The following is a 50,281-nucleotide window of genomic DNA, read 5'->3' as shown; positions in this document are numbered from 1 at the left end:
GTGGCACCGTTGGCGCGCCGCCGCTGCTCCTGCTGCATGGTTTTCCCCAAACCCATGTGATGTGGCATCGGGTGGCGCAGCAGCTGCAGCACGACTACCGCCTCGTGATGCCTGACCTGCGTGGCTATGGCGACTCATCGCACGCGCCCGGCCTGCCCGACCACAGCAACTACAGCAAGCGCGCGATGGCGCAGGACATGGCCGAGGTAATGACCGCGCTGGGCCACGACCGGTTCTACCTGTGCGGTCACGACCGCGGCGGCCGCGTGGCCCACCGCCTGGCGCTGGACCATTCAGCGCGCGTGCAGAGGCTGTGCGTGATCGACATCGCCCCCACGCTGGACATGTACGCCCGCACCGACATGGACTTTGCGCGCGCCTACTACCACTGGTTCCACCTCATCCAGCCCGCACCCCTGCCCGAGACCATGATCGGCGGCAACGCGCACGCCTACCTGCACGCCAAGCTCGGCGGCTGGGGCAGCGCAGGGCTGGCCCACATCGAGCCCGCAGCGCTGGCCGAATACGAGCGCTGCTTTTGCCAGCCCGAGGCCATCCACACCGCCTGCGAGGACTACCGCGCCAGCGCCAGCATCGACCTGGACCACGACCGCGAAAGCCGCGCGCGGGGCGACAAGATCGCCTGCGACACCCTGGTGCTGTGGGGCGCGCATGGCGTGGTGCACCGGCTGTTCGACCCATTGGCGCTGTGGCAGGCGCAATGCGCAGGCGTGGTGACGGGCCAGGCCGTGCCTGCGGGGCACTTCATCCCCGAGCAACTGCCGGGCGACACCGCCGACGCGCTGCGCCACTTCATGCGCTGAGCGGCCTGCGCTGACCGCCAAATTGGGGGGCGCAACGGCAGCATGCAATACACGAGCCCCGGTGTAGCATGGGCGCCCCTGAGGAGGAGACCCCATGCACCCCAACGCCCAGACCCTGCAGCGCCTGTACACCGCGTTCGCGCAGCTCGATCACGCCACCATGGCCGCCTGCTACGCGCCAGACGCCACGTTTGACGACGAAGCCTTTTCGCTGAGGGGCCGCGACGAGATCGGCGGCATGTGGCGCATGCTGTGCGCAGCCACCAAGAAGCCCGGCGCCGCCGAGCACTGGAAGCTCGCGTTCAGCGGCATCGACGCCGATGCGACCAGAGGCAAGGCCCACTGGGAAGCCCACTACCTCTTCAGCGCCACGGGCCGCACGGTGCACAACATCGTGGATGGCACGTTCACCTTCACCCCTGACGGGCTGATCGCCACCCACCGGGACCGCTTCAACTTCTGGCGCTGGGCCCGGCAGGCGCTGGGTGCGCCAGGGCTGCTGCTGGGCTGGTCGCCTTCGCTCAAGCGCAAGGTGCGGAGTACGGCGACGGGGAATTTGAAAAAGTTTTTGGCGCAGGGGTGATGCGGCGCGTGGTCATGGGCGGGCACGCGATGGTGTGGTCGCTGCACAGCTCGCTCAACGCGGTTTGAACTCCAGCTCTCGGCCATGAGCAGCCTGTCGCGGCCAGCGAAAGCGGACTTTCGATGCGTAGAGTTGAGTCGGCCGCGCACGGGTTGTTTATTTCTACTCAAACGCCAATTGAGCCATCACTCCTTATACTTTCTGCATTGCTCAAAACGTTCATCGTTATTTGAGCTATAGCCTCTTCCCTCGATGCCAAAGATCTCTTGATCAGGAGCTTTAATTATTTTGGCCAATTTTTGGCAGGTTTCTGATTTACGGACGTTGCTGCACTCATAGCAAATCCTCCAAATTGTTGACTGCTTCAACGCCTTGTTTGCAATTCTTGGAAGTAACGTTTGCAAAATTGAAAAATTAGCATCACGTTCCCAGTAGTAGTCTTCGAGAATCCTATTTACTCGATAGTCCAATACTGGCTCGGACATTGAGACACTTTTTGCTCCAGGGGTGCTCTTCGGCTCAATAGGTCGGTTCGGGTTTGCTCCATTTTCCAATAAAAAAGCGACTATCTCAGGGTCTTGGCATCGGTGAAGTGGGGATAAACGATCCTTGCTTAATTGATTCACATCCCCGCCTTTCGCAATGATTTGCGAGTAGACAGCAATTTTTTCTTGGATCTCTTCTTTTGATCGTGGAGGCGGGGCGCCGGTAGTCAGACCTCTCCGATCCCTAGTCAAATTTGCACACCGCATGAATATGGTTTCTCGGCGGTAATCTCCTTCAGAGACGATGTTTGGATCTGCCCCTGCATCTAGGAGATATTTAGCGCCACTTTGATTGCCGCTTGCTATAACCAAGTCTAGCAGACGAATATTGGAACAGCCCGTCCACCAATTGATGAAGGTGGTGCGCCTATTTTCCAATGATGCTGAAGTGACTGCTGGATTCGTCCATATTGGGTGTTTTTTCCATGTCTCATATTTTTTTGTCCATTCTGCGATGTGATAAATGCGCGCATCGATTTCCGCTACTAACTCCTCCTCCGTGCCAAACATTGCCAATTTTTCAAGATCAGAACTCCCGCATTCAGCGCCTGCGCCACTGTATGCAAAGGCGCGTAGTGGCAGCGTGATAGAAGCCACAACCAAGAAGAAAATAACTGAAGCGTCAATTTTTAGCATCTTGAAAAAACTTTAGTAGCGAACTTTATACTGAAAAATCCGCGAAAGATGGACCTTGCGGAATATGTTTTTGACCACTTATTGTATTGCTCTTGATAGTGGCTTACAATTGGTTTGCATAAAATGCACTTTTGAAGCGTCAGAAAATAAGAATTTCGCAAACCCGCTAAATTTTGAACTAGCTAAACTATAACCCGCCAGCAAGCGGGGCGCGGGTTTTCTCGCTCTATTTCTGGATTGCGAGCAGGTCGATTGTGAGATCGACGACCCCTTTGGAAAACGGTTTCCACCGACTGCTTCGGGCCCTCATTAGACGATCACGCCGTTGGCTTAACATGATCGCCCTCAGCAGTCGACAAGATTGATCGCGTGTAAGGTTGAGCACCGAGCCCCGTTCTCTCCTGGACGTGGGCCAATGACACCCACTCAATGTGCTTGCCGCAGAGATGCACCGGAAACTCAATGAAGAGGCATGGGCGCATCAGCTGCTTCATGTGCGCGCTGGTCGTTAGTCGATACGGCAATGAGCTGCATGATTTAGCGTCAGGCAGGACCGCACGGACGCGCGGGAAAACCGCTGACACGCTAAGCAGAGGGGTATGGCCAGAGTAGGGTGACCCAATTTGGAGATCACCATGCGCCTTGCCACCATTGCATTGCTTGCAGCGGCTGCCACCAGCGTAGCCGCTCAGACGAACTCGACGGGGCAGGTCGTGCCCGGCGTCCCCGCCCCTTCGACCTCGTTCCCGGAAACGTCCACTTCACCCTCTCAGACGCCATCGGCGCCACCTTCACAAACGCCAGCAGAAACCCACGCTGCTCCTCCGGTAGCGCCGCCAGCGGCGACGCAGGCACCTGCAGCCGTGGGCGAGCCGCGAACCACGCCAGCGGCGGGGGCCGGGACATCATCTGGCGTTAGCACAGGGCAGCGCGTGGGCACTCCACGGCAACCCGCGAGCCCGCAGCAACCCACGACTACCCGGCCAAGTGTCATTCCTTCCCTGACGGGTAGCCAGCCCAGCACAACCACGGCACCATCGGCGCCTAGTGCGCCCAGTGCCCCCGCGGTGCCTGGTGGCGAGGCCGCGCCGCTCAAGCGCTAGCCTTTCGAGCGGGGGCGGAGTCCCCCAGGGGTCGCGTTAAGTTGTCCCCTCGGCAACCATGCGGGCGCAATGGCAACACTGAACTCCATATTCAGCGCCAGACGCAACGGCCACCCCGGCGCGCCGCTGTGCCGATTGGGAGGCCATTGAACGTGACTACCGCAGCGGCCAGTTCTCCGACCAGGAACTGGCCGACAATCCGGCAACACCGTTTCCGGCATACACGCTATTCGGCATCGCGCTGGATGAAGGCTCTGTCGCAGTTCCCGAGTGGAGTGACGAAGAGTTGGTTAACTCTACTCGCCAGTGCATATTTGAAGCAAAGGCATGCATCGATTCAAATCACCCCCTGCGAAGCATCGATGCGTTCATGGAACTCGGGGCAGCCTTCAGCGTAGACATCCAGAAAAGAGTGCTTGATACGGCGTGGAACTTTTGGACAGAGCGCATGACTTTGCCATTTTCTCCAACGAGAAATGGACGAAGCAATGTCGATTGCCGAAGCTCGCATTGCTGCCGGCGATTCTTCCTCATCGGCGGACAGACGCTCTACCAGCTCGCGTAGCCGCAACTAAAGGGTCACCCTGCATCGGGCGGATGACCGCTTCGGAGCAAGGCTGCACAGCCGGATTGGGTCCGTTAGCGCCCCTAGCCGTGGGGCAGAATTCGGCCACTAGCCGTCGGTGGTGGCAGGTGAAAGCGGGCGCTCAACGTTTGAATTAACGGGCGCCGCTAGGCGTCCCGTTGAATGAGGGGTTAGGCGGAATTCTGGCCCCACGCATTGACCTCGGCTTGTGCATTCATGGAGAACGGTGTGCCAAGGATGTAGCCGCGAAACAGCTTTTTCTCGAACGGCAAATACAACGCTACTGTAAGACCGCGCTTGTGTTCGAACAGGACCTTGATGGCTTTTGTGGTGCGCTGGCCTTCCAACGTGACTGTGACGTTCTCAGCGACGCCAATTGCCTTTAGAGAACGTTCTTTGGCCTGCTGACGAAGACCACCGTGCAACAAAGGGAGCACCTCCGTGGAGTTAGTGAGGTCGTTTGGCGGGGCTGCGGCGACGAGCCTAATTTCGCCTTCTTCCGTCAGTACGGCGGCGTGCGGCAGGAAGTTTCCTTGCTTCTGCAGAAACTTTTCAGAAAGATCAAACAACTGATTGGCGATCGCTCCAATCTCGGGTTTGAGTTCTGTGTAGAGCTCGGCACTATTGGTCATGCTTCTGACGCCTAACGTTCGAGGTAAGGGACGTCTTGCGGCTTGCCGCAAGACGTCCCCTTGACTGAAGGGTTAGGCGGCTGTTGGCTCAAAGCCAGATTCTCCGCCGAACTGGTGCAGCGCATCGCTGATGGAATGCCAGGCTGCCTTGTGATGCACAAAGTAGTGCGCCTTTGGCTTGGCCGGCAACTCGCCTTTAATCGCGCCTGCTGGAACACCAACGATTTCAGGGGCACGGGAATCGAGTGTGTAGACGTGAGAGCCGCAGTTGCTGCAGAAGTGGCGCACCACATTTGATGTGGCGCTGAACCGAGACACGAACTCTTGACCTGACGGAACCAGGGTGGATCTGGGGAAGCTGACCCAAGTGGTGAACGCGGAGCCACTCAGGCGGCGACATTGGCCGCAATGGCAATGAATGACACTCTTCGGTGGTGCCGAGAACTGAAGTGTGACTTGGCCGCAGTAGCACTGAGCTGATGTAGTGGCGGTGGTTGGATCTTGCATCGAATACTCGTTTTGGCAGCCTAACGTTCGAAATGAGCGGCGACCGCAGGCATGCGGAGCATGCCGGAGGGAGTCCGCTCGATGGAAGGGTTAGGCGCCATGCTAGCGGCGCCTTCGTTCCATGGCGATGGACGAAAACTCGAACCCAAGCTTTGAGAAGAACTCAGATGCTCCTTCGCGGCCAGCACGCAGAACCCAGGTGACCCTTTGATCTGTACTGATCGCGTGCTCAACGAGCTGCCGTCCTATGCCTCTGCCTCGATAGTCTGGCGCGACTACGACCATGGAGAGGTAGCCATTGGATAGGCCATCCGTGATGCCGCGCACAAACCCGACAACACAATCCTCTATCTTTGCAACGTTGGCGATCTGTGAGCCCGCGACAAGTTCTGTGAAATGCTCATAGCTTGCGATGCGGTGCTGCCAACCATTGGCGGCCAGCAGTTCGTACACGGCTCCCAGCTCAGTTGATTCGATGCGACGCAGTTCCATGACGCCTAACGTAATGTAGACCGCACCAAGCCGCAGGCCATATCTGGCGCTTGCGGTCTAAATGGGCGCGAAGAAAACGCGGAAAGGGGCTTGTAGCCTAGCTTGAGGGCATGAATGCTGTACAAAAATACAGTACTAAATTAGCCATGAAACCCGCCTCCCCTCCTGTGCTGCGCGCTACACGGTTGCTGGACCAAATCCGTGAGCGAATTCGTTACAAGCACTATAGCCTGCGCACCGAGCGGCCTACGTGCAATGGGTGCGCATGTTCGTGAAATGGCACGGCTTACGGCATCCACGAGACATGGGGCAGTTGGAAGTCGAAGGTTTTCTAGCCATGTTGGCTAACGAGCGGCGGGTGGCGGCTGCCACACACAACCAAGCGTTGAGTGCGCTGCTATTCCTCTACCGCGAGGTGTTGGGCATGGACTTACCATGGCTCGATGGCGTGCAGCGCCCGCGCACGCCCAAGCGCATTCCCTCGGTTTTGACGGTGGCCGAGGTGGCTGCTGTGTTATCGGCGCTTCCGACCGACATGGCCTTGCTGGCCCGCCTGCTGTACGGTACCGGCATGCGGCTGATGGAAGGCCTGCGCTTGCGGGTCAAGGACGTAGATTTCGATCGTGGGGTGGTCGTGGTACGCCAGGCCAAAGGCGACAAGGATCGGGTTGGGATGCTGCCACGCAGCTTGGCAGCCGAGTTGCGCCAACAGGTGCTCGCTGCAAGACCGGCAGGCGCAGTGCGATGGCGTGGACGTTCCGCATGCACTGGAGACCAAATACCCCGGCGTGGGGCAGCGCTGGGGATGGTTCTGAGTGTTCCCCGCTTCATCCCTGTCGGTCGACCCTCGCACGGGTACTTGGCGGCGCCATCACGTCTATGAGGAGCAATTGCAGCGCGCACTGAAGAAGGCCGTGGCACAGGCGGGCATTTGCAAACCCGTTTCTGTACACACCTTGCGCCACAGCTTCGCAACGCAATTGTTGCAGTCGGGCACGGACATTCGCACGGTGCAGGAGTTGCTGGGGCACTCGGATGTGAGTACGACGATGATCTATACCCATGTCCTGAAAGTCGCTGCCGCAGGAACCGCCAGCCCGTTGGACTCCCTGGACTTGCACTTGCACTTGCACTTGCAGCCGGGCTGAATGACGGCTTTGGAGCTTCTAGCTGGATGGCGGCTCAGGGCCCAAAGCAGCCAACCACCGCACTCGGCAAGCAGCAGGCAACCACTGGCCCTGAACATCACCCAAAGCCGCAGCGGGCATCAGCAGCAATACCAAAATAAATTGCCATCCAGCGCTTACTGGAAAATCGCGAATAGCTATCAAATCAGTAGCGATTTTCGATCACGCCCCGTGGCACTTCTTGTACTTCTTGCCGCTACCACAGTAGCAAGGGTCATTGCGCCCCGGCTCCGGCGCCTTGCGCACGGTCTCCACGCGCGGGCCCATGCTCTTCCACAGCTGGCGCAGGTCGTACACCGCCCAGATGGCCTCGCCAAAGGCATCCACGCGCGCGTGGCTGGTGCTGGGTGGGCCGTTCTCGTCGAACATGCAGACCTCGGGCTTGCCGGTGTCGTCTTCGGTGAGGGCGACGATGCGGTCCAGCGCATCGTCCAGCCACTTGGCGGCTTCCTTGTCGCGCGGGGCGGCCCAGTCCTCGGGCCAGTTTTCCACGGCGAACATGAAGCCCAGCGCCCAGACCTGGCCAAACGAGGGAATCTCCTGGTCGTCGCCCATCTCGGCGCGCTGCTCGTCGGTGAGGCTGGCCACCGCGCCCCGCATGTCCATGGCCTCGGGCTGGAAGGTGCGGTCGTCGTCCAGCGTCTTCACGTCGGTGTCGAGCTGGGCCACGATCTCGTTCCAGCGGCGGTCCCACAGCTCCAGAAAGCGCGCCTGCTGGGCGGCGTCGGCAAAGGCGGGCAGCAGCGGCAGCGGCTCGCCTTCGGCCACCTCCAGCTCGGCGCCGTCGCCCAGCAGCATGGGCAGGTACTCGGCGGGCCGGATGGGGCGGCGGCTGCAGATCACAGCCGTCATGAAGCCATCGCAGAACTCCCACTGCGGGATTTCTTCGCCGCGCGAGCGCAGGTCATCGAGGATGTTGTCGATCTCTTCCAGCTCGTCAGGGCCCAGGGCGGCGGCCGGGGCGGTGGAGGGGTCGAGTTCGTCGGTGGCGGGGGTGGGCGATGTGGGTTCGGTCATGGAAGGACTCCGGTCGTCAAGCGAGAAAGCGGGGGCTGCACGGCAAAGTTTTACTTTTATGATGCGCAGGCCTTGTGCCGTGGCGCTGGCCCACGCAGTGGCCAGGGGCGGTGCCTGGGCATAAAAAAACAATGCACGGCGCGCAGCCCGGCAACTCCGCAAAAAAAGGCGGCCAGTGTAGCCCCTTGCCTGAACCAGGACGCACCATGATCCACCAGCTCAACTCTTTGTACCCGGTGCGCTATACGGCCTTTGCGCTGTGCGTGTTCGGGCTGCTGCTGTCGTTGTTTGCGCTGGTGGCCTTTGGCGCGGGGCTGCCCGTGGTGCTGGTGTTTGCAGGCCTCGTGGCCCTGGGCGTTTACGACCTGCAGCAGACGCGCCACGCGATCCTGCGCAACTATCCGGTCATCGGCCACATCCGCTTCATGCTCGAATATGTGCGGCCCGAGGTGCGCCAGTATTTCATCGAAAGCGACAGCGAGGCGGCGCCGTTCTCGCGCGCGCAGCGCTCGCTGGTCTACCAGCGCGCCAAGGGCGACCCGGACAACCGCCCCTTCGGCACGCACCTGGACGTGGGCGCGCATGGCTATGAATGGGTGAACCACTCGTTAGCGCCCACGCAGCTGCCATCGCACGACTTCCGCGTGTGGATTGGTGGCAGCCCCGATGCGCCGTCATCGTCCGTGTCGCCCTGCACCCAGCCTTACCACGCGAGCGTGTTCAACATCTCGGCCATGAGCTTTGGTGCGCTGTCGGCCAACGCCATCCTGGCGCTGAACCAGGGCGCGAAGAAAGGTGGCTTTGCGCACGACACGGGCGAGGGAAGCATCAGCCAGCACCACCGCGTGCATGGCGGTGACTTGATCTGGGAGATCGGCTCTGGCTACTTTGGCTGCCGCAACCCCGATGGCACGTTCAGCGAAGAGCGTTTTGCGGCCAATGCCACCGACCCACAGGTCAAGATGATCGAGCTGAAGCTGAGCCAGGGCGCCAAGCCGGGCCACGGCGGCGTGCTGCCCGGCGCCAAGGTGACGGCCGAGATTGCGGCCGCACGCGGCGTGAAGGAAGGCGAAGCCTGCATCTCGCCCGCCAGCCACAGCGCGTTTCGCACACCGGTCGAGATGATGCAGTTCATCGCCCGGCTGCGCTTGCTGTCCGGCGGCAAGCCCACGGGCTTCAAGTTCTGCCTGGGCCACCCGTGGGAATGGTTCGCCATCGTCAAGGCGATGCTGGTCACCGGCATCACGCCCGACTTCATCGTGGTCGATGGCGCCGAAGGCGGCACGGGCGCGGCGCCCGTGGAGTTCAGCGACCATGTGGGCGCCCCGCTGCAAGAGGGCCTGCTCTTGGTGCACAACACGCTGGTGGGCGTGAACCTGCGCGACCGCGTGCGCATTGGCTGCGCGGGCAAGGTCATCAGCGCCTTCGACATCGCGCGCATGATGGCGCTGGGGGCCGACTGGTGCAACGCAGGGCGCGGCTTCATGATGGCGCTGGGCTGCATCCAGGCGCAAAGCTGCCACACCGGCCACTGCCCCACAGGCGTCACCACGCAAGACCCGCTGCGCCAGCAGGCCCTGGTGGTGCCCGACAAGGCCACGCGCGTGGCCCAATTCCACCGCAGCACATTGCACGCGCTGCAAGAACTGGTGCAGGCTGCCGGCCTGCGCCACCCCAAGAACATCACGGCCCACCACATCGTGCGCCGCATCAGCGACACGGAAGTGCGTCTGCTGTCCAACCTCGTTACCCGAATGCAACCGGGCGCACTGCTGGGCCCTCTGGATGCGCAGCACAACGTGTTTCGCCTGTACTGGCCCGTGGCCAACGCACACAGCTTTCAGGCCAGCGAGCCAGCGCTGGAACCCTCCATTCCCCACCATGTGGAGCTGGTGCACGCTGCGGCGGCCGGCACGGCGGCGGTGGTGGCCGGGGACGCAGCTGTATGAAGATGAAGATGGACGCCTCTACCTCCGCCGCCCCCGACTACGCCGCCTTTTTGCAGCAGCAGCTTGCCACCCAGCCCCACAACGTGATGGCCCATGTGCTGGGCGACGAACAGATCTGGATCAAGCGCGCAGGCGCCCCCCATGGCATGGGCCGCTACCGCGCCATGGCCGTGCTGGCGGCGGTGCTGCGCCTCCCCGTGCTACGCCCTGTGCCCAACCCCGGCGGTCCCACGGCGATTGCCACCGAAGTGCAGCGCCTGCGAGACCTGGCCGCCCGCGGCATCCGCGTGCCCGTGGTGCTGGCCGCGTTGCCCCAGGGTTTTGCCATGCGCCACCTGGGCCACACGGGCGAAGAGATCCACTCCCTTGGCAACGAGATCGACCATGCCGTGCAAGCGGGCGACACAGCCGCCGTGCTGGCGCTGTGGCAACAGGGACTGGACACGCTCACCCACGTGCACCGCCAGGGCACCTGCCTGAGCCAGGCGTTCGCGCGCAACCTGGTGCGCTGCCCCGATGGCGAGGTGGCCTGCATCGACTTCGAGGACGACCCCGCTGCTGTGCACCCGCTGGCGGTGTGCCATGTGCGCGACGCGCTGTGCTACGCGCACTCCACCGCGATCTATTTGCACACCAGCGGCACGTTGGCCGAAGGGCGCGAGCGCTGGGCGGCGTGGGTAGCCCAGGGCAGCCCGGAGATGCGGGTGGTACTGGCGACCAGTGTTCGCCGCATGGGGTGGATGCGGCGCTTGCCTGCGGACCGCAAACTGGGGCGGGACTTGCAGCGGGTGCGGGCGGCTTACGACCTGGTGCACGGCTGATCGAGGGTGGGCTGGGCCTCGCGCCTTGGGCTGCAGCGCCCTGGCGCAACGCGCTCCAGCGCCCCACCTGGCGCAACCCGCCGAGGGGATGGGTCGGCGTCGGCTGACAGGCCGCACGCTGGTGCGGCGCTATCGTGCCGCCAGGGCGACCGCCTCGCCTGCCTTCTCCTTTTTTCATGCCACATTCCGCTACCGCTTCGCCCCGCGCCACCACCCTCACATCTCCTGTTTCCGGCGCTGGCGCCACTCCCGCCCCCGACGCGGCGCCCCCCATTCCCAAGCCCCGCCGCCGTCGCCCCCCCACGTTGTCATGGTCTGCGTGGAAGCAGTTCATGGACGTCGCACGTCCCTACTGGCTGGGCGACAAGAAGCGCGCCGCCTGGGGTCTGCTCGCGCTGCTGATCGGGCTCATGGTGCTGGAAACGCAGTTGGCCGTAATGCTCATCGACAAGACCGGCGAGCTCACATCGGCCTTGGCCGCCAAGCAGGTGGACCGCTTCTGGGGCGCCGTGCGTGCCAGCCTGCTGGTGGTGGCGTTTGCCGTGCCGGTGTACGCCTTCTACTACTACATGCGCGACGCGTTCTCCAACCACTGGCGCCGCTGGCTCACGCACCGATTTCTGGACGGCTACCTGGATGAGCGCAAGTACTATGAGATCGGTACGGCCAGCGAGATCGACAACCCCGACCAGCGCATCAGCGAGGACATCAACACCTTCACCGGGCGCTCTACGCATTTCTTGCTGATCTTCCTTGGCTCGGTCATGCAGCTCGTGGCCTTCAGCGCCGTGCTGTGGTCCATCTCGCGCACGCTGGTGGGTTTTCTGGCGGTGTATGCGCTGCTGGGCACCTTTGGCGCGTTGTACCTGTTTGGCGCGCCGCTGATCCGCCTGAATTTCTGGCAGATCCGCCGCGAGGCGGACTTCCGCTTCGGGCTGATGCGGCTGCGCGAGAACGCCGAGTCCATCGCCTTCTACCGCGGTGAAGCGCAAGAGCGCGCCCAGCTCGACCAGCGGTTTGACGCGGTCTTCACCAACTACGCGCGGCTCATCCGCCAGCAACGCTCGCTCAACCTGTACCAGCGCGCGTTCAGCCAGCTGACGCTGGTGCTGCCGGCCATCATCCTCGCCAACGATGTACTGAACGGCGATCTGGAAGTCGGCCGCGCCATCCAGGCGGCCGGCGCGTTTGCTGCCGTGCTCACCGCGGTCTCGCTGATCGTCGACAACTTTGAAAGCCTGAGCCGGTTCGTGGCCGGCATCGACCGGCTGCACGCCCTGGCGCAGGCTGCCCTGAAAACCCCCGCCGCACCGACCCCGTGGGCCGAGCAGATGGGGCCGCCCAAGCCGTCTTCCATCCCGCCCACGGGCCGCGCCGTGCCCCTGGCTGCAGCTGAGGTCGCTGCACCGACGCCGCTGATCGCCACGCGCGAAGGCGACACGCTGGCCATCGAAAGCCTCACGCTGCACACCCCGCAGTTCGGCCGCCTGCTGGTGCAGGACCTGTCGCTTACGCTCGCCACGGGTGACGCGCTGCTGATCACCGGCCCGAGCGGCTGCGGCAAGAGCTCGCTGCTGCGCGCGATGGCGGGGCTGTGGCGCACTGGCCATGGCACCGTGCAGCACCCGCCGGTGGAGGACATGTTCTTCCTGCCGCAGCGCCCGTACCTGCAGCCCGCCACGCTGCGCAGCCAGATCATCTACCCGAGCCAATGCACCGAACTGGCCGACGACGCACTGCTGGCCCTGCTGGATGACGTGCAGCTGGGTGCGCTGGCCGAGCGCGTTGGCGGACTGGACGCCTCGCACGACTGGGAAAAGCTGCTGTCCACCGGCGAGCAGCAGCGCCTGGCCTTTGCGCGCGTGCTGGCCCGCACGCCCCGCGTCGTCATCCTGGACGAAGCCACCAGCGCGCTGGACAGCGCCAACGAGGCCGCGCTGTACCAGCGCCTGCGCGCCACCGGCGCGACACTGGTGAGCATTGCCCACCGGCCTGCCGTGTTGCAGCACCACACGCAGGTACTGGAGTTGAAGGGCGAGGGAGCGTGGCAGCTGCATGCCGCCGAGGCGTTCCGTTTTGAACAGCCATGACCGCTGGCGGCGCGGCCCTGAGCGCGGTTGATGGCCAAGGGCGCATAGCGTCAAGGTCGGGTTGGCCGCAGGGGTGCCCAACATCCGGCGCCGAAGCGAGGCAGCGTCGGATTGCGCTGCGCTAACCCGACCTACCCCGCTGGCGACAGGGGCGACTTTTCTGTGGCGCTCCCCTCAAAGCGGGGCCATCATCCAATCACTGCCACAGCGATGTCCGCGTCTTTCAGTACCAGCTCCGTTGCCACATCCGCCCCCAGGTTCATCAAGCGCTTGCGCATGCAAAGCACCGCTTTGTCCTTGCTGAGCAAGATCGCCGCGTGCGCCGCCGCCAGGTCGATGAATTTCTGATCATCCGCGTCCTTGCACACATAGGCCACCTTGGGCGCAATCTCCACCCGCTGCACCTGCGCATCAAACGCGGCCAGCACTTGCACGGCATCCACGCGGTAGTAGTCCATGCGCTCCACGATGTGCGGATAGGCCAGCACCCGCTCCAGCTCGTCGCGCATGACTTGCGTGGCAAGCCAGGCCAGGCGCCCCTGCGCAAGCAAGGTGCGCAGCGGGGCTGTGCGCGGGTCGCTGAAGATCAGCAGGTCGAGCGCGACGTTGGTGTCCACCACCACAGGACGGGCGGGCTCGCCCGCCAGCGCCTCGGCGGGTAGGCGCAGTTCAACCTTCATGGCGTGGACCGCCATCGGGGGCAGGCTTGGCAGCCCGGTCGCGCACAGCACCCTTGATCATGTCGAAGCGGAACATGCGGCATTCGATGGGGCCGTTCCACATGGGCACGCGGCGCGATTCCTTCAGGCGCATCTTGCCGGGCAGTTTCAGGTCGGGCGTGAGCATCCAGGCGGTCCAGCCGCTGTAGTTCTTCTTCCAGTGGGCGGCCAGCTGGCTGAAGAACTCGCCGCCATCCTCGGCCTGCGCTTCTTCGCGGCCCACGGCGCGGCCCTGGGCGCGGTCGGCGGCACGCTCGCTGGCGTTGCGACCTGCGGCTCCGGCGGCGGCAATGCGCTCGCCATAGGGCGGGTTCAGCAGCATCACACCGGGTTGCTCGCAGGGTGGCATGCGCTGCAGGGCGTCGCCGCCGCGCAGCTGCACGGCCTGGGCCACGCCTGCGCGCTCGGCGTTGCGCTGCGCAAAATCGACCATGCGGAAGGCCACATCACTGCCAAAAATGGGCACTGCGCTGGTCTGTATTGCGCTTTCAGCTTCGCTTTTGATAGCAGTCCAGACATGGGCCTGGAACGGCAGCAGTTTCTCGAACGCAAAGCGCCGCAACATGCCTGCGGGGATGCGGCACGCGATCTGCGCGGCCTCGACCACGATGGTGCCGCTGCCGCAGCAGGGGTCGTACAGGGGCTGGGGGTTGTCGCCGTGGGGGTCCCAGCCACTGGCGGCGATCATGGCGGCGGCCAGGGTTTCCTTGAGCGGGGCATCGCCCTTGTCCTCGCGCCAGCCGCGCTTGAACAGGGGTTCGCCGCTGGTGTCGATGTAGAGGGTGGCTTCGTCGGTGGTCAGGTGCAGATGGATGCGCACATCGGGCCACTGGGTGTTCACGTCGGGGCGCACGCCGCTCTTGTGGCGGAATCTGTCGGCCACGGCATCCTTCACCTTGAGGCCCGCGAAGTTCAGGCTTTGCAGCGGGCTGTGCTGGGCGGTCACCTCGACCTTGAAGGTCTGGCGCGTGGTGAACCAGATCTCCCAGGCCACATCGCTGGCCATGGCGTAGAGGTCGTTTTCCGAGCGGTAGGGGCGGTGTGCCAGCTGCACCAGCACGCGCTGGGCGAGGCGGCTGTGCAGATTGAGCAGCAGCGCCTGGCGCCACGAGGCGCGCAGCAGCACCCCACCCCGGCCCATCAGCAGGTCCTGGCCCGTGAGGCCCGTGATCGCATGCACCTCGTCGGCCAGGAAGCCCTCCACGCCCGCGGCGCAGGGGAGAAATAGTTGAAGTTGGTTCATAACAGGGCAAGGATAAGCCCTGCAGCGTTCCCCCTGCAGCGCCGCCAACCCTGCCGTGGGAAGAGCCCGGGAGGAAGTGAACCATGTACAGGCCCTGGCAGGGCGCAGCGGGCGGGCGGACGTTGCGAGGCGAATCGAAGAACCACTCCCTCCGAAGTCGCACCGGTTTGCTATCTTTTATGTAGCATTTACCGCTTACTGGGCAAGCGTCACAGGCAGATGCTTTCCAAGGCTCTCCGCTTCAACGCAACTGGGCGTTGCGATGGGGCAGGCGGCGCGCCGGCGCATCGTCGCGGAAAGTCTTGGCAATGAGGGCCGCTGCCGTGGCCAGCGCCGCGAGCAGCAGCAGCTTGCCCACGAGGGCGCGACGGTTGTGGCGCCACTCGGCAGCGATGCCCATCTCGCCCAGCACGTTGGGCACATGGCCCCGGGCCAGGTCTTGCAGCAGGCCCTCGACCACGTCGATACGGTCGGCCAGCAGCAGGAGCATCCAGCGCCGCAGGTCGTTCTCGCTGGCCTTGAAGGCCAGCCTGCGCAGCGAACCGCTCAGGCCGCGGGGTGGCAGTGTGGTGCCGAAAACGGGCGTGATGCCCGGGCGCTCGGTGGAAACGAGCACCTCCACGTTCGCGGCTTGGGGCGAGGGCTGGTCCCAGTGCAGGTTGTGCAGGCGCGGGGGCGTGCGCTCCATCGGGTACGCCGGCCGGTTGGCATGGTCCAGGTCAGCGCCCCAACCGGTGATGGCCGAACGGTCCGCCTGCGCGCGAGGGCCCGGAGGCGTGTTTTCAATGTGCGTGTGCATGAATGGGCTCCTTGGGATCGGTCGATCGCTGTGCAGCCGAGCGCGGCACGATGACGGGCTTGATGCACTGGTCGAGCTTGCTGGAGAAGATGTGGTACGCGTCGGCAATGTCTTCCAGCGCAAAGCGGTGGGTGATGATGTCGCGCGGGCGGATGCGGCCGGCCTGGACGTGCTCGATGAGCCGCGGCAGGTGGCGTTTGACGCTGGCCTGGTTCATGCGCAGTGTGAGGCCCTTGTTCACCGCGTTGCCGATGGGAACGGCGTTGAACGTGGGACCGTACACGCCCACGATCGACACCCTGCCGCCCTTGCGCACGGAATTGATGCACCAGTGCAGCACCGTGGCAGCGCCGCCCTGCAGCTTCATGCGCACGCCTGTGAGCGTCTGCAGGGCCGAACCTGCAGCCTCGCAGCCCACGGCGTCAATGCAGACGTCGGGTCCCAAGCCATCGGTCATTTTCTTGAGGTGCACCGCCATGTCGCGCACACCCTTGAAATCCACCGTTTCGCATTGCGCGTATTGCCGCACAAAGTCCAGCCGGTATTCCACATGGTCGACCACGATGACGCGCCCGGCCCCCAGCAGCCAGGCGGACTTGGCAGCGAAGATGCCCACCGGACCGGCGCCAAACACGACCACGGTGTCACCCTCTTCGATATCGCCCATCTCTGCGGCCTGGTAGCCGGTAGGCAGGGCGTCCGTCAGCAGCACGGCGTCGTCCAGGTCCATGTCCTTCGGGATCACCGTGGGCCCGAGGTCGGCCATGGGCACACGCACGTACTCGGCCTGGCCGCCGTCGTAGCCCCCCGTGGTGTGCGAGTAACCATAGATGCCTCCCACCGCCGTGGCCTCGGGGTTGGTGTTGTGGCAGTTGCTGTAGAGCTCTTTCTGGCAGAAGTAGCAGCTGCCGCAAAAGATATTGAAGGGAACCAGCACATGGTCGCCCGGCTGGAGGTTCTGCACTGACGAGCCCACCGCCTCGACCACGCCCGTGAACTCGTGACCAAACGTGGTGCCCACACGCGTGTCGGGCACCAGGCCGTGGTAGAGATGCAGGTCCGAGCCGCAGATGCACGAGCGCGTCACGCGCACGATGGCGTCGTTGGGGTGCTCGATCTCGGGTTCCTGCTTGTGGGCGGCGCGCACGCGGTAGGGGCCGCGGTAGTTCATTGCAAGCATGGGCGTTCCTTTCAAGGTGGTCCATGGTGCAAAGGGCGCCCGGGGGGCTCTGTAGGAGAAGGAGCCGTGGGGCTGCGGGCGTGCAGTGCGCACCTCGCCAACCATCCACGCCCCGTGTTCAGATCCCCCCCATGAAGGCGGCCGGGGTGCGGTGCCGCGCAGCCCTGCGCAAGGCCGCGGGACAGCGCCCAACGCGCTGCGCTACAGCGTCTTGCGCAAGTTGGCCGGTGCGATCTTGAGCGCCTCGCGGTACTTGGCCACGGTGCGGCGCGCGCATTCGATCCCCTGCTCCTTGAGCATCTCGGCGATCTGGCTGTCCGAGAGCGGCTTGGCCGCGTTCTCGGCTGCGACGAACTGCTTGATGAGTGCGCGCACGGCGGTGCTGGACGCATTGCCGCCCGTTTCGGTGCCCAGGCCCGATCCAAAAAAGTACTTGAGCTCGTAAGTGCCAATCGGCGTGGCCATGTACTTGGCCGTGGTCACGCGGCTGATGGTGGACTCGTGCAAGCCCAGTTCGTCGGCGATATCGCGCAGCACCAGCGGGCGCATGGCCAGCTCGCCGTGGGTGAAGAAATTCTTCTGCCGCTCCACGATGGCGCGCGAGACGCGCAGGATGGTGTCGAAGCGCTGCTGGATGTTCTTGATGAACCAGCGCGCCTCCTGCAGGCGCTGCTGCATGCCCTGGTGGCCTTCGCCGCCCTTGTGGCCGCGCAGCGCACCGGCGTAGATGTCGTGCACGCGCAGGCGCGGCATCACATCGGGGTTGAGGCTGACGATGAACTGGTGCTGGCCATCGCGTCCATTGGCACGCCCGGCTTTGCGCACGATCACGTCGGGAACGATGATGTTGCGCTCCACATTGGCGAAGCGGCGGCCCGGCCGGGGCTCCAGGCGTGCAATCAAGGCCATGGCGGCGCGCGTGCGCTCCTCGCTGGCGCCGCACAGCTGGGTCAGGCGGCGGATGTCGCGGCGCGCCAGCATCTCCAGAGGCTGCTGACAGATGCGCAGCGCGGTCTGCACCGTGTCGGGGTCGCCCTCTTCATCGGCGTCCATCGCCTTGAGCTGCAAGGTCAGGCATTCGGCCAGGTTGCGCGCGCCCACACCCACGGGCTCCAGGGTCTGCAGCAAACGCTGCGCCACCGTGAAACGGTGCACTAGCTCCTCGACCTGCTCCACATCCTCGGGTCCGGCCAGGCTGATGGCCAGATCTTGCAGGGATTCTTCGAGGTAGCCGTCGTCGTTGAGCGATTCGATCAGAAAACGCAGGGCGGCCGTATCCACCTCGGACAGGCGCAGCGCCAGCGCCTGCCGATGCAAGAAAGCCGTGAGCGACTCGTGCGTGCGCGCCAGCTCGGTGGCATCGGCTTCCTCGCCATCGGAGTCGTTGCGGTTGCGGGCGGGGGCGTCACCGCCCCACTCGGCGTCATTGGGCGCCATCTCCACGGTGCCATCGCCGCTCCAGTCGGGCTCGTCGGCGCCACCGGAAGGAGAGTCCACATCGCTGGGGCCCTCAGCGCTGGTGGTACTTGCGCTGGCAGCTCCTGAAAAAATAGCATCGTCCGCACTGTAGTCGTCGGCCTGCGCGGGCGTGTTCTCTGCTTCCAGCCCGAACTCCTCGCGCGGTGCCTCGTCTGCGGTGCGCTCGAGGAACGGGTTCTCGTCGAGCATCTGCTCGACTTCCTGCGAGAGTTCGAGTGTGGACAGCTGCAACAGCCGGATCGACTGCTGCAGCTGGGGCGTGAGGGCAAGATGCTGCGAGACGCGCAGCGACAGTCCTGGCTTCATCACATCCTGAAGTGCTCGCCCAGGTACACGCGGCGCACCTCGGCGTTGTCCACGATCTCGGAGGGCGTGCCCTGCGCCAGCACGCGGCCATCACTGATGATGAAGGCGTGATCGCAGATGCCCAAGGTTTCGCGCACGTTGTGGTCGGTGATGAGCACGCCGATGCCGCGCGCCTTGAGGAAACCAATGATGCGCTGGATCTCGATCACGGCGATGGGGTCGATGCCGGCGAAGGGCTCGTCCAGCAGGATGAAGCGCGGCTGCGTGGCCAGGGCGCGCGCGATCTCGACCCGGCGGCGCTCGCCACCCGACAGGGCCATGGCGGGTGATTCACGCAGGTGGTCCACCCGCAGCTCCTGCAGCAGGGCCGTAAGGCGCTCTTCGATGACGGCGCGGGCGAGCGGCTGGCCATCGTCGCCCCGCTGCAGTTCCAGCACGGCGCGCACGTTCTCTTCGACGGACAGCTTGCGGAAGATGGACGCCTCCTGCGGCAGGTAGGACAGTCCCAGGCGCGAGCGGCGGTGGATGGGCATGTGCGCCACCGACTGGCCGTCGATGCGGATGTCGCCCGCATCGCTGCGCACCAGGCCCACGATCATGTAGAACGAGGTGGTCTTGCCGGCGCCGTTGGGTCCAAGCAGCCCGACGACCTCGCCTTTTTGCACCACCAGCGACACGTCCTTGACGACCTTGCGGCTGCCGTACGACTTGGCCAGGTGCTGCACTTCCAGGCGGCTGCCCGCCTGCGAATCCGGCCCCAGCCGATCACCCGCGTGCACAGGGGCACCCGTATCCATGGCCACCCCGCTCACTTCGTGCCGCCGCCGAGGCTGTTGCTGGGGCGAAGCACCGGTGCCGATGCAGGAGGAGCCGCTTCCGGAGCCACCGTGCCGGGTGGCGGCTCCTTGGGCGCCAGCACCGCACGCACGCGACTGCCGGGTGCCGGGGCGTCGCCCGCTGCATTGGGGGCGGCACGCTTGCCGTCCACGGTGAACACATCGGTCAGGTTGTTGTAGACGATCACGGCGCCCGTGATCTCGTCGCTGAGCACCGCGCCCCGGTAGCGGCGCAGTTCCGCCCGGGTGATGAACTTGACGTTGTCGGCCTTGCCGTCGTATTCGATGACTTCGCCTTCGCCCTCGATGAACTCTTCGGGCGCGCCCGGCAGGGTGTCCCGTTTCTGGCGGAAGAAGGCGCGCTTGCCGGGCTCGGCCGTTACCACGCCGTACTGGTAGCCATCGGCGTCCTGGCGCACATCCAGACGGGCTCCCCGCAGCACGATGCTTCCCTTGGTCATGACCACGCGGCCGGAGAACACGCTGGTCTGCTTGAGCTCATCGTGGCGCAGCGCATCGGCCTCGATGTTCATGGGCTTGGCGCGGTCGGCCTTTTCAGCATGGGCCACACCCACGGTGAGGCTGGCCAGGGCCGTCAGGAGGAGGATCGGAAGGAGTCGATGGTTCATAGGGCACGAATCTTGCAATTCATTGTAGCCATCCCTTCCCAATTCCCCATGAAAAAAGCCCGCGCATGCGGGCTTTTGGCGTGAGGGTTGCGCGGTTGGCAGGAAACCGTCAGCCTTTGCGGGCCGCTGCCGCCAGGTACTCCACCACTTGCAGCACGTTGGTCATGCTGCCGGCCATGGTGCCATCCGTGTAGTACTTGCCGGCGACGCCCATCGAGGGAACGCCTTCCACACCGTAGGCGTCCTGCAGCTGCGAGGCGCGGCGGACCTGGTTGGACACGGTGAACGAGGTGTAGATTTCCTTGAACTTGGCGGCGTCCACGCCCTGTTGGGCGATCCACGCAAAAATCTCGTCGTCCTTGGCCAGCTTCTGCTTTTCAACGTGGATGGCGCGGAACACCTTGGCATGCAGGGCGTCGAGCTTGCCCATGCCTTCGAGTGCGTAGTACAGCTTTTGCTGGGGCACGAAGCTCGCGTTGAAAGCCACGGGCACGCGGCGGATGCTGAGGTCCTTGGATGCGGCCTTCGACCAGGCGTCAAACGTGGATTCAAACGCGTTGCAGTGGGGGCAGCTGTACCAGAAGAATTCGATCACATCGACCTTGCCAGCCGGCGCATCCGGCGGCACGGGCTTGTCGAGCCGCTTGAAGTCCTTGCCCTCCTTGAACTGGCGGACCTGGGCCAGTGCGGGGGTGGCCACGGGCAGCGCCAGGGCGGAAGCAGCCACCGCCGAAGCGGTGCTCAAAGAAAACTCACGGCGTTTCATCACAAAGACTCTCCTGTTACAAGGCTGGGGAATGTGAGCCATGCCCCCACAAAAAGTTCAGCGAGCTGCCGTGCAGCCCACCACGGAGCCCATGCCGTGGTCAGCGCTGCACGCGCACCAGGGCCGACTCCACGCCGGCGCCATCGAGCTTTTCCTTAAGCTGCTCGGCATCGTCGCGCTTGGTGAACGGGCCTACGCGCACCCGGAACACGGGGCGGCCGTTTTGCTCGCGCTCGCTCACGCGGGCCTCCCAGCCCAGCATGGCCAGCTTGGCGCGCTGGGCGTCCGCATCGGCCTGGGTACGGAAGGCGCCCGCCTGCACGAAGTAGTCAAACGGGTCCACATTGCCCTTGGCGGCTGCCTTGGCCACGGCCAGATCGCCCAGTGGATCGGCGCCCGGCTTGGTCTCGGCCTTGGCGGCTTCGGGCTTGCTGGCGGCTGGCTTGGGTGCGGGCGCGGATGCCACCGCCCGGGCATCCGGCGCGGCGGGGGTGGGCGCTGACGCAGCCACCGCAGGGGACGCGGCCGGTGCCGGAGGACGGGCCGGGTTCTTGCCGTACAGGGGCGAATTCGGGTCCCAGTTCTTGTTCTTCTGGGATTCGGCGGCGTCCATATCGGCGCCGCGGCCGTTGCCCTTGTTCAGGAAGGGCACGGGCACCTTGGTCACATACACGGCCACTGCCAACGCGGCACCCAGCCCCACGATGACCCCGACGATGAAGCCGATGATGGTCCCGCCCGCTTGTTGTTTCTTCATGGTGAAAGTCACTGCTTACATTCTGGCTGGGGCCGACACGCCCAGCACGGCGAGGCCATTGTGCAATACCTGGGCGGTGGCAGCGACGAGCGCGAGGCGCGCCTTTTTCACAGCCTCGTCATCCACCAGGATGCGCTCGGCGTCGTAGTAGCTGTGGTAGCTGGCGGCCAGGTCGCGCAGGTAGAACGTCACGTCGTGGGGCGCCTCGCCCTCGGCGGCGGCTGTGAGCATCTCGGGGTACTTGGCCAGCTGCAGCATCAGCGCCTGGGCCTGCGGGCCTTCCAGCGCCGATAGTTGAACGTCCTTGAGCGAAGTCACGTCACCGCCGCCGGCCTCCTGCCACGCCCGCAGCACCGAGCAAATGCGCGCATGCGCGTACTGCACGTAGTACACCGGGTTGTCGTTGTTCTGAGCCACGGCCAGGTCCACGTCGAAGGTGTACTCGGTGTCGGGCTTGCGGCTCAGGAGGAAGAAGCGCACGGCGTCCTTGCTGGTCCACTCGATCAGGTCGCGCAGCGTGACGTAGCTGCCCGCGCGTTTGCTGATCTTGACCTCTTCGCCGCCCTTGACCACGCGCACCATCGTGTGCAGCACGTAGTCGGGGTAGCCCTTGGGGATGCCCACATCGGCCGCCTGCAGGCCGGCGCGCACGCGGGCGATGGTGCCGTGGTGGTCCGTGCCCTGGATGTTGACAACTTTGGTAAAGCCGCGCTCCCATTTGGCGATGTGGTAGGCCACGTCAGGCACGAAGTAGGTGTATGTGCCGTCCTGCTTGCGCATGACACGGTCCTTGTCGTCGCCGTAGTCGGTGGACTTGAGCCACAGCGCGCCGTCCTGCTCGTAGGTCTTGCCGTTGGCGACCAGCTTGTTCACCGTGGCCTCGACGCGGCCGCTGGTGTACAGGCTGGATTCGAGATAGTACTCGTCGAACTGGAGGTTGAACGCCTGCAGGTCCTTGTCCTGCTCGTTGCGCAGGTAGGCCACAGCGAACTGGCGGATGTTGTCGTAATCCTCCACATCGCCATTGGCCGTGAACTCGCGGTCGTCGGCCTTCACGGTGGCCTTGGCCTTGAAGGCCTCGGCAATGTCGGCGATGTAGTCGCCGTTGTAGAAGTTCTTAGCCAGCGGGTTGTCGCTGTCGGTGGGCCAGCAGTCGTCGCCGGGCTTGAAGCCCTTTGCGCGCAGCTGCGTGCTCTTGGTCAGGGTGTCAATCTGCACGCCCGCGTCGTTGTAATAGAACTCGCGGTGCACCTTCCAGCCCTGGGTGGCAAACAGGTTGCAGATAGCATCGCCCAAAGCCGCCTGGCGCCCGTGGCCCACGTGCAAGGGGCCGGTGGGATTGGCGGAAACGAATTCGACCAGCACCTGCCGGCCGTGCGCGGGCCGATAACCGAAGCGCTCGCCTGCGCCCAGCACCTCGCGCACGATTTCCTGCTTGGCAGCGGGCTTGACCCGGATGTTCAGAAAGCCCGGCCCAGCGATCTCGATGGCATCCACCCAGCGGGTGAAGGCGGGCGTGGCCTCCAGCGCGGCCTTGAGCTGCTCGCCCAAGGCACGGGGATTGAGCTTGAGCGGCTTGGCCAGCTGCATGGCCGCCGTGCAAGCGAAATCGCCATGGGCCGCCACCTTGGGGGATTCAAATGCCGCCTTGGCACCCGCGCCAGGGGACAGGGTTTCCAGCTCGCCCGCGAGCGCGGCGAGCAATTCATTTTTGACAGAGAGCATCGGTGGATTTTACGGGGCAGCACCTCCGCGCCAGCCCTTCCCCTGGCGGCCTGGCTTGCCGGTGGGCTTGCAACACAACGTAATGGGGAGCCACCGCAGCTTGCGGCATGTCAGCCCGGCCCCTCGGGCTTGCGTTGTAATCGGGCAATCCAACGCAGGTTGCGTCTGGATGCCAACCCACTGGAGCCTTTATGAACAAGCTTCTCTCGCTGACTGCCCTGAGCCTGGTTCTTTCGTTCGGCGCAGCCCACGCTGCCGACGCACCCGCCAAGGCGGCAACACCCGCTGCGGCTGCAACCCCGGCCACGCCAGCCACCCCAGCCACGCCCGCGGCATCCGACGCAGCCGCCCCCACCAAGCAGCAAACCCGCATGGCGACCTGCAACGCCGAGGCGGGCGACAAGAAAGGTGACGAGCGCAAGGCTTTCATGAAGACCTGCCTGAGCAACAAGCCCACGCAGCAAAGCAAGATGAAAACCTGCAATGCCGAAGCCGGTGACAAGAAGGGCGATGAGCGCAAGGCCTTCATGAGCGAGTGCCTGAAGAAGAAGTAAGCCTGCCATCTCCCCCCAAAAAACAAAGCCGCTGACCCGATCCGGGCCAGCGGCTTTTTTTGTGCGCTCGCGAAGTATGGGTGGTGGAGGGAACGGGCCTACCAGCCCCGCGCCCAGAACACTGCGATCACCGCCACCACCGGCAGCACATGCGACTGGATCATCACCAGGCGGCGGACCTTCTTGACCTCCAGCGCATCGGGCATGGCGCCCGTTTCCCGCAGATGGCGAAGCCAGCGCCGGAACATGATGGAAGGCCAGATCGACAGGACAGCCATGGCCACCACGATGGTGATCTTGATGTGGAACAAGGGCTGCGACACGTACCAGGACAGGCCCTTGATGCCCCAGAACAGGCGCGCCAGGCCGCTGGCAATCATCAGCACGGCAGCTACGCCATAGATCACGTCCAGCCGGGCCAGGCGCTCGACCACGGCGGCGTTCATCCACTCTGTGCGGCACAGCGCCGCCTGGCTCGACAGAAAGACCACGAAGGTCAGGATGGCGACCAGGTGCAGGGCGGCAAGAACGGCTTCGAGGGTCATCAGGTTTCCTTGGCGAGAGTGCAATTCCCGCGCGCCTGGGTGCAAACCGGCGCTCGGGCCCAGCCGCCATTTTGCGGGAGGAAATGCAACAAAGGCGGCGCAGGCCGAACACCTGCGCCGCCAGAATGACAGAGCCCGAAATCAGGCTGCCGATCGCGCCATGGCTCCTGCAGGCACCTCGGGCGCCACGGCGGGCTCGGCCACCACGGCTGGCGCTGGCAGGGCATGGCCGTTCAACGCGGCATTCAGGCGCTCGAGGTCCAGCGCGTTTTCCCAGCGCGACACGACGACTGTGGCCACGGCGTTGCCGATGAAGTTGGTGAGCGAGCGGCATTCGCTCATGAAGCGGTCCACGCCGAGGATTAGCGCCATGCCGGCCACCGGCACTTCGGGCACCACCGCCAGCGTGGCGGCCAGGGTGATGAAGCCCGCCCCCGTCACGCCCGCGGCGCCCTTGGACGAGAGCATGGCGACCAGCAGCAGGGCCACCTGGTGGCCCAGCGTCAGTTCGGTGTTCGTGGCCTGGGCGATGAACAGCGCGGCCAGGGTCATGTAGATGTTGGTGCCGTCCAGGTTGAACGAGTAGCCCGTGGGCACCACCAGGCCCACCACCGATTTGCTGCAGCCGGCCTTTTCCATCTTTTCCATCAGCGACGGCAGGGCGGACTCCGACGACGAGGTGCCCAGCACCAGCATCAGCTCGGCCTTGAGGTAGCGGCACAGCTTGAGCACCGAGAAGCCGCACAGGCGCGAAACGAACCCGAGGATCACCACGACGAACAGGAGCGAGGTGATGTAGAACGACCCCACCAGCCAGGCCAGATTGACCAGCGAGCCCAGCCCGAACTTGCCGATGGTGAACGCCATGGCGCCAAACGCACCGATGGGCGCCGCCTTCATCACGATGCCCACCACCTTGAACACGGGCGTCGTCAGCGCTTCCAGGAAATTCAGCACGGGCCGGCCCGCCTCACCCACCATGGCCAGGCCGATGCCGAACAGCACGGCCACCAGCAGCACCTGCAGGATGTTGTCGCCCACGAAGGGGCTCACCAGCGTCTTGGGGATGATGTCCAGCGCAAAGCCCGTGAGCGTCATCTCGTGCGACTTGGCCACGTAGCCTTTCACGGCCGTCTGGTCCAGGTCGGCCACATTGATGTTCATGCCCGCGCCGGGCTGTACCACGTTGGCCACCACCAGCCCCACGACCAGCGCCAGCGTGGAGAAGAACAGGAAGTACGCCATGGCCTTGCCGAACACGCGGCCCACGGTGGAGAGCTGCGACATGCCGGCGATGCCGGTCACGATGGTCAGGAAAATCACCGGCGCGATGATCATCTTCACCAGCTTGATGAAGGCATCGCCCAGGGGCTTGAGCGCCTCGCCATAGGCGGGCTCGAAATGGCCCAGCAACACGCCCAGGACGATGGCGAGCACCACCTGGAAGTACAGTTGTCGGTAAAAGGGCAGTCGCAGGGATTCTGCGGTGGGGGCGGGCAGCGGATGCATGGAAAGGTCTCCTGGCTTTGCACCAGCGGGGTGCGTTGAGGGTGCCGTTTGTACCGCCGCCCTTCGTTTCGGCCGATAACCTATTGGTATTAGTCGGCAGCACCACCAGAGGGCGCCCGTTGCCCCAATATAGGGAAAACCCTGATCTTTCACCGGGTGCGGCACACTCCCGGACCACCATTTTTTGGGCCATGACAACGCAGCGCCTTCGCCAGCTCCGGACCCTGCTGATCTTGCTGGGCGGCATGGCCGCCAGCATGTTCCTGGCCGGGCAGTGGGCCTGGCAGCATTCGCTGCACGAGGAAAGCGACAGCGTGCAGCGCCAGCTGGCCCTCTACGGGCAGACGCTCGCCCAGCGCATCGACCGCTACCGCACGCTGCCCGAAGTGCTGGCGCTGGACGCGCAGCTGCAGGATGCGCTGGCCCGCCCGCTGGCCGCCAGCGAGGTGGAGCAGCTCAACCGCAAGCTCGAGCAGGCCAACGGCGCGAGCCAGTCGTCCACGCTCACCCTGCTCAACCGCGACGGCCTGGCTGTGGCCGCCAGCAACTGGCGCACCGCCACCAGCAACGTGGGGGTGGACTACAGCTTCCGCCCGTATGTGCAGCAGGCGCTGGCGCAAGGACGCGGCAGCTTCTACGGCATCGGGGTGACCACGGGGGAGCCGGGGTACTTCCTGTCGCAGGCCATCCGCGGCGCCAGCGGCCAGGTGCTGGGCCTGGTGGCGATCAAGATCGCGCTGCAGGAGCTGGAGCGCGAATGGCTGCAGACGCCCGACATCGTGCTGGCGTCGGACGCGCATGGCGTGGTGTTCCTGGCCAGCCAGGACGCGTGGCGCTACCGCTTGCTGGAGCCGCTGGGCGATAATGAGCGCCGCGAGCTCAACGCCACGCGCCAGTATTCGGACCAGCCGCTGCGCCCGCTGGAAATCCGCGTGGACGACCGCATGGACAACGGCGGCCGCCTGGTGCGCCTCTTGTCGCCCGACCTGCCGCCCCTGCCCGGCCGCATGCTGTGGCAAACCCAGCCGCTGCCCGGCACGCCCTGGCAGCTGCATCTGGTGCACGAAACGCAGAGCAGCGTGGCCGACAGCCGCTGGGCCGCCGCGGCGGGAGGCGGCGGGTGGCTGGCGCTGGCATTGCTCGTGATGTTCGTGCGCCAGCGCCAGCGCCTGGCCCGACTGCGCCAGCGCAGCCGCCAGGAGCTGGAGACCGTGCTGCAGCAGCATGCCCAGGAGCTGCGCACCGCGCAGGATGGCATCGTGCAGGCGGCGCAGCAGGCCGCAGGGCAGACCGACAAAGGCCTCTCCCGCAGCCTGGAGCACCTGCCGCAGGGCGTGGTTATCATCGATGCCGACCTGAACCTGGTGGCCTGGAACTCGCGCTACGTGCAGCTGTTCCGCTTTCCGAGCGACCTGATGCGCGTGGGCCAGCCGATTGCCGACCTGCTGCGCCACAACGCGCGGCGGGGCCTGCTGGGCCCGGGCCCGGTGGACGAGGCCATTGCACGCCGCCTGGCCCACCTGCGCAGCGGCACGCCGCACCTGCACGAAAGCGCCAAGGACGACGGCACGGTGCTGGAGATCCGGGGCAACCCGCTGCCCGAAGGCGGCTTTGTGACGAGCTACGCCGACATCACCAGCTACAAGAATGCGGCGCGCGAACTGCGGTCCCTCGCCGATGCGCTGGAGCAGCGTGTGGCCGACCGCACCCGCGACCTGGACGCCGCCCGGCAGGAGGCCGAGCGCGCCAACCGCTACAAGACGCGCTTCGTGGCCGCCGCCGTGCACGACCTGCTGCAGCCGCTGAACGCCGCACGCATGTTCACCTCGCTGCTGCGCAGCCATTTGCAGGGCGACGCGGAGCGGCACGCGGTGGACAGCATCGACGGCGCCCTGGCGTCGCAGGACGCGATCCTGAGCAGCCTGCTGGACATTGCGCGCATGGAATCGGGCCAGCTGGAAGTGCGCGTGCGCGACGTGGCCCTGGGCCCGCTTCTGCAGGTGCTGGCGCACAACTTCGGTGTGCTGGCCGAGAGCCGCGGCCTGGCGCTGCGCTGCGTGCCCACCACCGCCGTGGTGCGCACCGACGAGAACCTGCTGCGCCGCATCCTGCAGAACTTTGTCTCCAACGCCATCCGCTACAGCCGGCACGGGCGAATCGTGGTGGGCTGCCGCCGGGACGGCGATGGCCATGTGCGCATTGAGGTGCACGACCAGGGACCGGGCATTCCCGAGGCGCTGCAGCGCGAGATTTTTGAAGAATTCCGCCGGCTGGACGAAGGCCAGGACGGCGACCGCGGCGCGGGGCTGGGCCTGGCCATCGTGGACCGGTTGGGGCGATTGCTGGGCCACCCGATTGGCCTGCGCTCGCAGCTGGGACGGGGCAGCGTTTTTTCGGTGCGCGTGCCGCTGGGCGACCCGGCCGCCGTGCAGCCGCCCAGGCTGCCCGATACCCCGCTGGCCCCCGCCGGCGACGCGCCGCTGCACGGCAGCAGCGCCTGGGTGATCGACGACGACGGCCCCACCTGCGCCGCCACCCAGGCATTGCTGGAACGCTGGGGCTGCCAGGTGCCGCTGGCCGCAGGCGCGCCCGCGGCGCTGGCCCAGGCCGCACCGGGCCAGGCCCCGAAGCTGGTGCTGCTGGACGTGCACCTGGGCGCGGGCCACCACGGCCCGGACGTGTTCGCGCAGTTGTGCCAGCGTTGGGGGCAGACGCCCGCCGTGATCCTGGTCACCGCCGAGCGCGACGCTACCCTGCGCCGCCAGGCCGCCGAACGCGGCTGGGGCTTTCTGGCCAAGCCCGTCCGTCCGCCAGCCCTGCGGGCGCTGGTGAGCCAGACCTTGCTGCGGCTGCAGGAGAAGTAACGCGGGCCCAGTGCAGCGGCATGGGCCTTGTGGAGCCGACGTGCCCCTGGCCGTTCACGCTGAGCCTGTCGAAGCCAGGACGTCGCCCCGCCCTCGCCTTCCGTTGCTGGCAAACAGCCAGAGTCAGCCAGAGTCCGCCTCAAGAAGGCACGCCGTCCTCCGTCTCCAGGCCCTTCACCAGCACCGCCGCCTGCGTGCGGCTGTAGCACCCGAGCTTTTTGAGAATGGCCGTGACATGCACCTTGACGGTGTTTTCCGCCAGCCCCAGCGTCGCCGCGATCTGCTTGTTGAGCAACCCGTCGGCCAGGCACAGCAGCACGCGGAACTGCTGGGGCGTGAGCTGCGCCAGCTTCGCGGCGAGTTCGGCGTCGGCCTCGGACCGCTCGGCCGCCATGGGCGGGAACCAGCTGCCGCCTTCGAGCACCGCCTCGATCGCCTCGCCCATGGCGTCGGCCGGGGCGGACTTGGGGATGAAGCCCGCCGCGCCAAACTGCTGCGCGCGGCGGATGACGCGCGGGTGGTCGTTGGACGAGATGATGACCACGGGCAGCTCAGGATATTCGCCGCGCACGTGCAGCAGGGCCGAAAAGCCGCGCGTGCCGGGCATGCTCAGGTCCAGCAAGACCAGTTCGATCTCTGGGTGCTCGGCCAGCATCTGGCCCAGGGTGGCAGCGCTGGCGGCCTCCAGCGTGCGGAACTGTGGCAGGCGCCCGTGCAGCACGTGCAGCACGGCGGCGCGGAACAGCGGGTGGTCGTCAGCGACCAGGAGCGTGGGCTCGGACATGGAGTGCGCAGTCTGCCACGGTGCAGTCATGCACGTGGCGGCGAGCCCTCGAAAGCGCTCCCAGGGGAAGGGCGCGACGCGGCTTGGCGGAAGTCACGTCCCCTTCCAGAACGCGGGCTGGGCATAGTGGTGCTTGAGGAACTCGATCCACAGCCGCACGCGCAGCGGCATGTGCTTGCGCTGGGGAAACACCACGAAGATGCCGTTGGGCGGCGCGGCAAAGTCCTCCAGCACCGGCACCAGCCGCTGGGCGGCGATTTCGGCCTCCACCTCCCAGGTGCTGCGCCAGGCGATGCCGTAGCCAGCCAGGCACCAGTCATGCAGCACCTGCCCGTCCGAGCAGTCCAGCGGCCCGCCGGGCTTGAGGAACACCACCTCGGTGCCACCGCCGTCGGCCGGCATGCGAAAAGCCCAGCCCCGCGTTTGCGAGGCTTCGCTGGACAGCGTGAGGCAGTCGTGGTGCAGCAAATCAGACGGATGCTGGGGCGTGCCGCGCCGCTGCAGGTAGGCGGGCGTGGCCACGCACAGGCGGCGGTTGTCGGCCAAGCGCACGCTGACCAGCGACGAGTCGGGCAGGTCGCCCACGCGCACCGCGCAGTCGTAGCCTTCGCCCGCCAGGTCCACCACGCGGTCGCTGAGGTTCAGCGAGATCGTCACGTCCGGGTGGGCGCTGCGAAAACGCGGCACCAGCGGCGCCACGTGGCGGCGGCCAAAGCCGGCCGGGGCGGTGATGCGCAGATGCCCGGTGGCTTTCACGCCGCCAGCCGATACGCTGGCCTCGGCATTGGCCACGTCGGACAGCAGGCGCTGGCAGTCTTCCAGGAAGGCGGCGCCTTCGTGCGTGAGCGATATGCGCCGGGTGGTGCGCACCAGCAGTTTCACGCCCAGGTGTTCTTCCAGCGCATCCAAGCGGCGCCCCATGATGGCGGGCGCCACGCCCTCGGCCTTGGCCGCCGCCGTGAGGCTGCCGCGGGTGGCCACCGACACAAAGGATTCAAAGGCCTTGAGCTTGTCCATGGGAGAGAACTCTGAGAAAAATTGGGCTCTGGCGCTTACCTGCCAAGCGCTGCCAGCTCATCTTTCAATAGCAGCGTGCGCCAAGCTTTTCATGGTAGCTACTTTTGCTAAAAAGTCACTGGTTTAGAGATTTTCAGCGTATTTATATGCACGGTCATTTGCAATACAGTCTTTCCATTGTGGCCATCCCCGGCTTTTGATTCCTTTTTTGGAGAGCTTTTCCATGACCGAGCGCACCACCGTCCACGGCCTGCAAGTGGCCACGTCCCTGTTCCGTTTTGTCGAAGACAAGGTGCTGCCCGGCACGGGCGTCGCGAGCGACGCTTTCTGGAAGGGTTTTGGCGCCATCGTCACCGACCTGGCCCCGCGCAACATCGCCCTGCTGGCCGAGCGCGACCGCCTGCAGACCGAGCTGGACACCTGGCACAAGGCCAACCCCGGCCCGATCCAGGACATGGTGGCCTACCGCAGCTTCCTCGAAAAGATCGGCTACCTGGTGCCCCAGCCCGCCAATGTGCAGGCCACCACCGCCAACGTCGACGACGAGCTGGCCACCCAGGCCGGCCCCCAGCTGGTGGTGCCCATCCTGAACGCCCGCTACGCGCTGAACGCTGCGAACGCCCGCTGGGGCAGCCTGTACGACGCGCTGTATGGCACGGATGCGATCCGCGAGACCGACGGGGCAGAGAAGGGCAAGGGCTACAACCCTGTGCGCGGCGCCAAGGTGATCGCGTTTGCGCGCCAGGTGCTGGATGACACCGCGCCGCTGGCGACCGGCTCACACAAGGATTCGACGGGCTACAGGGTGGAAGGCGGCCAGCTGGTGGTGTCGCTCGCCAATGGCAGCACCACGGGTCTCAAGGACCCATCGCAGTTCAAGGGCTACCAGGGCAACGCCGCCGCGCCCTCATCGGTGCTGCTGCAGCACAACGGCCTGCACCTGGATATTCAGATCGACCGCTCCACCCCGATCGGTCAGAGCGACGCTGCGGGCGTGAGCGACTTGGTGCTGGAAGCGGCCCTCTCCACCATCCTGGACCTGGAAGACTCCGTGGCCGCCGTGGACGCCGAAGACAAGGTGCTGGGCTACAGCAACTGGCTGGGCATCCTCCAGGCCACGCTGACCGAGCAGGTCGCCAAGGGCGGCAAGACCTTCACGCGCGGCCTGAACGCCGACCGCATTTACACCGGCCCCCAAGGTGGTGAAGTGCGCCTGCATGGCCGCTCGCTGATGTTCCTGCGCAATGTGGGCCACCTGATGACGAACCCGGCCATCCTGTGGACCGACGCCCAGGGCCAAGTGCGCGAGATCCCCGAAGGCATCATGGACGCGGTGGTGACCACCGCCATCGCCCTGCACGACCTGCAAGGCCATGGCGCGAACGGAATCCGCAATAGCCGCAAAGGCAGCGTCTACATCGTCAAGCCCAAGATGCACGGCCCCGCCGAGGTGGGCTTTGCCGCCGAACTGTTCGGCCGCGTGGAGAAGCTGCTGGGCCTGCCGGACAGTACCGTCAAGCTGGGCATCATGGACGAGGAGCGCCGTACCTCCGTCAACCTAAAGGCCTGCATCGCGGCGGCATCCAGCCGCGTGGCCTTCATCAACACCGGCTTCCTGGACCGCACCGGCGACGAGATGCACACCGCCATGCTGGCCGGCCCCATGATCCGCAAGGGCGACATGAAGACCAGCGCCTGGATCCAGGCGTACGAGAAGAACAACGTGCTGGTGGGCCTGTCGTGCGGCCTGCGCGGCAAGGCGCAGATCGGCAAGGGCATGTGGGCCATGCCCGACCTGATGGCCGAGATGCTCAAGCAGAAGATCGGCCACCCCAAGGCCGGCGCCAACACCGCCTGGGTGCCCAGCCCCACGGGCGCCACGCTGCACGCGCTGCACTACCACCAGGTGAAGGTGAGCGACATCCAGGCCGAGCTCGAAAAGACCGATGTGACCGCCGAGCGCGACAACCTGCTGACCGGCCTGCTGACCATCCCGGTCACCGCCAACCCGAACTGGAGCGACGCGGAGAAGCAGCAGGAGCTGGACAACAACGCCCAGGGCATCCTGGGCTATGTGGTGCGCTGGGTGGACCAGGGCGTGGGTTGCTCCAAGGTGCCCGACATCAACGACGTGGGCCTGATGGAAGACCGCGCCACGCTGCGCATCAGCAGCCAGCACATGGCCAACTGGCTGCACCACGGCGTGGTGACCGAGGCGCAGGTGCGCGAAACCTTCGAGCGCATGGCCGCCAAGGTGGACAAGCAGAACGCGGGCGATCCGCTGTACCGCCCGATGTCCGGCCACTTCAGCACCAGCATGGCTTACCAGGCGGCGTGCGATCTGGTCTTCAAGGGCAAGGAGCAGCCCAGCGGCTACACCGAGCCACTGCTGCACGCCTGGCGGCTGAAGCTCAAGGCGGCGCAAGCCGCCTGAGCGGGCCGCAAACCCGGCGCTGCATCGCACGGGGCGGCGCTCATAAAACAATAGCTGCCAGCGCTTGTTCAGCAAGCGCTGGCAGCTATTTTTATTGATAGCTCGCGTACCGCCGAGCGCCGAGAGCTCAGATCTCGATCTTGGACCCCAGCTCCACCACCGCGTTGTTGGGCAGGTGCAGGAAGTCCGCGGCGCCGCTGGCGTTGTGGTGCATCTGGGCAAAGAGCTTTTCGCGCCAGGGCGCCATGCCGCCGCCCATGGTGGGGATGACGGTGTCGCGCGAAAGGAAGTAGCTGGTGGTCATGGACTCCAGCTCGCAGCCGCGGCCACGCAGCAGTTCCAGCGCGCGGGGCACGTCGGGGTCGTTCTTGAAGCCGTAGTGGATCACCACCTGCCAGCAGTCGTGCCCCAGCGGCTCGACCTGCAGGCGCTTGTCCAGCCCGATCCACGGGGTTTCGTGGTTGTGCACGGTGACGAACAGGTTCTGCTGGTGCAGGACCTTGTTGTGCTTGAGATTGTGCAGGAGCGCATTGGGCACGGCCCCGGTTTCGGCCGTGAGGAAAACGGCGGTGCCGTCCACGCGCGTGGGCGGGCTGATGAACACCGACGCAAGGAAGTCTTTGAGGTCGATGGCGTCCGCGCGCAGCTTGTCGTTGAGCAGCCGGCGCCCTTCCTTCCACGTCATCATCAGCGCGAACACGATGCCGCCGATCAGCAGCGGGAACCAGCCGCCCTGAAAAAGCTTGAGCAGGTTGGACGTGAAGAAGGCCAGGTCCACCACGAAGAAGCAGCCCGTGGCCGCGATGCACAGCGCCAGCGGATAGCCCCAGCCATAGCGGATCACGAAGAACGTGAGCGTGGTGGTGATCAGCATGTCCAGCGTGACGGCGATGCCGTAGGCCGCCGCCAGGTTGCTCGACGAGCGGAACATGACCACGGCCAGCACGATGGCCGCAAACAGGCCCCAGTTGACCAGCGGCATGTAGATCTGCCCCGTGTCGCGCACGCTGGTGTGCTGGATGTTCAGGCGCGGCAGGTAGCCCAGCTGGATGACCTGCTTGGTCACGCTGAACGCCCCGGTGATGAGGGCCTGCGACGCGATCACCGTGGCCATGGTGGCGAGCACCACCAGCGGAAGCAGCGCCCAGTCGGGCGCCATCATGTAGAAGGGGTTCTTCACGGCCTCGGGCTCGGCCAGCAGCAGCGCACCCTGGCCAAAGTAGTTGAGCGTGAGCGCGGGCATGGCCACGCCAAACCAGGCCAGGCGAATGGGCCGTTTGCCAAAGTGGCCCAGGTCGGCGTAGAGCGCCTCGGCGCCGGTCACGCACAGCACCACGGCGCCCAGAATGATGAAGCTGGTGCCCGGGTTGGCCCACATGAACCCGAGGGCGTGGTGCGGGCTCAGCGCCCACAAAATTTCAGGGTGGCCGACGATGTGCGAAACGCCCAGCAAGGCAATGCTGAGAAACCACATCAGCGTGATGGGTCCGAAGAACTTGCCGATCCCGCTGGTCCCGCGCTTCTGCACGGCAAACAGGCAGAACAGCACGACCAGCGTGATGGGAATCACGTACTGCTTGAAGTGGGGCGACACCACCTCCAGCCCCTCGACCGCCGACAGCACGGAGATGGCCGGCGTGATGACCCCGTCGCCGTAGAAAAGGGAGGTTCCAAAAATCCCCACCGCCAGCAGCACGCCGCGCAGCTGGGGTTTGTCCTTCACGGCCTGCGAGGCCAGCGCCAGCATGGCGATGAGCCCGCCCTCGCCATGGTTGTCGGCCCGCAGCACCAGCACCACGTACTTCAGCGAGACGATGACGGTGAGCGTCCAGAAGAAGATGGAGAGGATGCCGTAGATGTTGTCCTGCGTGAACGGCACATGGCCGGACCCGAAGACTTCCTTGACGGCGTACAGCACGCTGGTGCCGATATCGCCATAAACCACACCGATGGCGCCGAGCGTGAGCGCTGCGAGCGATGACTTGGAGCTTTGCACTGACCTCCCCCGCGCCGAGCCGGGCGGGGTTCCGTTACTTTTGGGAACGCTATTGTGCGCCTGAGCCAGATCAAGCGCCTCTGGCACCGCATCATGTTGCGATGCAGCAACTTGCTCTTGGCAAGCGAGCGTGGGCATGGCAGGCCGTCCTGCCTGCGCAGGCTTGGATGGCAACGGTGGCCGGTCGCCTCTGGCGAGGGCTCCGAGGCGCGAAGCGGCTCAGCGGGGGCCTTCAGTCATACACCTCGGCATCGGGATTGGTAGCTTCCAGCTCGTAGCTGGCGGCCAGCATGGCCAGCCGCGCGACCACGCCATACATGTAGAACCGGTTGGGTGCACTCACGCCCGGGCGCACGCCCGGCTGGGGCATGTGGGTGCTGTGCTCAAAGGCCAGCGGCACGAAGCTGGCGCCCGGTGCATTGAGGTTTTCGTCCACGCCGCGCTCGGCATGCATGCGGTAGAAGCCGCCCACCACATAGCGGTCCATCATGTAGACCACGGGCTCGGCCACGGCCTCGTGCACGCGCTCCTGCGTCAGCACGCCTTCCTGGATGATCAGGTCGTGCACCGGCTGGCCGTCCTTGATGACGGACATCTTGTTCCTGGTCTTGCGATTGACGGCATCGAGTTCCTTGGCGTCGCGCACCGTCATGATGCCCATGCCATAGGTGCCATTGTTGGCCTTGACGATGACAAACGGCTTTTCGTTGATGCCGTATTCCTTGTACTTGCGGCGTACCTTGGTCAGCTGCGCATCCACGGCGGCCTGCAGCTTGTCCATGCCCACCTCTTCGGCAAAGTCCACCCCGTCGACCTGGCTGTACAGCGGGTTGATAAGCCAGGGATCGATGCCCAGCATCTTGCCGAAGCGCTTGGCTACCTCTTCGTAGTTCTTGAAATGGGTGCTCTTCCTGCGCACGCTCCAGCCTGCGTGCAGCGGGGGCAGCAGGTACTGCTCGTGGATGTCCTCCAGGATGCCCGGCGCGCCGGCGGAGAGGTCATTGTTGAGCAGGATGGTGCAGGGGTCGAAGTCCTTGAGCCCCAGGCGGCGCTTGGTGCGCACCACGGGCTCCAGCGTCACGGCATCGCCATTGGGCAGCTCGATGCGGGTGGGCTTCTTGATCTCGGGGCTGATCGAGCCCACGCGCACGTTCAGCCCGGCCATGTTGAAGATGCGCTGCAGCTGCACCACGTTGGCCAGGTAGAAGGTATTGCGCGTGTGGTTCTCGGGGATGATGAGCAGGTTGCGCGCTTCGGGGCAGATCTTCTCGATGGCGGCCATGGCGGCCTGCACGGCCAGGGGCAGCATCTCCTTGGTCAGGTTGTTCCAGCCGCCAGGGAACAGGTTGGTGTCCACGGGCGCGAGCTTGAAGCCGGCGTTGCGGATGTCCACCGAGGTATAGAACGGCGGCGTGTGCTCCATCCACTCCAGCCGGAACCAGCGTTCGATGGCGGGCATCGAGTCGAGAATGCGCTGTTCGAGTTCGTTGATCGGCCCGGTGAGGGCCGTGATGAGATGCGGAACCATGGAGAGCCCTCAAGCGAGACGGAAACGATTGCGATCCATTGTAGGGTTGGGGCGTGACTGGAAATTCGCAAGCCCGCCCGGCGTATTTTTGGGCGCCGCGTCCTGGCTCAGCGCCGCCAGAACGCTGGTGTGAGCAGGGCCATGAAGCTCAGGATTTCCAGCCGCCCCAGCAGCATGGCCAGCGTACACACCCAGATCTGGAAATCGGTCAGCACCGCGTAGTTGGAGGCCGGGCCCACGCTGCCCAGGCCCGGCCCCATGCAGTTGACGCTGGCGATCACGGCCGAGAACGCGGTGACCGGGTCCAGGTCGGTCAGCAGCAGCACCATGCTCAGGCCGATGATGGTGGCGCCGTAGACCAGCATGAAGGCCAGCACCGAGAAAATCACCCGGTTGTCCACCACGGCGTCGCCCAGCAGTACGGGCTGCACGGCACGCGGGTGCACCAGCCGGTTCATCTCGCGCCGCGCCTGCTTGAGCAGGATGAGCATGCGGACCATCTTGATGCCGCACCCGGTGGAGCCTGCACTGGTGGCCACGCCTGACAGCAGCAGCATGAACACGGGCGCGAACACGGGCCAGCTCAGGAAATCCACGGTGGCATAGCCTGTGGTCGTGGCGATGGACACCACGTTGAACATGCCGTAGCGCAACGCGTCCAGCGGCGCATAGACACCTTTGAACCACAGCAGCACCGATACCAGCAGCCCGCCACCCACCAGCGTGAACAAGGTGGCGCGCAGTTCGGGGTCGCGCCAGAAACCCTGCCAATTGCCCTTGCGCAGGGCCACGAAATACAGCGCGAAGTTGCAGCTGGCCACCAGCATGAACCCCACGGCGATCGCCTCCAGCAGCGCGGACTGATAGAAGCCAAAGCTAGCGTCGTGCGGCGACAGCCCACCCAGGCTCACGGTGGAGAACATGTACATGAGCGCGTTCACCGGGTCCATGCCCCCGGCCCAGTAGGCCAGAGCACAGGCGGTGGAAAACAGCGCGTACACCCCCCAGAGCCCTTTCGCGGTTTCGGTCATGCGGGGCGTGAGCTTGGCGTCCTTCACCGGGCCCGCTGCCTCGGCCTTGAACAGCTGGCTTCCGCCCACGCCCAGCAGCGGCAGCACGGCCACCGCCAGGATCAGGATGCCCATGCCTCCCAGCCATTGCAAAAAGGTGCGCCACACGTTCATCGACACGGGAAGCGCGTCCAGACCCGTCAGCACGGTGGAGCCGGTGGTGGTCAGGCCCGAAACGGCCTCGAAGTACGCGTGGGTGAACGACATGGGCCGCCCGATTTCATGGGTGGCGAGCATGAGCGGCAGGGCCGCAAACAGCGGCAGCAGCACCCAGACCAACGTCACCAGCATCACGCCATGGCGCGGCTGCAGTTCGCGACGGAACAGGCGCAGCTTCCACCACAGGCCCGCGCCAAAGGCCACGGCGGCGGCGATGGCCACGGGGTAGGTGTGCCAGACGCCATCCTCCATGAACCACGACACCGCCAGCGGCAAGCCCATGGACGCGCCGAAGATCATGATCAGGATGCCCAGCACCCGCAGGACGGGGAACATGTCTGTCATGGCGACTGCCTGTTCTCCAGCACGCTGCGTCCCCCTGCCCGCTGCGCGCAGCGCTGCGAGAGCGGGGGCTGAGGGCCGCGGCTCCGAGCCTGCCTGCGCAGGCTTGGACGGCCCCGAAGGGCTGATGCCTCTGGCAACTGCACGGAGGCGCGAAGCGACTCGGGGGGGTGCATCAGAAAAAAGTTGCGCTCACGCGGAAGAGCTTTTCCACGTCGCGCACCAGCCGCTTGTTGGGCAGGAAGAACACCACGTGGTCGTTGCTCTCGATGACGGTGGAACTGCGCGGGATGATCACCTGCGGTTCGCGCAGGTCTTCGGCAGACACCTCGGGCGAATCGGGCAGGCCGCGCACGATGAGCCCCATGTGCACCTCGGGCGGCAGCTGCAGTTCGCTGATCTTGCGGCCCACGACGCGCGAGCTCTTGCGGTCGCCGCGGGCCACGATCTCCAGGGCCTCGGCCACACCCCGGCGCAGGCTGTGCACGGCCTGCACGTCGCCCTGGCGCACATAGGCCAGCAGCTCACCCAGCATGGCCTGCGCGGGCGACAGCGCAATGTCGATCTGCGTGCCATGCATCAGGTCGGCGTAGCTGCGGCGGTTGATGAGCGCCAGCACCCGCTTGGCACCCATGCGCTTGGCCAGCAGCGATGACATGATGTTGTCCTCGTCGTCATCGGTGAGCGCGAGGAACAGGTCGATCTCTTCCACACTCTCGCCGCCCAGCAGGTCTTCATCCGTGGTGTCGCCCTGCAGCACCAGCACGTCGGACGGCAGGGTGGAAGCCAGCTCGATGCAGCGGTCCGGGTCGGCCTCGATCATCTTGAGGTGGAACTTGCCCGGCGCCTTGGCCAACTGGCGCGCCAGCCGCTGGCCCACCCGCCCCCCGCCCGCGATCATGATGCGCCGCACGGGCTGCACGGGTCGCCCATCGCGCCGATGCAAAGCCGTGAGCACGTCGGCAATGTGGCCGCTGGCTGCCAGGACAAACACTTCGTCTCCGGGTTCGATGCGCGTGTTGCCGTCGCAGGCCACAAAACGGTCGGGCTCGTCCTGAAAACGCCGGTAGATGGCCACGAGGCGCATCGCCACGTCGGGCGAGCTTTCGCGCAGCTCGCAGATGGTGTGGCTCACCATGGGCGCCCCAGCCCGCGCGCGCACTGCCACCAGGCAGGCCCGCCCGCCCGCAAACTCCCGCACCTGCATGGCCTCGGGGTATTCGATGAGCTTGCCGATATAGCGGGTCAGGGACTCTTCGGGACAGATGATGCGGTCCACGCCGAAACCCTCGGGACCGCTCAGCCGCTCGTCCAGCGTGAAGCCGGTGGAACGCACCCGCGCGATGCGCTTGGGAATGTTGAACGCCAGCTGCGCCACCTTGCAGCACACCAGGTTGGTCTCATCCTGCGCAGCGCAGGCCACAAGCAGGTCGGTGTCGTTGGCGCCCGCCTCGGCCAGCACGGCGGGCTCGATGCCGTTGCCCACCACGCCGCGCAGGTCGTAGCGCGACTCCAGGTCGCGCAGGCGCTCGGCATCGGTGTCGATGACGGTGATGTCGTTGCGCTCGGACACCAGGCTTTCTGCCACGCTTTGGCCCACGCGGCCCGCGCCGAGGATGATGATTTTCATGGGCTACCGAGGTTTGGTGTCCTGCAGAGCCGCATCGCTTTCCAGACAAGCGCAAGCAGCTATTAAAAAGTGAGCAAATTCAGCTGCGCACTTCACCCTCGCCCAGCACCACGTACTTGAGCGAGGTGAGCCCTTCGATGCCCACCGGGCCCCGCGCGTGGAACTTGTCGGTGCTGATGCCGATTTCCGCCCCCAGGCCGTACTCGAAGCCGTCGGCAAAGCGCGTGCTCGCGTTCACCATCACGCTGGCCGAATCCACCTCGCGCAGGAACTGCTGGGCATGCATGTGATCGCGGGTGAGGATCGCATCGGTGTGGTGGCTGCCGTAGCGGTTGATGTGGGCAATGGCTTCCTCCACACCGGCCACGACCTTCACGCTGATGATGGGCGCCAGGTACTCCTCGCTCCAGTCCTGCTCGGTGGCGGGCACCAGCTTGGCGCCGGGCACCGTTTTCAGGAGGGCCAGCGACTCGGTGCAGCCGCGCATCTCCACGCCCTTGGCGGCATACACCGCGCCGATCTGCGGCAGAAACTCGGCCGCTACCCCGCGCGCCACCAGCAGGCCCTCGCTCGCGTTGCAGGGGCTGTACTTTTGCGTCTTGGCGTTGTCGGCCACCTTCACCGCCATGGCGATGTCGCAGGGATCGTCGACATAGGTATGGCAGTTGCCGTCCAGGTGCTTGATCACGGGCACCTTGGCATCGCGGCTGATGCGCTCGATCAGGCCCTTGCCGCCGCGCGGGATGATCACGTCCACAAACTGCGGCATGGCGATGAGCTGGCCCACGGCCTCGCGGTCGGTGGTCTGCACCAGCTGCACCGCGTCCTGCGGCAGGCCGGCCTCGGCCAGCGCCTGCTGTACCAGCTTCGCCAGGGCCTTGTTGGAGTCGATGGCCTCGGAGCCGCCGCGCAGGATGCAGGCGTTGCCGCTCTTGATCGACAGCGACGCGGCCTCGATGGTCACATTGGGGCGGCTCTCGTAGATCATGCCGAACACGCCAATCGGCACACGCATCTGCCCCACGCGGATGCCGCTGGGCTGCTGCTTCATGCCCAGGATCTCGCCAATGATGTCGGGCATGGCGGCCAGCTGCTCGCAGCCTTCGGCGCAGGTTTCCAGCACCTTGGGGCTGAGCTTGAGGCGGTCCACCAGGGGCTCGGCCAGGCCGGCGGCACGCGCGCGCTCCAGGTCGCGGGCGTTGTCGATCTGCAGCGCCTCCACGTTCTCGCGCAGCAGGCGGGCCAGCGCCTTGAGCGCTTTGTTTTTGATAGCTGCGGGCGCTTTGGCCATCAGCGCGGAGGCCGTTTTGGCCTGCAGGCCAAGGGTTTGCGTGTATTCAGCGACGTTCAGGGCGTTCATCCGGCGATTTTGCCGCACCCGTGCTGGGTGTGGGTGTTCTCAGGCAAGAGCCCTCGCGCAGCACCACAATGCGGTGTCGCGCTCCCTCCCGCACCTGACCATGCCCTCCCCTGCGCCACCTTCGCCGCCGCCCCCGTCCGCTGCGCCCCGCCGGGCCGCCATCGCCTGGGTGCTCATCCCCTTGTTGCTGGCGGCCGCACTGGCATCCTGGGCTGCGTGGCCGATCTGCGTGGTGCTGCCTGACGCAGCGGTGACGGAGGCCCATCCGCCGCTGGCGCAGCGCGAAGACCAGGTCTGGCACGTGCGCACCTTTCAGCAGCGGGAAGGCCAGTGGTACCACTGCAAGCCCCGCATCGCCCGCGCTTTCTTTTTCTGATACGGCAGGGCGCGCTGATAAGCTGCCGCTCCCCCCTCAACCACCCGGCCCACGCCATGTCTTCTGAAATGTCCCTCAGCGCCCTCACGCAATTGAACACCCTGCAGCAGGCGCTGCAGCAGACGGCCACCAACCCGGGCCATGCCACCCGCCTGAGCGCCACCGCGCGAGAACAAGCACAGCTGCTGGCCGCCCTCCCCCCGCGCTACACAGAGGTACTGCTGGGCCTGCTGGACCGGCTGGAATCCAGCGCGCTGTTCTCTGAGGAGAGCTGCTCCTTCAGCCAGAAAGACCTGCTGGACAGCCTGCAGATGTGGGTAGACAAGGCGCGTGGGCTTCTGCTGCAGCAGGCGTGAGTCGCGGGGGCATGCGCGCACCATGCTACTTTTTTGATAGCTTTTTTGCGCTGGATGGACAAGCGCCAGCGGCCAAAAAAACTAGGTTTCGGGGTGCCTCACCGCGCCGCCTGCGTCAGCCGGCACACCTGCAACGCCAGCCGCTGCAGCGCCTGCCACCCGTCCGTGGGCCAGTCGGGCTGCTTGAGCCCCTTGACGATGCCATCCACGACGTGCGCCGACTGCAGCAGGCGCGCCAGCGCGGCATCGCTGGCCTTGGGCAGGATGCGCTCGAAGAGCTTTTCCTTGGGGCCCCAGACTCGGTTCTCGCGCAGGGCCATGGGCAGGGGCCGGCCCGCGTTCATGGCGTCTTTCACGCGCTTGAGGGCCCGGATGTCCTCGGCCAGGGCCCAGTGCACCAGCACCTCGGCCTCGCCTTCGGCCTGCAGGCCGTCGAGCATGCGCTGCACGCGGGCGGTGTGGCCCGAGAGCACGGATTCGGACAGCTTGAACACGTCGTAGCGCGCCACATTGAGCACAGCGGCTTCGACCTGGGCCTGGGTGAGTTCGCCCGCGGGGTGCAGCAGGGCCAATTTCTGAATCTCCTGGTGCGCGGCCAGCAGGTTGCCTTCCACCCGGTCGGCAAAGAACTGCAAGGTGCGCTGGCCTTCCTCGCCTGTCACCACGCGCTGGCCCTGCACGGCCAGGCGCTGGGCAATCCACTGCGGCAGCTGGGCGCGTTCGATGGGGTCGATCTGGATGGAAACGCCGCTGCCTTCCAGCGCGGCAAACCAGGCGCCGGTGCGCGTGGCCTTGTCCAGCCGGGACAGCGTCACGAGCGTCAGCGTGCTGTCGTTGCCCCGGGCGGATTCCGCCACCTGCTGCAGCGCCACGCTGCCGTCCTTGCCGGGCTTGCCCGAGGGGATGCGGATTTCCACGATCTGCTTGTCGGCAAACAGGCTTAAAGACCCGCCCGCCGCGAGCACGGCGCTCCAGTCAAAGTGGGCGCCCGCCACGGTGTAGCTGCTGCGCTCGGTATAGCCCTGGGCGCGGGCCGCGGCGCGGATGGCATCGGCCGCCTCCTGCTGCAGCAGGGGTTCGTCGCCATGCAGCACGTACAGCGGTGACAGGCCCTTTTGAAGGTGCGAGGAGAGTTGGGCCAGGGCGACTTGCATGCGGCAAAGTTTATCGCCTTGCCCTGCAGCGCCCGCCCTGCGCAGGCCGGGCCTTGTGCATATCGGCAGCGCAGCCTCGCACAATGCACAGTCAGCTGCCGGTTTTGGGCGGCTGTCCGACTTTCCGTTGGCGCCCTCTGCCATCACAATCCCGCCACCGGCGCAACAGCACCCTGGCGCCCCGGCCGCTCTGCACCCTTACCAAGGCACCGCCCATGACCCCTGCACTGACCCATCCCCTGCCCACCATCGCGCTCATCGGCGCGCCCACCGATGTGGGCGCGGGGGCGCGCGGCGCCTCCATGGGGCCCGAGGCCCTGCGCGTGGCGGGACTGCAGCCAGCCCTGGAAAGCCATGGCCTGACGGTGTGGGACCGGGGCAACCTGAACGGGCCCGCCAACCCCTGGCAGCCCCCCGACCAGGGCTACCGCCACTTGGCCGAGGTGGTGGAATGGAACCAGCATGTCTTCGATGCGGTGCATGCCGAGCTGCAGCAGGGCCACCTGCCCATCCTGATGGGCGGCGACCACTGCCTGGGACTGGGCAGCATCAGCGCGGTGGCCCGCCACTGCGCCACCGTGGGCAAGAAGCTGCGCGTGCTGTGGCTCGACGCCCATGCGGACTTCAACACCAGCGCGCTCACGCCCAGCGGCAACGTGCACGGCATGCCCGTCGCCTGCCTGTGCGGCTTTGGCCCCCCCGAACTCACGCAATTGGCGGGCATGCCCGGCGGAGGCCCAGCCTTGCACCCCTCGCAAATCCGCCAGATCGGCATCCGCAGTGTGGACCCGGGCGAAAAGCGCTTTGTGCACGAACAGGGCCTCGAAGTATTCGACATGCGCTACATCGACGAGGTGGGCATGCGCCACACCATGCTGCAGGCATTGGCGGGCGTGGACGAAGGCACGCACCTGCACGTGAGCTTTGACGTGGACTTCCTGGACCCGGACATCGCGCCCGGCGTTGGCACCCTCGTGCCTGGCGGACCGACCTACCGCGAGGCCCAGCTGTGCATGGAAATGATTGCCGACAGCGGCCGGTTGGCGTCGCTCGACATCGTGGAGGTCAACCCCGCGCTGGATGTGCGCAACCGCACGGCGCTGCTGGCGGTGGATCTGGTGGAATCGCTGTTTGGCAAAAGCACGCTCATGAGGCGATCCCCCTGAGGCGTTGCGCGCCTCGGTGCTGGTCGCCAGAGGCGACAGCTCTTCGGGCCGTCCAAGCCTGCGCAGGCAGGCTTGGAGCCTCGGCCCTCAGCCCCTTCTCTCGGATCGCGTTGCGATTCGGGAAGGGGGACGATGCCCTCGCTGCGGGGCGGCCCTTGCTTGGCATCCCTCGCACTGGGGCGCGCCAGTGTTTACGGGCGGCGCCGAAATGCAGCCCCATCCAGGTAGTTCCCCAGCGGGACGCTAACGCTTAGAAACTCGTCAAAGCCTGACGACCGCCAGGCGGCGCAGCAGCTGTTGCACGATGTCCGTGCGCATGTTGCGGTAGAGCAGTGCCTCTTCCGCTTCCTTGGCCAGGGCGATGGTTTCGTTGTAGCTGATGTCGCGCTGCTGCAGGAGTTCGGTTTCGGGGATCAGCTCCGTGCCGGCCGGGGTGCGCAGGCGAAATTTCACGCGCAGGCGCAGTTGCAGCTCGCGCACCTGGCCGGAGGCGTTGAGGCCCACCACCACGCGCTCCTGCTGCTCCATCAGCAGGTCCATGATGGCCTGGGCCGTCGTCATGCCGGTGGCCTCGCGCACCACGCGCAGCTTGCCCCCGGAGCCTTCCAGCGTGCGCGCGAGTTCACGCGCCAGCGGCGATGCGGGGGGCGCGGCAATGTAGAGCGTCTCGAACCCAAATTCGGGAACACCCCGCAGGCGGAAGCCGCAACCCGCCAGCATTGCGGCGGGGGCGAAGGTCAGCAGCGTGCGTCTTTGCATAGTTCAGTTTTCCGCGGCGCGGCGCGCCATCCAGGGCCGTTGAAGACAGCGGCGCACCCAGGCAAGGGCACGCCTTGCGGAAGGCCCGCGATGCCATGGGGTGCGCACCAGCGCATCAGACCACCACGTTCACGAGGCGCCCAGGCACCACGACCACGCGCTTGGGCGCGGCGCCGCCACTGTGCGCGGTGAAGGCTTCGCTGGCCAGCGCAATGCGCTCGATTTCCGCCTTGTCGGCCTGCGCGGGCACGTGAATGGAGCCGCGCAGCTTGCCGTTGACCTGCAGCATGAGCTCGATCTCGTCCTGCACCAGCGCGCCGGCATCGACCTGCGGCCAGGGGGCGTCCAGCAGGTCGCCCAGGTGGCTGGCATAGCCCAGGCCACTCCACAGGCTGTGCGCGATGTGCGGCGTCGCCGGATACAGCACGCGCAGCAGGATGCCAAAGCCTTCAATCAGCGCCACCTGGCCACCGGCCGTGTCCGTGGCCTTGAAGTCTTCCAGCGCGTTGATGATCTTCATCGCGCCCGAGACCACGGTGTTGTACTGCATGCGCTGGTAGTCGTAGTCCACCTGCTTGAGCACGGTGTGGATCTCCAGGCGCAGGGCCTTGGCCTCTTTGCCGAATTCCACATCTTTCAGGCTGGTGGCGCTGGCCACGCTGGCGGTAGCAGCTCCCATGTCCATGGCAGACAGCTTCACGCCGAAGTTCCATACGCGGCGCAGGAAGCGGTAGCTGCCCTCCACGGCGGCGTCGTTCCACTCGAGCGTGGCTTCGGGCGGTGCAGTGAACATGGTGTACAGGCGGGCGGTGTCGGCGCCGTACTTTTCGATCAGGTCCTGCGGGTCCACGCCGTTGTTCTTGGACTTGGACATGGTGCCCACGCCCTCATAGTCGATGGGCGTGCCCACGGGCAGCAGGCCGTCGCCACTGGTGGCCTCGTTCTTGAGCTTGGCGCCGATGATCTTGCCGCCTTCGTCCAGCACATGCTCCACGTCGTGCGGCCAGAAGTAGTCCTTGCCGCCCTTGGCGGTGCGGCGGCTGTAGATGTGGTTGAGCACCATGCCCTGCGTGAGCAGCTTGGTGAAGGGCTCGTCCACTTTCACCAGCCCCAGGTCGCGCATGACCTTGGTCCAGAAGCGGGCGTACAGCAGGTGCAGGATCGCGTGCTCGATGCCGCCGATGTACTGGTCCATTGGCATCCAGTAGTCCGCTCCGCCCGCCACCATGGCCTCGGCATTCTTGGGGTCGCAATACCGCATGAAGTACCACGAGCTGTCCACGAAGGTGTCCATGGTGTCCGTCTCGCGGCGCGCGGGCTTGCCGCACACGGGGCAGGTCACGCCGGCGTGGAAGCCCTCGTGCTTGTGCAGCGGGTTGCCGGAGCCGTCGGGGATGCAGTCCTGCGGCAGCACCACGGGCAGGTCTTTTTCAGGCACCGGCACGGCGCCGTGCTCGTCGCAGTGGATGATCGGGATGGGCGTGCCCCAGTAGCGCTGGCGGCTCACGCCCCAATCGCGCAGGCGCCAGGTGGTCTTCTTCTCGCCCAGGCCCCGCTGCTCCAACGCATGGGCCACGGCGTTCACGGCGTCTTTGTAGGAGAGGCCGCTGAAGCTGTCGGAGTTGATAGTGACGCCGCGCTGCTTGTCGCCATACCAGTCCTGCCACTGGTGGTAGTTGAACGTCTCGCCGTCCACCAGCACCACCTGCTTGATCTCGATGCCGTACTTGAGGGCAAACGCAAAATCGCGCTCGTCGTGCGCGGGCACCCCCATCACGGCGCCGTCGCCATAGCCCATGAGCACGTAGTTGCCCACCCACACCTGCACCTTTTCCTCGGTGAGCGGGTGCGTGACAAACAGGCCCGTGGGCACACCCTTCTTTTCTTGCGTGGCGAGCTCGGCCTCGGTGGTGCCGCCGGTCTTGCACTCCTCGATGAAGGCCGCAAGCGCAGGGTTGGTCTTGGCGGCGTGGGCGGCCAGCGGGTGCTCGGGCGCCACGGCGCAGAAGGTCACTCCCATGATGGTGTCGGCGCGCGTGGTGAACACGTACATCCTGCCGTCGCCAATCAGCGCGCCGTCATCGCCCTGGATGTCATGCGTGAACGCAAAGCGCACGCCTTCGCTCTTGCCGATCCAGTTCTCCTGCATCAGCTTCACGCGTTCGGGCCAGCCGGGCAGCTTGTCGCCCGTCACAAAACCCAGCAGCTCTTCGGCATAGTCGGTGATCTTGAGGTAGTAGCCGGGGATCTCACGCTTCTCCACCACGGCGCCGGTGCGCCAGCCCTTGCCGTCGATGACCTGCTCGTTGGCCAGCACGGTCTGGTCCACCGGGTCCCAGTTCACGACCTGGGTCTTGCGGTAGGCAATGCCCTTTTCCAGCATCTTCAAAAACAGCCACTGGTTCCACTTGTAGTACTCGGGGTCGCAGGTGGCGACTTCGCGGCTCCAGTCGATGGCCAGGCCCATGGCCTGCATCTGCTTCTTCATGTACGCGATGTTTTCGTACGTCCACTTGGCAGGCGGCACGCCGTTCTTGAGCGCGGCGTTTTCGGCGGGCAGGCCGAAGGCATCCCAGCCCATGGGCATCAACACGTTGTAGCCGTTCATGCGCAGGTAGCGCGTGAGCATGTCGTTGATGGTGTAGTTGCGCACGTGGCCCATGTGCAGCTTGCCGCTGGGGTAGGGCAGCATGGAGCAGGCGTAGAACTTCTTCTTGCTCGTGTCTTCCGTCACGCGGTAGGCGTCGCGGGCGGTCCAGTGGCCGTGCGCGGCGCGCTCGACGTCTTGGGGAGAGTATTTGTCTTGCATGGGGGCTCGGAGATGGGAGATGGGGGCAGCCGCGGGGCTGCACTGCGCGGGATTTTAGGCTGTCGGATCGGGTGCGGCCCCTGGGCATCGCCGCCGCCGGGCAGGCTGCCGCCGGAACGCGCGGTGATGAAGAAAAAAACGGGTCGGCGGCAGGGAGGGTCAGGGTGCCTTGGAGCGCGCCGCTGGCGCCCCAGCGGTCGCAGGCTCCGAGACGAACCCGATGCGCTGCAAGCCCGCCTGGTGCGCAGCACCCATGATTTCCACCACCCGGCCATAAGGCACAGCGGCATCAGCGCGCAGCTGGATTTCGGTGCCGGGCCGGTCCGCGCCGATACGGCGGAGGCGCTCGGCCAGGGCAGGCTGCGACAGCGGCTGGTCGTCCAGAAAGGCCTGGCCTGATGCATCGACCACGAGCGTGACAAACTGCGGCGCGGTCCCGGGCACGGTTCCCTCGCTGCGCGGGAGATCCAGCCGGATTGAGCTGGCCATCAGCGGCGCCGTCAGGATGAAGATCACCACCAGTACCAGCATGACGTCGACCAGCGGTGTCATGTTGATATCGGCCATGGGCTGGGACCCCTGGGTGCGCTCGAGCCGGCCGAAGCTCATGGCGGCGCGGTCCGCTGGGACGGGGTAGCGCCATGCGTTGGCGCGGTGTCGATGACGAGCTCGCGCAGGTCCCGGGCAAAGCCTTCCAGGTCGGCCTCGATGCGGCCGATGCGGCGGCCGAAAACGTTGTAGGCCAGCACGGCCGGAATCGCCACAGCCAGCCCCGCGGCCGTCATGACCAGGGCCTCGCCCACCGGGCCGGACACGCGGTCAATGGTGATCTGCCCCGCGCCCGCCATGGCCGTGAGCGCATGGTAGATGCCCCACACGGTGCCCAGCAGCCCGACAAACGGCGCGGTGGACCCCACCGTGGCCAGCAGGACCTGCCCGAACTGCAGCCGCCCCAGCACCTCGTGCAGGGCATCGCGCAGCACACGGGTCAGCCGCTGCGACAGGCTGCCGGCGGCGGCCAGCGTGGCAGGCTGGCCGGAGTCTTCTTCTTTTGCTATGGAGTTTGCAGCAGCAACCAAAGGCAGGACAAGCGCTGCACGGTCAAAAGACTGCAAGCGTTGCGCAGCGAGGTCCCACGACGGTGCCTGCCAGAACGCCGCTGTGCAGCGCGCCACGTCGGCACTCGCCCGCTGCATGAGCCGCAACTTCCAGACAATGATGACCCAGCTCGCGACCGACATGGCCAGGAGCACCAGGGCCGTGCCCTGGGTCACCATATCGCCCTGGCGCCACCAGTGAAGAGCGTCCATCCAGCCCTCCTGCTACTGGGCGCTTCGCCCGCAACTGGCGCGATCCGGACCAGTGCCACCGTGGAACCGGCTTTGCCAGGCCACGGGTGGCGTCCCCCTGGAGGGGGAAGCTGCCAAGCAGCTCAGGGGGGGCTTCATTTCAGGTTCAGCACATCGAACATGTCGAACATGCCCGTCTTGTGCCCTGCCAGAAAGCGCACCGCGCGCAGGCTGCCCTGCGCGTAGCCGGCCCGGTTGGACGACTTGTGCGAAATCTCGATGCGCTCGCCCACGCCGGCAAACAGCACCGTGTGGTCGCCCACGATGTCGCCACCACGGATGGTGGCAAAGCCGATGCTCGACGGGTCCCGCTCACCGGTCACACCCTCGCGGGCATAGACGGCGCACTCCTTCAGGTCGCGCCCCAGGGCCTCGGCAATCACCTCGCCCATCTTGAGCGCGGTGCCCGAAGGCGCGTCGACCTTGTGGCGGTGGTGGGCTTCGATGATCTCGATGTCATAGCCCGTCGCCATGGCCTTGGCTGCCATTTGCAGCAGCTTGAGCGTCACGTTGACGCCCACGCTCATGTTGGGCGCCATGACAATTGCCGTGCGCTGCGCGAAGGCCGCGATCTCGGCCTTCTGCGCATCGGTAAAGCCCGTGGTGCCGATGACCGCCTTCACGCCCAGTTCAGCGCACACCGCGAGATGGGCCAGCGTGCCTTCAGGGCGGGTGAAATCAATCAGCACGTCGGCATTTTTCAGGCCGGCGGCGATGTCGGCCGTGATGGCCACGCCACTGGCGTGGCCGAGGAATGCGGTGGCGTCGGAGCCGATGGCGGGGCTGGAAGGCACATCCAGCGCACCGGCCAGCACGCAATCATCCGCGCTGCGCAGGGTTTCGATCAGCATGCGGCCCATGCGACCCGAGGCGCCAGCCACGGCCACACGCAACGGCTTGGTGGGGGCGCCAGCGCTGGATGGGCTGGCGGGCGAAGATGCTCCGGTCATGAGAGTCCTGTACGTTGTAGGGGGTCGAAGCACGGCCCAACGGGCTGCTGCCGGCCGCTACCGGGCACCCGTGGGCCGCAATGTCTGGCCGTGCGCTAGCGCGCGGGGGCTTCCAGCGGCGGGTAGCTGATGGAGGCAGGTTCCAGCGGCACCGCTGTG

Annotated in this window: 41 protein-coding genes and 1 pseudogene; 12 read left to right on the top strand and 30 right to left on the bottom strand. The window is 65.7% G+C overall.

What is annotated here, in order from left to right; translation table 11 throughout:
* Both MRY84_RS18985 and MRY84_RS18980 read left to right on the top strand, forming a co-directional pair.
* A partial coding sequence (locus MRY84_RS18985) for an alpha/beta hydrolase (RefSeq protein ID WP_363317569.1) occupies nucleotides 1–824 on the top strand: 824 nt, incomplete at its 5' end.
* A 94-nt stretch (nucleotides 825–918) separates the two neighbouring features.
* Nucleotides 919–1,407 carry a nuclear transport factor 2 family protein gene (locus MRY84_RS18980; protein ID WP_291507254.1) on the top strand — a complete coding sequence of 163 codons (489 nt, stop codon included), beginning with the start codon at nucleotides 919–921 and terminating at the stop codon, nucleotides 1,405–1,407.
* Nucleotides 1,408–1,592: 185 nt separating this feature from the next.
* On the opposite strand, the gene MRY84_RS18975 is transcribed toward MRY84_RS18980, so the two are convergent.
* The 4 genes from MRY84_RS18975 to MRY84_RS18960 form a co-directional block, all read right to left on the bottom strand.
* The gene (locus MRY84_RS18975; RefSeq protein WP_291507253.1) at nucleotides 1,593–2,588 is read right to left on the bottom strand and encodes a hypothetical protein; all 996 of its coding nucleotides are present in this window, start codon (nucleotides 2,586–2,588) and stop codon (nucleotides 1,593–1,595) included.
* Nucleotides 2,589–4,447: 1,859 nt separating this feature from the next.
* Nucleotides 4,448–4,909 (bottom strand): hypothetical protein, encoded by a 462-nt coding sequence (locus MRY84_RS18970; RefSeq protein ID WP_291507252.1) that lies wholly within the window; start codon nucleotides 4,907–4,909, stop codon nucleotides 4,448–4,450.
* A gap of 72 nt (nucleotides 4,910–4,981) precedes the next feature.
* Entirely contained in the window at nucleotides 4,982–5,416 is a 435-nt protein-coding gene (locus MRY84_RS18965) for a GFA family protein (RefSeq protein ID WP_291507251.1), read from the bottom strand.
* 102 nt (nucleotides 5,417–5,518) lie between these two features.
* Complete coding sequence (locus MRY84_RS18960) at nucleotides 5,519–5,908, bottom strand: GNAT family N-acetyltransferase (RefSeq protein ID WP_291507250.1); 390 nt, start codon at nucleotides 5,906–5,908, stop codon at nucleotides 5,519–5,521.
* A gap of 146 nt (nucleotides 5,909–6,054) precedes the next feature.
* Between MRY84_RS18960 and MRY84_RS18955 the strand changes: the two are divergent.
* A pseudogene (locus MRY84_RS18955) lies at nucleotides 6,055–7,056 on the top strand (integron integrase).
* A 201-nt stretch (nucleotides 7,057–7,257) separates the two neighbouring features.
* Here MRY84_RS18955 and MRY84_RS18950 read toward each other — a convergent pair.
* On the bottom strand, nucleotides 7,258–8,112 hold the full coding sequence (locus tag MRY84_RS18950) for a UPF0149 family protein (protein WP_291507249.1): 855 nt from the start codon (nucleotides 8,110–8,112) through the stop codon (nucleotides 7,258–7,260).
* 206 nt (nucleotides 8,113–8,318) lie between these two features.
* Here MRY84_RS18950 and MRY84_RS18945 point away from each other — a divergent pair, with 206 nt between their 5' ends.
* The 3 genes from MRY84_RS18945 (at nucleotide 8,319) to MRY84_RS18935 (ending at nucleotide 12,972) form a co-directional block, all read left to right on the top strand.
* Nucleotides 8,319–10,061, top strand: a complete 1,743-nt coding sequence (locus tag MRY84_RS18945; protein WP_291507248.1) for an FMN-binding glutamate synthase family protein — start codon at nucleotides 8,319–8,321, stop codon at nucleotides 10,059–10,061.
* Nucleotides 10,062–10,069: 8 nt separating this feature from the next.
* Nucleotides 10,070–10,882 carry a hypothetical protein gene (locus MRY84_RS18940; protein ID WP_291507247.1) on the top strand — a complete coding sequence of 271 codons (813 nt, stop codon included), beginning with the start codon at nucleotides 10,070–10,072 and terminating at the stop codon, nucleotides 10,880–10,882.
* A 332-nt stretch (nucleotides 10,883–11,214) separates the two neighbouring features.
* Nucleotides 11,215–12,972 (top strand): ABC transporter ATP-binding protein/permease, encoded by a 1,758-nt coding sequence (locus MRY84_RS18935; RefSeq protein WP_291507246.1) that lies wholly within the window; start codon nucleotides 11,215–11,217, stop codon nucleotides 12,970–12,972.
* Between the two features lie 188 nt (nucleotides 12,973–13,160).
* On the opposite strand, the gene MRY84_RS18930 is transcribed toward MRY84_RS18935, so the two are convergent.
* The 10 genes from MRY84_RS18930 to argS form a co-directional block, all read right to left on the bottom strand.
* Nucleotides 13,161–13,652 (bottom strand): putative toxin-antitoxin system toxin component, PIN family, encoded by a 492-nt coding sequence (locus MRY84_RS18930; RefSeq protein WP_291507245.1) that lies wholly within the window; start codon nucleotides 13,650–13,652, stop codon nucleotides 13,161–13,163.
* Entirely contained in the window at nucleotides 13,642–14,934 is a 1,293-nt protein-coding gene (locus tag MRY84_RS18925) for a THUMP domain-containing protein (protein ID WP_291507244.1), read from the bottom strand. Before MRY84_RS18925 ends, MRY84_RS18930 begins: the two co-directional genes overlap by 11 nt.
* Before the next feature lie 241 nt (nucleotides 14,935–15,175).
* Nucleotides 15,176–15,733, bottom strand: a complete 558-nt coding sequence (locus tag MRY84_RS18920) for a hypothetical protein (protein ID WP_291507243.1) — start codon at nucleotides 15,731–15,733, stop codon at nucleotides 15,176–15,178.
* Nucleotides 15,717–16,913 carry a zinc-dependent alcohol dehydrogenase gene (locus tag MRY84_RS18915; protein WP_291507242.1) on the bottom strand — a complete coding sequence of 399 codons (1,197 nt, stop codon included), beginning with the start codon at nucleotides 16,911–16,913 and terminating at the stop codon, nucleotides 15,717–15,719. The genes MRY84_RS18920 and MRY84_RS18915 overlap by 17 nt, the downstream gene beginning before the upstream one ends.
* Before the next feature lie 201 nt (nucleotides 16,914–17,114).
* The gene (locus MRY84_RS18910; RefSeq protein ID WP_291507241.1) at nucleotides 17,115–18,698 is read right to left on the bottom strand and encodes an RNA polymerase factor sigma-54; all 1,584 of its coding nucleotides are present in this window, start codon (nucleotides 18,696–18,698) and stop codon (nucleotides 17,115–17,117) included.
* Nucleotides 18,698–19,495 (bottom strand): LPS export ABC transporter ATP-binding protein, encoded by a 798-nt coding sequence (gene lptB, locus MRY84_RS18905; RefSeq protein WP_291507240.1) that lies wholly within the window; start codon nucleotides 19,493–19,495, stop codon nucleotides 18,698–18,700. The genes MRY84_RS18910 and lptB overlap by 1 nt, the downstream gene beginning before the upstream one ends.
* A gap of 11 nt (nucleotides 19,496–19,506) precedes the next feature.
* On the bottom strand, nucleotides 19,507–20,163 hold the full coding sequence (gene lptA / locus MRY84_RS18900) for a lipopolysaccharide transport periplasmic protein LptA (RefSeq protein WP_291507239.1): 657 nt from the start codon (nucleotides 20,161–20,163) through the stop codon (nucleotides 19,507–19,509).
* 109 nt (nucleotides 20,164–20,272) lie between these two features.
* Nucleotides 20,273–20,929 (bottom strand): thiol:disulfide interchange protein DsbA/DsbL, encoded by a 657-nt coding sequence (locus tag MRY84_RS18895; RefSeq protein WP_291507255.1) that lies wholly within the window; start codon nucleotides 20,927–20,929, stop codon nucleotides 20,273–20,275.
* Nucleotides 20,930–21,029: 100 nt separating this feature from the next.
* Complete coding sequence (locus MRY84_RS18890; protein WP_291507238.1) at nucleotides 21,030–21,686, bottom strand: SPOR domain-containing protein; 657 nt, start codon at nucleotides 21,684–21,686, stop codon at nucleotides 21,030–21,032.
* A 15-nt stretch (nucleotides 21,687–21,701) separates the two neighbouring features.
* Entirely contained in the window at nucleotides 21,702–23,411 is a 1,710-nt protein-coding gene (gene argS / locus MRY84_RS18885; protein ID WP_291507237.1) for an arginine--tRNA ligase, read from the bottom strand.
* A gap of 191 nt (nucleotides 23,412–23,602) precedes the next feature.
* Between argS and MRY84_RS18880 the strand changes: the two genes are divergently transcribed.
* Nucleotides 23,603–23,965: a PsiF family protein gene (locus MRY84_RS18880; RefSeq protein ID WP_291507236.1), complete on the top strand. Its 363-nt coding sequence runs from the start codon at nucleotides 23,603–23,605 to the stop codon at nucleotides 23,963–23,965.
* A 98-nt stretch (nucleotides 23,966–24,063) separates the two neighbouring features.
* On the opposite strand, the gene MRY84_RS18875 is transcribed toward MRY84_RS18880, so the two are convergent.
* The gene (locus tag MRY84_RS18875; protein WP_291507235.1) at nucleotides 24,064–24,510 is read right to left on the bottom strand and encodes a DUF2214 family protein; all 447 of its coding nucleotides are present in this window, start codon (nucleotides 24,508–24,510) and stop codon (nucleotides 24,064–24,066) included.
* Nucleotides 24,511–24,651: 141 nt separating this feature from the next.
* On the bottom strand, nucleotides 24,652–26,019 hold the full coding sequence (locus MRY84_RS18870; RefSeq protein ID WP_291507234.1) for a dicarboxylate/amino acid:cation symporter: 1,368 nt from the start codon (nucleotides 26,017–26,019) through the stop codon (nucleotides 24,652–24,654).
* A 191-nt stretch (nucleotides 26,020–26,210) separates the two neighbouring features.
* Here MRY84_RS18870 and MRY84_RS18865 point away from each other — a divergent pair, with 191 nt between their 5' ends.
* Entirely contained in the window at nucleotides 26,211–28,883 is a 2,673-nt protein-coding gene (locus MRY84_RS18865) for a PAS-domain containing protein (protein ID WP_291507233.1), read from the top strand.
* Between the two features lie 139 nt (nucleotides 28,884–29,022).
* Here the strand turns inward: MRY84_RS18865 and MRY84_RS18860 are convergent, their stop codons facing one another.
* Nucleotides 29,023–29,667 carry a response regulator transcription factor gene (locus tag MRY84_RS18860; protein ID WP_291507232.1) on the bottom strand — a complete coding sequence of 215 codons (645 nt, stop codon included), beginning with the start codon at nucleotides 29,665–29,667 and terminating at the stop codon, nucleotides 29,023–29,025.
* A gap of 93 nt (nucleotides 29,668–29,760) precedes the next feature.
* A complete protein-coding gene (locus MRY84_RS18855; RefSeq protein WP_291507231.1) occupies nucleotides 29,761–30,684 on the bottom strand; it encodes a LysR family transcriptional regulator in 924 nt (307 codons plus the stop codon).
* 223 nt (nucleotides 30,685–30,907) lie between these two features.
* Here MRY84_RS18855 and MRY84_RS18850 point away from each other — a divergent pair, with 223 nt between their 5' ends.
* The gene (locus MRY84_RS18850) at nucleotides 30,908–33,118 is read left to right on the top strand and encodes a malate synthase G (RefSeq protein WP_291507230.1); all 2,211 of its coding nucleotides are present in this window, start codon (nucleotides 30,908–30,910) and stop codon (nucleotides 33,116–33,118) included.
* Nucleotides 33,119–33,245: 127 nt separating this feature from the next.
* On the opposite strand, the gene MRY84_RS18845 is transcribed toward MRY84_RS18850, so the two are convergent.
* The 5 genes from MRY84_RS18845 to MRY84_RS18825 form a co-directional block, all read right to left on the bottom strand.
* Nucleotides 33,246–35,114 carry a potassium transporter Kup gene (locus tag MRY84_RS18845; RefSeq protein ID WP_291507229.1) on the bottom strand — a complete coding sequence of 623 codons (1,869 nt, stop codon included), beginning with the start codon at nucleotides 35,112–35,114 and terminating at the stop codon, nucleotides 33,246–33,248.
* 232 nt (nucleotides 35,115–35,346) lie between these two features.
* Nucleotides 35,347–36,642: a glutamate--cysteine ligase gene (gene gshA, locus MRY84_RS18840; protein WP_291507228.1), complete on the bottom strand. Its 1,296-nt coding sequence runs from the start codon at nucleotides 36,640–36,642 to the stop codon at nucleotides 35,347–35,349.
* Nucleotides 36,643–36,749: 107 nt separating this feature from the next.
* Nucleotides 36,750–38,216, bottom strand: coding sequence for a potassium transporter TrkG (locus MRY84_RS18835; RefSeq protein ID WP_291507227.1), 1,467 nt, complete (start codon nucleotides 38,214–38,216; stop codon nucleotides 36,750–36,752).
* Between the two features lie 172 nt (nucleotides 38,217–38,388).
* The gene (trkA, locus tag MRY84_RS18830; RefSeq protein WP_291507226.1) at nucleotides 38,389–39,843 is read right to left on the bottom strand and encodes a Trk system potassium transporter TrkA; all 1,455 of its coding nucleotides are present in this window, start codon (nucleotides 39,841–39,843) and stop codon (nucleotides 38,389–38,391) included.
* Nucleotides 39,844–39,922: 79 nt separating this feature from the next.
* A complete protein-coding gene (locus MRY84_RS18825; protein ID WP_291507225.1) occupies nucleotides 39,923–41,203 on the bottom strand; it encodes a glutamate-5-semialdehyde dehydrogenase in 1,281 nt (426 codons plus the stop codon).
* A 100-nt stretch (nucleotides 41,204–41,303) separates the two neighbouring features.
* Between MRY84_RS18825 and MRY84_RS18820 the strand changes: the two genes are divergently transcribed.
* Together MRY84_RS18820 and MRY84_RS18815 are read left to right on the top strand one after the other, a co-directional pair.
* Nucleotides 41,304–41,579 carry a hypothetical protein gene (locus tag MRY84_RS18820; RefSeq protein WP_291507224.1) on the top strand — a complete coding sequence of 92 codons (276 nt, stop codon included), beginning with the start codon at nucleotides 41,304–41,306 and terminating at the stop codon, nucleotides 41,577–41,579.
* Nucleotides 41,580–41,635: 56 nt separating this feature from the next.
* Nucleotides 41,636–41,935, top strand: a complete 300-nt coding sequence (locus MRY84_RS18815) for a hypothetical protein (RefSeq protein WP_291507223.1) — start codon at nucleotides 41,636–41,638, stop codon at nucleotides 41,933–41,935.
* Between the two features lie 98 nt (nucleotides 41,936–42,033).
* On the opposite strand, the gene holA is transcribed toward MRY84_RS18815, so the two are convergent.
* Nucleotides 42,034–43,089, bottom strand: coding sequence for a DNA polymerase III subunit delta (gene holA, locus MRY84_RS18810; RefSeq protein WP_291507222.1), 1,056 nt, complete (start codon nucleotides 43,087–43,089; stop codon nucleotides 42,034–42,036).
* 215 nt (nucleotides 43,090–43,304) lie between these two features.
* On the opposite strand from holA, the gene rocF reads away from it, so the two are divergent.
* Nucleotides 43,305–44,255 (top strand): arginase, encoded by a 951-nt coding sequence (gene rocF / locus MRY84_RS18805; RefSeq protein WP_291507221.1) that lies wholly within the window; start codon nucleotides 43,305–43,307, stop codon nucleotides 44,253–44,255.
* A 261-nt stretch (nucleotides 44,256–44,516) separates the two neighbouring features.
* Here the strand turns inward: rocF and lptE are convergent, their stop codons facing one another.
* From lptE to dapB, 5 genes are all read right to left on the bottom strand, one after another.
* Nucleotides 44,517–45,014, bottom strand: a complete 498-nt coding sequence (gene lptE / locus MRY84_RS18800) for an LPS assembly lipoprotein LptE (protein ID WP_291507220.1) — start codon at nucleotides 45,012–45,014, stop codon at nucleotides 44,517–44,519.
* A gap of 115 nt (nucleotides 45,015–45,129) precedes the next feature.
* Entirely contained in the window at nucleotides 45,130–47,823 is a 2,694-nt protein-coding gene (gene leuS, locus MRY84_RS18795) for a leucine--tRNA ligase (RefSeq protein ID WP_291507219.1), read from the bottom strand.
* A gap of 159 nt (nucleotides 47,824–47,982) precedes the next feature.
* Nucleotides 47,983–48,432: a biopolymer transporter ExbD gene (locus tag MRY84_RS18790; RefSeq protein ID WP_291507218.1), complete on the bottom strand. Its 450-nt coding sequence runs from the start codon at nucleotides 48,430–48,432 to the stop codon at nucleotides 47,983–47,985.
* Complete coding sequence (locus tag MRY84_RS18785) at nucleotides 48,429–49,133, bottom strand: MotA/TolQ/ExbB proton channel family protein (protein WP_291507217.1); 705 nt, start codon at nucleotides 49,131–49,133, stop codon at nucleotides 48,429–48,431. The genes MRY84_RS18790 and MRY84_RS18785 overlap by 4 nt, the downstream gene beginning before the upstream one ends.
* Before the next feature lie 134 nt (nucleotides 49,134–49,267).
* Nucleotides 49,268–50,122 carry a 4-hydroxy-tetrahydrodipicolinate reductase gene (dapB, locus tag MRY84_RS18780; protein ID WP_291507216.1) on the bottom strand — a complete coding sequence of 285 codons (855 nt, stop codon included), beginning with the start codon at nucleotides 50,120–50,122 and terminating at the stop codon, nucleotides 49,268–49,270.
* Between the last annotated feature and the right edge of the window lie 159 nt (nucleotides 50,123–50,281).

This window comes from Acidovorax sp. (genome assembly GCF_022763525.1).
GTDB lineage: Bacteria > Pseudomonadota > Gammaproteobacteria > Burkholderiales > Burkholderiaceae_C > Acidovorax.
The sequence above is the reverse complement of the archived record's forward strand: the minus strand, read 5'-3'. Positions and strand labels throughout refer to the sequence as shown.

What these genes read in the sequence shown, in the direction of transcription:
- MRY84_RS18835 (WP_291507227.1), bottom strand. Translation starts at nt 38,216, where the DNA reads ATGACAGACATGTTCCCCGTCCTGCGGGTGCTGGGCATCCTGATCATG.
- MRY84_RS18975 (WP_291507253.1), bottom strand. Translation starts at nt 2,588, where the DNA reads ATGCTAAAAATTGACGCTTCAGTTATTTTCTTCTTGGTTGTGGCTTCT.
- MRY84_RS18785 (WP_291507217.1), bottom strand. Translation starts at nt 49,133, where the DNA reads ATGGACGCTCTTCACTGGTGGCGCCAGGGCGATATGGTGACCCAGGGC.
- MRY84_RS18950 (WP_291507249.1), bottom strand. Translation starts at nt 8,112, where the DNA reads ATGACCGAACCCACATCGCCCACCCCCGCCACCGACGAACTCGACCCC.
- MRY84_RS18820 (WP_291507224.1), top strand. Translation starts at nt 41,304, where the DNA reads ATGCCCTCCCCTGCGCCACCTTCGCCGCCGCCCCCGTCCGCTGCGCCC.
- trkA (WP_291507226.1), bottom strand. Translation starts at nt 39,843, where the DNA reads ATGAAAATCATCATCCTCGGCGCGGGCCGCGTGGGCCAAAGCGTGGCA.
- MRY84_RS18965 (WP_291507251.1), bottom strand. Translation starts at nt 5,416, where the DNA reads ATGCAAGATCCAACCACCGCCACTACATCAGCTCAGTGCTACTGCGGC.
- MRY84_RS18790 (WP_291507218.1), bottom strand. Translation starts at nt 48,432, where the DNA reads ATGAGCTTCGGCCGGCTCGAGCGCACCCAGGGGTCCCAGCCCATGGCC.
- holA (WP_291507222.1), bottom strand. Translation starts at nt 43,089, where the DNA reads ATGCAAGTCGCCCTGGCCCAACTCTCCTCGCACCTTCAAAAGGGCCTG.
- dapB (WP_291507216.1), bottom strand. Translation starts at nt 50,122, where the DNA reads ATGACCGGAGCATCTTCGCCCGCCAGCCCATCCAGCGCTGGCGCCCCC.
- MRY84_RS18880 (WP_291507236.1), top strand. Translation starts at nt 23,603, where the DNA reads ATGAACAAGCTTCTCTCGCTGACTGCCCTGAGCCTGGTTCTTTCGTTC.
- MRY84_RS18915 (WP_291507242.1), bottom strand. Translation starts at nt 16,913, where the DNA reads ATGCTTGCAATGAACTACCGCGGCCCCTACCGCGTGCGCGCCGCCCAC.
- rocF (WP_291507221.1), top strand. Translation starts at nt 43,305, where the DNA reads ATGACCCCTGCACTGACCCATCCCCTGCCCACCATCGCGCTCATCGGC.
- MRY84_RS18890 (WP_291507238.1), bottom strand. Translation starts at nt 21,686, where the DNA reads ATGAAGAAACAACAAGCGGGCGGGACCATCATCGGCTTCATCGTCGGG.
- MRY84_RS18870 (WP_291507234.1), bottom strand. Translation starts at nt 26,019, where the DNA reads ATGCATCCGCTGCCCGCCCCCACCGCAGAATCCCTGCGACTGCCCTTT.
- lptE (WP_291507220.1), bottom strand. Translation starts at nt 45,014, where the DNA reads ATGCAAAGACGCACGCTGCTGACCTTCGCCCCCGCCGCAATGCTGGCG.
- MRY84_RS18855 (WP_291507231.1), bottom strand. Translation starts at nt 30,684, where the DNA reads ATGGACAAGCTCAAGGCCTTTGAATCCTTTGTGTCGGTGGCCACCCGC.
- MRY84_RS18910 (WP_291507241.1), bottom strand. Translation starts at nt 18,698, where the DNA reads ATGAAGCCAGGACTGTCGCTGCGCGTCTCGCAGCATCTTGCCCTCACG.
- MRY84_RS18815 (WP_291507223.1), top strand. Translation starts at nt 41,636, where the DNA reads ATGTCTTCTGAAATGTCCCTCAGCGCCCTCACGCAATTGAACACCCTG.
- MRY84_RS18940 (WP_291507247.1), top strand. Translation starts at nt 10,070, where the DNA reads ATGGACGCCTCTACCTCCGCCGCCCCCGACTACGCCGCCTTTTTGCAG.
- MRY84_RS18945 (WP_291507248.1), top strand. Translation starts at nt 8,319, where the DNA reads ATGATCCACCAGCTCAACTCTTTGTACCCGGTGCGCTATACGGCCTTT.
- MRY84_RS18850 (WP_291507230.1), top strand. Translation starts at nt 30,908, where the DNA reads ATGACCGAGCGCACCACCGTCCACGGCCTGCAAGTGGCCACGTCCCTG.
- MRY84_RS18895 (WP_291507255.1), bottom strand. Translation starts at nt 20,929, where the DNA reads ATGAAACGCCGTGAGTTTTCTTTGAGCACCGCTTCGGCGGTGGCTGCT.
- MRY84_RS18935 (WP_291507246.1), top strand. Translation starts at nt 11,215, where the DNA reads ATGGACGTCGCACGTCCCTACTGGCTGGGCGACAAGAAGCGCGCCGCC.
- MRY84_RS18825 (WP_291507225.1), bottom strand. Translation starts at nt 41,203, where the DNA reads ATGAACGCCCTGAACGTCGCTGAATACACGCAAACCCTTGGCCTGCAG.
- MRY84_RS18925 (WP_291507244.1), bottom strand. Translation starts at nt 14,934, where the DNA reads ATGAACCAACTTCAACTATTTCTCCCCTGCGCCGCGGGCGTGGAGGGC.
- lptA (WP_291507239.1), bottom strand. Translation starts at nt 20,163, where the DNA reads ATGAACCATCGACTCCTTCCGATCCTCCTCCTGACGGCCCTGGCCAGC.
- MRY84_RS18960 (WP_291507250.1), bottom strand. Translation starts at nt 5,908, where the DNA reads ATGGAACTGCGTCGCATCGAATCAACTGAGCTGGGAGCCGTGTACGAA.
- MRY84_RS18865 (WP_291507233.1), top strand. Translation starts at nt 26,211, where the DNA reads ATGACAACGCAGCGCCTTCGCCAGCTCCGGACCCTGCTGATCTTGCTG.
- MRY84_RS18860 (WP_291507232.1), bottom strand. Translation starts at nt 29,667, where the DNA reads ATGTCCGAGCCCACGCTCCTGGTCGCTGACGACCACCCGCTGTTCCGC.
- argS (WP_291507237.1), bottom strand. Translation starts at nt 23,411, where the DNA reads ATGCTCTCTGTCAAAAATGAATTGCTCGCCGCGCTCGCGGGCGAGCTG.
- MRY84_RS18930 (WP_291507245.1), bottom strand. Translation starts at nt 13,652, where the DNA reads ATGAAGGTTGAACTGCGCCTACCCGCCGAGGCGCTGGCGGGCGAGCCC.
- gshA (WP_291507228.1), bottom strand. Translation starts at nt 36,642, where the DNA reads ATGGTTCCGCATCTCATCACGGCCCTCACCGGGCCGATCAACGAACTC.
- MRY84_RS18920 (WP_291507243.1), bottom strand. Translation starts at nt 15,733, where the DNA reads ATGCACACGCACATTGAAAACACGCCTCCGGGCCCTCGCGCGCAGGCG.
- MRY84_RS18875 (WP_291507235.1), bottom strand. Translation starts at nt 24,510, where the DNA reads ATGACCCTCGAAGCCGTTCTTGCCGCCCTGCACCTGGTCGCCATCCTG.
- MRY84_RS18980 (WP_291507254.1), top strand. Translation starts at nt 919, where the DNA reads ATGCACCCCAACGCCCAGACCCTGCAGCGCCTGTACACCGCGTTCGCG.
- lptB (WP_291507240.1), bottom strand. Translation starts at nt 19,495, where the DNA reads ATGGATACGGGTGCCCCTGTGCACGCGGGTGATCGGCTGGGGCCGGAT.
- MRY84_RS18970 (WP_291507252.1), bottom strand. Translation starts at nt 4,909, where the DNA reads ATGACCAATAGTGCCGAGCTCTACACAGAACTCAAACCCGAGATTGGA.
- leuS (WP_291507219.1), bottom strand. Translation starts at nt 47,823, where the DNA reads ATGCAAGACAAATACTCTCCCCAAGACGTCGAGCGCGCCGCGCACGGC.